Genomic DNA, 54,924 nt, shown 5'->3' with positions numbered 1-54,924 from the left:
GTTGCTGTAGTCGAGCCCGGTGATGAAGCCGAGCGTGACCTTGTTGTCTTCCATGTGATAAAGGAAGGCGCCGCCGTAGGTGTCGCTCTTCATGGGCCAGCCGGCGGTGTGCAGCACGAAGCCGGGCTGATGGCGTTGGGGATCGATCTCCCACACTTCCTTCACGCCGAGGCCGTAGGTCTGCGGGTCCTTGCCTTCGTCCAGCTTGAACTTCGAGATGAGCTGGCGGCCGAGGTGGCCGCGCGCGCCTTCGGCGAACACCGTGTACTTGCCGAGCAGTTCCATGCCGAGCTGGAAATTCTCGGTCGGCTCGCCGTCCTTGCCGACGCCCAGGTTGCCGGTCGCGACACCGCGTACCGACCCGTCTTCGTTGTAGAGCACTTCGGCGGCCGGGAAGCCCGGGAAGATTTCGACGCCGAGGTTCTCGGCTTGTTGGGCCAGCCACTTGGTGAAGGTGCCGAGGCTGATGATGTAGTTGCCGTGGTTCTGGAAGCACGCCGGCAGGAACATGTTCGGGGTGCGCAGGCCGGACTTTTCACCGAGGAACACCATGGCGTCGTCGGTCACCGGCTGGTTCAGCGGCGCGCCGAGTTCGCGCCAGTTGGGCAGCAGCTCGTTGAGCGCCTTCGGGTCCATGATCGCGCCCGACAGAATGTGTGCGCCCGGCTCCGAGCCCTTTTCGAGCACCACGACGGAAATTTCCTTCTCGTTGAGGGCGGCGAGCTGCTTCAGGCGGATCGCGGTCGACAGGCCGGCGGGCCCGCCACCGACCACGACCACGTCGTACTCCATGGCTTCGCGAGGGCCGAACTGGGCGAGGATTTCGTCGTGGGTCATGGGGGCTCGTCGATAATGTTTTGGAGGGTGCGCGGCACCCGGGATTCGAGAGATTTTATGCGGCGCGCCGGGCTTTGCACGTCGGCCATCGGCTTCACCTCCACGTCACATTCGCGACTCCAACCGGGATTTCTCTTCATGGCTTTCAGCATCGATCGATCCGGCCGAGTGGCCCTCCGGAGCAAAGCGAAGATCGCCGTCGACGACGGGCGGGTCGTCTGAAGCGGCACGCTCTCATTGGTATTGCGGCCGGCCTGGCGGCGGGTGCGTTGTGGGGCCTTGTGTTCGTTGTGCCCCGCATGGTCGGCCACATCGGCATGGTCGACATCGCGGCATCGCGATTTGCCGTGTTCGGGTTGATTTCTGCAGTGGCGGTGTTTGCCAGACCCGCTGCAGTGCGGTGGCCCACGTGGCGGCAGGCGCGCACCGCCGCCGCGCTGAGCCTGCTGGGTTTTACCGGCTACTACTTGCTGCTGGCTTTTTCGATCGAGGCGCTCGGTACCGCCGTGCCGAGCCTCGTGATCGGCACTATTCCGGTCTGGATGATGTTGCTCGGCAGGCCGGCCGGCCTTCGCTTGCGCTCGTTGCTCCCGGGATTGTTTCTCACCGCTGCGGGGATCGGATTGATGGTGGCGAGTGCATGGTCCGACGCAGGCGTTTCGAACGGTGGGCATTTTGGCGCTGGCCTCACGTTGGCAGTGCTGGCGATGGCGAGCTGGACCGTGTTCGGCCTGCTGAACGCCGCCTGGCTCAAGCACCATGCCGATGTGGCTGCCACGGACTGGGCTAACTGGCTTGGAATTTCCACGGGGCTCGGCGCGGTCGGGTTGTGGCTTGTCGCAGGGTCCGATGTGGCCGCGCTGCAGTCTCAGCCCAACGTCGGGCTCTTCTGGCTGCTTGCCCTGGCGGGCGGCATCGGATCATCCTGGCTGGCCACCATCCTGTGGAACGTTGCGAGTCAGCGTCTCTCGGCGAGTCTCTGCGGGCAACTGATCGTCAGTGAGACGCTGTTCGCACTGCTCTACTCTTTTGTATGGGACGGCCGATGGCCGCATGCGACCGAACTGGCCGCCGCAGCGCTCTTCGTCCTGGGCATCCTGGCATCGATCAAGGCACACCGATGAGAATTGAAATTCCGCACAAGAAGAAGCTCGTCTACGAGATGACCATCGCGATTCGCTGGGGCGACATGGACGCGATGGGGCACCTCAACAACGGCAGCTACTTTCGTTACCTCGAAACCGCGCGCATCGACTGGTTTCAGTCGCTCGGCCTCGATCCGTCGCCGGGCGGCGAGGGCATCGTGATCGTCAATGCGTTTTGCAACTTCTACCGCCAGCTCGAGTACCCGGGCAACGTGCTGTTGAAGATGTATGCGAGCGATCCGGCCCGCACCACCTTCGAAACCTGGGGCACCATGGCCCGGGCGGACGCGCCTGACGTGATCTGTGCGGCCGGCGGCGCGACCACCATCTGGGTCGATTTCCCCAAGCAGAAGGCGCTGCCGCTGCCCGACTGGCTGCGGTCACTCGTCACCGATTGAACGATCAGAAACCCGGCGCGGGTGTCAGCACGATGCGGGCCTCGAAGCCCGACACGCCACCGGCCGGTGGCGATCGGAGCACCAGTTGCGCATCGTGCTTGGCCACGATGGTCGACACGATCGACAGACCCAGCCCGTAGCCGGTGCGCTCGGCGCTGTGGCGTACATGGCGCAGTTGCAGGGTGCGCAGCTCGACGTCGTTCACACCCGGCCCCGAATCACGCACCACGAGCTGCCCGTCGGGCGTCGCCTCGATCTCCACCCGCGCGTCGCCCGCATAGTGCAGCGCGTTTTCCACGAGGTTGCGCAATGCGATGGCCAGCGCGTCGAAGTCGCCGAGCACGCGCGGGCCGGACCCGGTGTCCGGCACCGTGAGATCGAGCCGTCCGAGTGCACGCGGCTCCTGCCAGAACTCCTGCGCGACAGTCGCGACCAGTTGCACGAGATCGACCGGCTCGCGCCCCAACGACGCACCCGATTCGGCACGCGACAGCTGCAGCAACTTCTCGGCGCGGTGGCTCAGCGATTGCAGCGCGGTGAGCGCGGCCTCGACGTCGGTGCGCCGCAGGTCGTGGTCGAGCGCCGTTTGCAGGCGCAGCCGCGCGGCGGCCAGCGGTGTGCGCAGCTCATGCGCAGCGTTGGCGGCCAGCGCGCGTTCCACGTCGAGCGACTGTGCGAGCCGCTCCAGCAGGCGGTTCACATGATCGCCGACCAGGCTCAATTCCCCGGGCAGGCCGGGCAGCGCGATCGGCCGGAGGTCAGTGCCGCTGCGCTGGCCGATCTCGCCCGCCAGGCCCTGCAGGACCTTCAACTCATCGCGCGTGATGCGCGACAGCAGCAACGCGAGCAGCGGCAGCATGGCGCCGAGCAGCAGCAGCAGTCCGAACAACGTGCGATTGAGCGCGTCGCGCCGTTCGCTCAGCGGATCGGCGACCTGCAGGAACAATGGGCGCGAGGGATGTTTCACCGTGTAGATTCGCCACTCCTCGAGATTCGAAAAGCCAGAGGCGATCGGCACGTCGAAGGTGCCCGGTGGTGTCTCGGCCGAGCGCAGTAACACGCGCTCGTGCGAATCGACCACCTGGTAGATCACCGCCGCATCACGGAACAAAGGCGTCGGCGCGATGAGCGGCTTCGTCAGCGACGCCTCGGCTTGCCGGCGATCCAGTTCCTCTACCGCGAGATCGAACATGCGGTGCGACACCTCGACCAGTTCGTTGTCGAAGTTGTAGTTGATCTCCCGGTCCACGTACCAGACCACCGCCAGCACACTGAGCAGCCAGGCGCCACCGATCCACAGCACAAGCGTGCGTGTCAGTCGGCGCGACAACGTGTCGGCACCGCGCTGAAAGAAGGGCCGCGTGTTCATTCGCCGTCCAGTGAATAGACCAGGCGGTAGCCGAGGCCGCGCAAGGTCTGGATATGGGTGCGCCCGAGCTTGCGACGCAGTCGGCTGATGAAGACTTCGAGCGTGTTGCTGTCGGTGTCGTCGTCGAAGCCGTACAGCGCGTCCTGCAACGCCTCACGCGTGTGGATGCGGTCCGGACGCGTCGCCATCACACGCAGCAGCGCCCATTCTTTTTGCGTCAGCGTGACGGGCGCCCCGGCGCGGCGCACCAAGTCGCGCGCGAGGTCGATCTCGATGTTCCCGAGTTGCAGCAGCGGCGTGTTGCCGGCGCTGCGCCGGCGCTCGACCGCACGCAGGCGGGCCAGCAATTCGCCCGGGTCGTAGGGCTTGGTCAGGTAGTCGTCGGCGCCGGCGTCGAGGCCGCGGATGCGGTCGGTGACCTGGTCGCGCGCGGTGAGCACGATCACGATGGGGCGTTCCTTGAGCGCACGGATGGCCGGCAGCAGGGTCAGCCCGTCGCCGTCGCCCAGGTGCAGGTCAAGCAGCACGGCCGCGTACTGTGCCGAGATGAGCGCGCTGCGAGCCGCTGCCAGGCTGGGCACGTCGTCGACCACGAAGGCCTTGGCGCGCAGGTAGCCGCACACCGCCTCCGACAAGGCCACGTCATCTTCGACCAGCAATACGCGCACGCCAACCTCTCGGACCCAAAACCGGAAGTCTATCGGCTCGGCTTCAGGCTGCGTTCAGTCGAGGTGCCTACGCTCGCGCCTCGCATGACCCGTTTCAACCTTCGTGGCCCGCTCGTGGCCACCCTCGTCGCATTGGCCCTGGTGGTCGCATGGGACGCCTCCGGGCTCGATCTCGCAGCAGCGCAGTGGTTCGGTACGCCGAACGGCTTTCCGTGGCGCAGCAACCATCGCCTCATTCTCTGGATGCACGAAGTGCCGCGCTTCACGAGCTGGGCGCTGGTCATCGGCCTTTTCCTCGCGATCGGCTGGCCCGTCGGGGTCTTGCGGCGGCTCGACAAGGCCGCGCGGCTCCAGCTCGCCCTGACCGTGCTGGCCTCGGTGCTGGCCGTGTCGATGATCAAGACGCACAGCGCCACCAGCTGCCCCTGGGATCTCCGGCAGTTCGGCGGCATGGCGCGGCACGTCTCGCACTGGGCCTGGGGCGTGGATGACGGCGGGCCGGGCAAGTGCTTCCCCGCAGGCCATGCGTCGGCTGCCTTCGCGTACCTCGGGGGCTGGTTCGTTTTCCGCCGCGTGGCACCGCAGGTTGCATGGCTCTGGCTTGCGGTGGCGCTGGTCGTCGGGTTCGCGCTCGGTCTCGGCCAGCAGATGCGGGGCGCCCACTACATGAGCCACACTTTGTGGACCGCCTGGGTGTGCTGGGCCGTCGGGCTGGCAATGGACGTTGTGGCGACGGGCTGGCGTGGCCGCGCCTCGGCGGCGCGCATGCAGGCGAAGCTGAACCATTCCTGAGCGGCGCGTTCAGGCGGGGCTCAGGCCCGTTGAATAACGTCGCAGCATGCGCCGTCCTCTCACCCAATCCGTCACCGATTCGTCCGGTTCTGCGGTCGATCTTCCGGTTGCGCCAGCGTCCCGCTCGCTCCCCGCCTGGCTTGCCCGCATCGATGCGTGGATGGCCCGGCCTCGCAGCACGCGCAACGTCGTCCTCTGGCTCAGCGTGTACCTTGCCATTGCGGCCAACTGGCCGTTGTGGCTCGACCTGGCGCGCATCGGCGGTGCCCCCAGCGTGTACCTGCGCAGCGTGGGTGGCATGGCCTTGCTGTTGGTGGCCGGCACGGTCGCTTTGCTCTCGCTGACAGCCTGGTCGCGCTGGGTCAAGCCCCTGTGGTTTGCCATCGTGCTGCTGGCCGCCGTGGTGCAGCACTACATGCTGGCCTACCGCATCGTGATGGACCCCAGCATGCTGGCCAACGCCAGCCAGACCGATGCGCACGAGATCGGCGACCTGCTGAGCTGGCGCATGGTCTTCAATGTGATGCTGGTCACGGTACCGGCCGGCTGGTGGCTCTGGCGCGTGCGCATCGTGCCCATGCGCCTGTGGACGCAAACCTGGCGCAACCTCGCGCTGTGCGTCGGCGCGCTCGCGGTGGCCGTCGGCGGCGGCATGGCGATGAACCGCGAACTTGCGCCGCTCATGCGCAACAATGTGCACCTGCGCTACATGATGAATCCGCTGGCGACGCTGTATTCGGGCTCCACGGTAGCGTTGCGTCCGCTGCTCCAACACAGCCGCAAGCTCATTCCGATGACGGGTGGCGTGGCGCTCGGCGCCACTTACGCAGGGCAGGCGCGTCCGCCTTTGTTCGTGATCGTGGTCGGCGAGACCGCCCGTGCAGACCACTTCGCGCTCAACGGCTACGCGCGCGACACCACACCGGAGCTGGCCAAGCGCGATGTCTTGAGCTATCGCAATGTGCATTCGTGCGGTACCAACACGTTGGCCTCGGTGCCGTGCATGTTTTCACCGCTCGGCAAGACGGCGTTCGAGTCTCGCAAGGACGACTACGAGAACCTGCTGGATGTGCTTCAGGCCTCCGGCCTCGCTGTCTTCTGGATCGAGAACCAGGCGGGCTGCAAGGACGTCTGCAATCGCATCCCGAACGCGTTTGCCGTGAATGGCCTGTCGCCCGAAACGAAGGCCGCGCTGTGCGATGGTGACGAGTGCCTCGACCAGGCCCTGCTCAACGGGCTTGATGCGCGCCTCGCCGGTTTGCCAGCTGAGCGCCGCAACAAGGGGGTGGTGTTGGTGATGCACCAGATGGGAAGCCACGGCCCGGCGTACTACAAGCGCTCGCCCGCCGACGTGAAAGCGTTCAACCCCGAGTGCAAGAGCAATGCGCTGGCCGAGTGCGCGCACGCCGAGCTGCTGAACGGCTACGACAACTCGATCCGCAACACCGATCGCGTGCTCGCCAAAACCATCGACTGGCTCAAGTCGCAGTCCAAGACCTACGACACCGCCATGCTGTACCAGAGCGATCACGGTGAATCATTGGGCGAGTACGGGCTTTTTCTGCATGGCTTGCCGTACAGCATCGCGCCCGAAGTGCAGAAGCATGTTCCGCTCGTCGCTTGGTTCAGCGAAGGCATGCAGCAGCGCGAGAAGTTGTCGACGCGTTGTCTGCAGGGCAACCTCGACAAGGCCTACACGCATGACAACCTGTATCACACCGCCCTGGGTGTGATGGATGTGCAATCGCCGAGCTACAAGCCGGCGCTCGACATGTTCGCCGGATGCCGCACCGCCGGCTGAACTACCGGGCCCTGCCGTCCAGGTAGGGTTCGGGGTTCACCGCCACGCCTTTCTTTCGCACCTCGAAGTGCAGCTTGACGCGGTCGGTGCCGCTCTTGCCCATCTCGGCGATCTTCTGGCCCTGGCGCACCACATCGTTTTCCTTGACCAGTGCACGGTCGAGATTGGCGTAGGCCGTGAGGTAGGTTTCGTCGTGCTTCACGATGATCATCGTGCCGTACTGGCGCAGCGCGTCGCTCACGATCACCACGCGGCCGTCGCGCGACGCCACCACGGGATCGCCCTGGTTGCCGGCAATGTCCAGCCCCTTGCTCTGATTGCCGTCGAAACGCGCGATCGTCGGGCCGTTGGCGGGGCGAATGAAAGCCGACGGCGGTTTCGGTGCGGGCACCCCGGGCACCGGTTGCACGGATGGCGCGTTGGAGGGCAACGGCGTGGTCTGGCAGGCCACCAGTGCGGCGGCGGCGATCAGCACGAGGCCGGTGCGGATGACAAGAGTCGAGGGTTGCATGGGGCGATTGGAACGCAATCGGTGCGTTCAGGTTCCGTTGTAGCCCTTTTTTACCTCGTGGCTGTACGCAGTTGCGGCTGGCGCGCGAGCACTTCGTCACGCGGGCCGACATCCCGCACACGTCCTGATTCCATCAACACCACCGTGTCGAAATGGTCCAGCACGCTCAGCCGGTGGATCGACGCGATCAGGCACGCGCCAGGAAAATGCGCGGCGATTCGCGTGAGCACGCGCGCCTCGGTGGCGGCATCGAGCGCGCTGGTGGGTTCGTCGAGCAGCAGCAGCGAACTTCCCTCGGCCGCGAGCACGCCGCGCGCGAGGCACAGTCGTTGTCGCTGTCCGCCCGAGAGGTTGAAGCCGCGCTCGGTAAGCGGTGTGTCGAGGCTGCCGTTCATGGCGGCGAGCACCTCGTCGAACGCGCTGGCATGCAGTGCGGCGTCGAGCGATGCGTGTTCGTGCGCTTCGCCGAAGGTCAGGTTTTCGCGCACGCTGGCCTCGAAGACTTCGGTCTCCTGCGGGATCAGCGTGGCGAGCTTGCGCAGCGAGGCCCATTCGCGGAGAGGCGCGTCGTCGAAGGCGAGCGTCCCTTGCGTCGGGAGGTAGAGGCCGGCCAGCACCCGCAGCAGCGTGCTCTTGCCGCCGCCGCTCGGCCCGACCAGCGCGATGCGCTGCCCGCGCCGCAGGTCGAGCGTCACGTCGTGCAAACCGCCACCGCGCGAGGCGTCGGCGTAGCCCCAGCGCAGGCCGCGGATGGCGAGGTGTTTCCAGGGCGTCTCGCGGTCGATCGCTTGCGCGGCACCGGCTGGCGCCGAGGGCGTGTTCCACAGGGGTGCCGCGCTTTGAAAGTCGGTGTGCATGCGCGCGAAGCTCTGGAAGTTGGCCGCCATCGAACCGACGACCGACGCGGTTTGCTGCGCGTACTGGTAGATCATGAAGACGCCGCCCAGCATGACCGCCTGGCCCGGCGTGCGGGTCTGCCACACATAGAGCACGACCAGCGCCCAGGTCAGCGACAGGCCCATCAGGTCGACCGCGAACCACTTTCCTTCGTTGAGCACCACCGCGCGCTTGAGCGGCGCCGAGACCGCCGCCATGCGCCGGCCGAGCAGCGAGCGCGACGCCTGCTGCAGCCGCAGGCCGACCACCGTCGACGCGTTGCCGATGAAGTCGAGCAGGGCGGCCACGTAGCGGCGGTCGGCGTCGTTTTCGGTGCGGGCCAGCAACATGATCGCGCGGTCGAAGCGCAGGATGACGGCGGCGATCACCACGTAGCCGACCATCGCTGTCGCGCCGCTCACCGTCGAAAGCAATGCGAGCGCAATGAGCGGACCGACGAAGTTGACCGCGTTCTGCAGGTACACGAACTGGTTTTGCGCGAAGTCGGACAGTGCGCGGCTGGCCTGGTGAACGCGGTGCTGAAGTTCGCCCGAATGGTGGCCGTCGTGCCAGGTCAGCGGTGCGCCGGCGATGCGCGCGTAGAGCGTATCGGCCAGTGTTTCGCGCACCCGCACGCCGACGTTGCGCTCCAGCACGCGGCCTGGGCCATGCAGCAACCACGAGAAAAGATACACGCCGAGCAACAGCACGATCCAGCGACCCGACGCGGCGATTTCGCCGCGCTGAAGCGCATTGATGGCCTGGGCCGCAATCCACGGCATCGTGAGCCGGATGAGCTGCGACGCGGTGAGCAGCGCGCTCGCGCCGATGAGCTGGCCGCGGGCACCGGCGGCGTATTGCCAGAGCGCGCTGTATAGCTCGCGCACCGCGTTACCGGGTGCGAGGGCCGTCATCGGATCACTTGACCGGAATAGGCATCGCCCGATCGATCGGCACGGCGGTCACGCCGTTCTTGGGCGAGCCGTCGATCAGCAGGTCGGAGTAGGTGAGGTAGACCAGCGTGTTGCGCCGCGAATCGACCATGCGGACCACGCGCAGGCGCTTGAACAGGACAGACAGCCGTTCGCTGAAGATCTCGTCGCGCTTCTTCAGGGGCTCGGTGAAGCTCACGGGGCCGACCTGGCGGCACGCGATCGAGGCTTCGGCCTTGTCTTCGGCGAGGCCGATCGCGCCGGAGATGCCGCCGGTCTTGGCGCGCGAGACGTAGCAGGTCACGCCGTTGACCTTGGGGTCGTCGTAGGCCTCGACCACGATCTTGTGGTCCGGGCCGATGAGCTTGAAGGCGGTGTCGACATCGCCCACGATTTCGGCGTGCGCGCCGGCGAACAGCGTGAGCCCGAGAGCACAGGTCAGGAGGGTCGCACGGGTCAGAGTCTTCATGAATCTCATTCGATGTCGAGGGTGTGGACGGTGTCGAAGCTGCCGCGTTTGCGGTCGGCGAAGAAACGCTCGAGTGCCTCCCGAACCGTCCGGAAGGCGATCTCGTCCCACGGGATTTCTTCTTCGAGAAACAGCTTCGCTTCGATGGTTTCGTGGCCGGGGTCGAACACCTCGTCGAGCAGCTTGGCGCGGTAGAACAGATGCACCTGCCCGACACGCACCACGCTCATCACCGCGAACAGGCCCTGCATCTCGAAATGCGCGCCCGCCTCTTCGTCGGTTTCGCGCGCGGCGCCTTGCGATGCCGATTCGTTCAGCTCCATGAAGCCGGCAGGCAGGGTCCATTTGCCCCAGCGGGGTTCGATGTTGCGCTTGCACAGCAGCACGCGATCGCCCAGAACCGGAATAGTGCCGACCACGTTGAGCGGGTTTTCGTAGTGGATGGTGTTGCAGTTCGGACAGACGGCACGGTCCTTGGTGTCGCCGTCGTCCGGAATGCGGTAGACCACCGCGGTGCCGCAGTTTTTGCAGTGCTTGATCGGGACGCGAAAGGGCATGGCGGATGGCGCTCGCGAGGTTGCGACTAGACGATCTTGACGGTGAGGGTCGGCAAGCCGGCCACAGTGCCGACCAGCGTGTCGCCCTGCACCACGGCGGCCACGCCTTCGGGCGTGCCGGTGAAAATCAGGTCGCCGGGTTGCAGCTCCCAGGCGGTCGACATCTGCTCGATGGTTTCGGCCATGTTCCAGATCAGCTTGGCGAGGTTGCTGTGCTGGCGGTCGGTTCCGTTCACGGTGAGCGAAATGTCGGCGTTGACGATGTCGCCCGCAGCGGCGGCCGGAACGATCGGCCCGATGGGCGCGCTCTGGTCGAAAGCCTTGCCAATTTCCCAGGGCCGGCCCTGCTTTTTCATTTCGCCCTGCAGGTCGCGACGCGTCATGTCGAGACCGACCGCGTAGCCGTAGATGTGCTTCATCGCGTCGGCGGCCTGGATGTTCTTGCCGCCGGTGCCGATGCAGGCCACGAGCTCGATTTCGTGGTGCAGGTTTTTCGTCAGCGTCGGGTAGGGCATGGTGCCGGTCTCGCCCTCGCCAACGACCACCAGTGCATCGGCCGGCTTCAGGAAGAAGAAAGGCGGCTCGCGACCGGTGAAGCCCATCTCCTTGGCGTGATCTTCGTAGTTGCGACCGACGCAGTAGACGCGGCGCACCGGGAAGCGGGCGCGTTGCCCGGCGACAGGAATGGAAACCGCGGTGGGCGGCGTGACAACAAACTCGGAGGCCATGACGTCGTGTCCTTTTTGAACCAGATGATGGATCGGGAAGAGGGAAAAGGGGAAAACGGCAGTGTGCCAGAGGGTCGCAGCCGTCGCCGGCGCCGCTATGCTTGCCGGATGATGAAGCTGCACAACTACTTCCGGTCGTCCGCCTCCTACCGCGTGCGCATCGCGCTCAATCTCAAGGGTCTGGACTTCGATTACCTGTCGGTCCACATTGCGCGCGGCGAGCATCTCGCTGGTTCCTACGCCGCGATTTCCGCCGACCAACTGGTGCCGTTGCTCGAAGACGATGACCAGCGTTTCTCGCAATCGCTGGCGATCATCGAGTACCTCGACGAGACCCGGCCCGAACCGCCGCTGCTGCCGCGCGACCCGGTCGGTCGCGCCCATGTGCGGGCCCTGGCGCAGTCCATTGCCTGCGAGATCCATCCGGTCAACAACCTGCGCGTCTTGAAGTACCTGGTGCGCGAACTCAAGCTCGACGAGGCCGCCAAAAACGCCTGGTACCGCCATTGGGTGCGCGAGGGACTGGAGGCTTTCGAGCGCCAGCTGTTGCAGCATCCAGCAGGCATCTATTGCTGGGGCAACACGCCAACGCTGGCCGATTGCTGCCTGGTGCCGCAGATCTTCAACGCGCAGCGTTTCGAGTGCGATCTCGGCGGGCTGCCGCGCACCATGGCGGCGTACCACGCCTGCATGGAACTCGACGCCTTCCAGCGCGCGCAACCATCGCATTGCCCCGACGCGGAACCGTGATGCTCACGCCCGACTGGCCCGCGCCCGCCCATGTGCGGGCGCTGTGCACCACGCGCAGCGGCGGCGTGTCGACCGGGCGCTATGACAGCCTCAACCTCGGAGACCATGTCGGCGACCAGGTGCAGGACGTGGCCGCCAACCGCGCGCGGCTGGCGGGCACCGCAGCAGTCCGGCCGGTGTTCTTGCAGCAGGTGCATTCGACCGACGTGGCGGTGCTCGATGCGCAGACGCCCGACGGCACGGTGGCCGATGGCTGCACCACCACGGCGACCGGCGTGGCCTGCACGATCATGGTCGCCGATTGTTTGCCGGTGCTCTTCACCGATGCCGCGGGCGATCGGGTGGCGGCGGTGCATGCCGGCTGGCGCGGGTTGGCAAGCGGCGCACTGGAGCAGGCGTTCGGCCATTTCGGCAGCGGTCTTCCGACGATGGCGTGGCTCGGCCCGTGCATCGGTCCGAAGGCGTTCGAGGTCGGCGCCGAGGTGAAGGCCGCGTTCGAGGCGCAGTCGCCCGCCGCAGCGCAATGCTTTGCACCCTCGGCGTCGCCGGGGAAATGGATGGCCGACCTGCCCGCACTCGCGCGGCAACGGCTGCTCGCCATGGGCGTTGACGCGGTCTACGGCAACGACGGCAGCGAGCCCTGGTGCACCTTCAACAACTCGTCACAGTTTTTCTCGTACCGGCGCGACGGCGTCACCGGCCGCTTCGCCGCCCTCGTCTGGAAGGGGTGACGCCGCAGCGCCGCGCCGCGCGGCCTCTTGCGCGGCGAGTTCGCGCGCCTTGTTGGCGCGGCCCCGAGCGGGCGCCAGCATCAGGTAAACCACCAATGCGATCGGCAGCAAACCGTAAAGAAGAAATGTGAAGATCGCTCCCAGCACCGTTCCGGTGGTGCTGGTGGCCTCCGCCACCGCCATCATCACGACGACGTAACCCCAGGCAATGACAACGAGATGGATCAGCATGAAATACAGCATACTGAAAAGCCATCCGGACAAGGCGAGGCAGCAGGAAACACCATGACACAAGAAGCCACAGGGGGTGCCCCGCTGGATGCGCCCCCGTTCAGTTTTTCGCAAGACAAACTGCAGCAGCTGCAACAGGACTACCTGGCCGAAGCGGGCGACCTCTGGCGTCAGGGCCTGAGCATCAAACCCGTCACCGACAAACGCTTTGCCGGCGAGGCTTGGGGCAGCAATCCGGTGTCGTCGTTCACCGCCGCCGTGTACCTGCTGAACGGCCGGACGATGCTGAACATGGTCGAAGCGATCGAGGCCGATCCCAAGACCAAGTCGCGCCTGCGCTTCGCTGTCGAGCAGTGGATGGCGGCCGCATCGCCAAGCAACTCGCTCGCGTTCAATGCCGAGGCGCAGAAGCGTGCAATCGACACCCAGGGCGAGAGCATCGCCAAGGGCATCCACAACCTGCTGCACGACATGAAGCAGGGCCATGTGAGCATGACGGACGAGAGCGCCTTCGAAGTCGGCCGCAACGTAGCGACCACCGAAGGCGCGGTGGTGTTCGAGAACGAGCTGTTCCAGTTGCTCGAATACAAGCCGCTCACCGCCAAGGTGTACGAGCGCCCGTTCCTGCTGGTGCCACCGTGCATCAACAAGTTCTACATCCTCGACCTGCAGCCCGAAAACTCGCTGATCCGCTACGCCAACGAGCAGGGGCACCGGGTGTTCGTGGTGAGCTGGCGCAATCCCGACGAGTCGCTGCGCGACTGCACCTGGGACCAGTACATCGAAGATGCCGCCATCCAGGCGATCCACACCGTGCAGGCCATCAGCGGCAGCAAGCAGATCAATGCCCTCGGTTTCTGCGTCGGCGGCACGATCCTGAGCACCGCGCTGGCGGTGCTGGCGGCTCGCGGCGAGAAGCCGGCTGCGTCGGTCACGCTGCTCACCACGCTGCTCGACTTCGACGACACCGGCATCCTCGACATCTTCATCGACGAGACGATGGTCAAGTTCCGCGAGATGCAGATGGGCGACGGCGGCTTGCTGCCCGGCAGCGACCTGGCGTCGACCTTCAGTTTCCTGCGGCCGAACGACCTGGTGTGGAACTACGTCGTCGGCAACTACCTCAAGGGCGAGACGCCACCCCCGTTCGACCTGCTCTACTGGAACAGTGACGCGACCAATCTTCCGGGCCCTTTCTACACCTGGTATCTGCGCAACACGTACCACGAGAACAAGCTCAAGGTACCGGGCGCGCTCACGGTGTGCGGCGCGCCAATCGACCTCGGCGCGATCGACGCCCCCGTGTACATCTATGGCTCGCGCGAAGACCACATCGTGCCGATCGGCGGCGCCTACGCATCGACGCAACTGCTCAAGGGCAAGAAGCGTTTCGTGATGGGCGCGTCGGGCCACATCGCCGGCGTGATCAACCCGCCCGCCAAGAACAAGCGCAGCCACTGGATTCGCGAAGACGGCAAGCTGCCGACGACGCAGCCCGAATGGCTGGCCGGTGCCCAGGAGCATCCGGGCAGCTGGTGGACCGACTGGTCGAAGTGGCTGAAGGGCCACGGCGGCAAGCAGATCCCCGCACCCAAGACTTATGGCAAGGGCTCGGCCTACAAGGCCACGGAGCCCGCCCCCGGCCGCTACGTGAAGGCCAAGGCAAAAGCCTGATTCCCACACCATTCAGTCACATCAACGGAGAGAAAAGCATGGAAGACATCGTCATCGTTTCGGCCGCACGCACGGCGGTCGGCAAGTTCGGCGGATCGCTCGCGGGCATCGCCGCCACGGAGTTGGGCGCGATCGTGATCAGGGAAGTGATCGCGCGCGCCAGGCTCACGCCCGAGCAGATCGGCGAGGTCATCATGGGCCAGGTGCTCGCAGCCGGCGCGGGCCAGAACCCGGCGCGCCAGGCGTTGCTGAAAAGCGGCATCGACAAGTCGACGCCGGCGCTCACCATCAATGCCGTGTGCGGCTCGGGCCTGAAGGCCGTGATGCTGGCGGCGCAGGCCGTCGCCACCGGCGACAGCGACATCGTGATTGCTGGCGGGCAGGAGAACATGAGCGCATCGCCGCACATCCTGCCGAACTCGCGCAACGGCCAGCGCATGGGCGACTGGAAAATGGTCGACACCATGATCGTCGACGGTCTCTGGGACGTCTACAACCAGTACCACATGGGCATCACGGCAGAGAACGTGGCCAAGCAGTTCAACATCGACCGCGCGGCGCAGGACGAACTGGCCTTGGGCAGCCAGACCAAAGCCGCCGCCGCACAGGATGCCGGCAAGTTCAAGGACGAGATCGTCGGTGTGAGCATTCCGCAGAAGAAGGGCGACCCCGTTGTCTTCGACCAGGACGAGTTCATCAATCGCAAGACCACCGCGGAAGTGCTGGCCGGTTTGCGCCCTGCCTTCGACAAGGCCGGTGGCGTGACCGCCGGCAACGCGTCGGGCCTGAACGACGGCGCGGCCGCCGTCATGGTGATGACCGCGAAGAAAGCCGCTGCGCTCGGCCTGAAGCCGCTCGGCCGCATTGCGAGCTACGCGACCGTCGGCCTCGACCCCGCGATCATGGGCATGGGCCCTGTCGGCGCTTCGAAAAAGGCGCTGGAACGCGCCGGCTGGAAGCCGCAGGATCTCGACGTTCTTGAGATCAACGAAGCTTTCGCCGCGCAAGCCTGCGCCGTGAACCGCGAAATGGGCTGGGACGTCAACAAGGTCAACGTGAATGGCGGCGCCATCGCCATCGGCCATCCGATCGGCGCGTCGGGCTGCCGCATCCTGGTGACGCTGCTGCACGAAATGCAGCGCCAGAACGCAAAGAAGGGCATTGCCTCGCTGTGCATCGGCGGCGGCATGGGCGTCGCGCTGACCGTCGAACGCTGAGGGGGAGGGCGTGCGGGCCGGCAAGCGGCGCGGTGCCCATCCACAGCCGTTGGTTAACGTCTCGCCCAGAGTGCGCCGAGGATGAAGCCGGCGCCGGCCGCCATAGCGAGCGTGCCGACGGGGTGGGTCACGGCCGATTCGCGAACCTGGTTCAGCACGTCGCCATAGGCTTGCTGGACCTTGCCGGCAGCTTGCCGGGTCTTGCCTTCAGCCTCTGTGGACGCGTCGCCCGTCGCGCTGCCGACGGCTTCCTGGACTCGGCCTGCGATGTTTTGCAGGGTGCCTTCTGCTTTTTCGAACATGGTTTTTCCTTGGGTTGCATCGCGAGATTTGCGAGTGACCAAATCGTAGGTCGATGTGGCGGGGCCGCACTGCCTTCAATTGCACCAGCCCGTGTAGTGCATTCGACCTTGCCAGCGTCGGCTGCCGGCGTATCGGCGGCTAACCGAGCACCAGCAGCACCGGCTGATGGTCGGACGCCTGCGTCGCCAGGTCGACGTCCACACGTTCAACCCTGGGTGCCAGCCCGTCGCTGACAAACGCGAAATCGCACGCCACCGGCTCGGGCCCATAAGTGCGGTCGAACAGGCGGAAGGTCGGCGCATGTGGCGCTACGCGGTTGGCCAAAGGCCAGGCATCCTGCAAGCAACGGGTCGGCGTGCCGGTGTCCAGCCCGAACGGCGCCTGCATCACCGCGTATTCGGGTTCCTCTGCGCCGAGGTTGAAGTCGCCACAGAGGATGGCGTGCGGCGTGTGCACCTTGTTCTGGAAGGGCGATCGGCTGGTGTCGTAAAGAGGCGGCTCTGCAGCGTGGCCGCAGGCTTCGATGTGCAACTGCCGCAATGCGCGCGCCTGCGCCATTCGCTGCACCTTGCTGTAGTACTCGAGGTGCGTGGTCATCACGCGCAAGGGGCCAATCAGCGGGTCGCGCACCGTCACTACCGTGCACATGCGCGGCATGCTGCGCACGCCCGCGTCGGCCGGGCAGGGCAACGCATGGTGTTGAACCTGCAGCACGGGCAGACGTGTCGCGATCAGATTGCCAAAGCGCTGGCGTGTCCCCTGCGCGTCGAATTCGTCCACGGCCGCGCCGAAGAAGAGCTGGAATCCTGGCAGCAACGCCTGCAGTTCCGCGGGCTGGTCGCCCGGCGCACCCGGCATTCCGGCGTAGCCCTGGGCGATTTCCTGCACGCACAGCACATCGAAATCGGCCATGGCACGCGCGCCGTCGACGATGCGCTGCACGCTCACGATGCCGTCGAGCCCGCGGCACCACTGGGTGTTCCACGTCACGAGTTTCATTTGATGCCGGCGCGCATGAAGCTCTGCACGAACTGCCGCTGGAACAACAGAAACGCGATGAGCAAGGGGGCCGAGGTCATCAGCGTGGCCGCCGTGATGATCGACCAGTCGACGCCCTGATCGACGGACGAGAACACCTGCAGTCCGACCGTGAGCGGCCGCGAATTGACGCTGTTGGTGACGATCAGCGGCCACAGGAAGTTGTTCCAGTGGAAGCTGACCGACACCAGCGCGAAGGCCGTGTAAACCGGCTTGGCGAGCGGTACGTAGACGCGCCACAGCGTCTGCATCGCGCTGGCGCCTTCCACCCGTGCCGCGTCGTCCAGCTCCTTGGGAATGCCCATGAAGGTCTGGCGCAGCAGAAAGATCGCGAACGCGGAGGCGAAGTAGGGCAGGCCGATCGCGAGCAACGTGTCGATGAGGCCGAGGCGTGCCATCGTCTTGTAGTTCTCCACCACGAGGATGTCCGGCATGATCATCAGCTGCACCAGCACGAGCGCGAACGCGATGTTCTTGCCGCGAAACTCGTAGCGTGCGAACGCATAGGCCGCGAGCGTGCCCAGTACCAGTTGCACGACGAGGATCATTGCCACCAGCAGGGTGGTGTTGAGAAAGTAGCGCGCGAAGGGCGCTGCTCCCCAGGCGCGGCGGAAGTTGTCGAGCGTGAGCGGCGCGAAGAGATCGAAGCGCGTCGAATACTCCGACGGATGGAAAGCGGTCCACACCGCATACACCAGCGGCAGGATCCACAGCAGCGCGAGCAGCCACGCTGCGAGGGTGTCGAGCCAGCCTGGCTCGTTGTAGGCCAGGCGCTGCGAAGGCACGGCGATGCTCATTTGTAATGCACCTTCCGGTCGAGCACGAAGAACTGGAAGAGCGCGATGCCCGCCAGCACCACGACCAGCACCACCGTGATCGCCGACGCGTACGCCGTGTCCCAGAAGCTGAAGCCGACTTCGTACAAGTGATAGAGCAGCAGCGTCGACGCGTTGTCCGGCCCGCCGCGCGTGAGCACGAAGAGATGGTCGACCATGCGGAAGGCGTTGATGAACGCATTGACCAGCACGAAGAGCGTGGTCGGCATCAGGAGCGGCCACTGCACGCGCCGGAAGAAATACCAGCGCGACGCACCTTCGATGGCGGCCGCTTCACGCAGGCTCGGGTTGAGCGTCTGCAGCGCGGCCAGATAGAAGATCATGAAGAAGCCAGCTTCCTTCCAGATCGCCACGACGGTGACCGCGCCGAGCGCCGTCGACGGACTGCCGAGCCAGTTGTGCGAAGGCAGCCCGAGCGCGCCGGTGATTTGCTCCAGCAACCCGTACTGCGGCGTGTAGAAGAAGAGCCAGATGTTGGCCACCGCAATCATCGGCAAGACGGTCGGCGTGAAATACGCCATGCGCAAGAACGCACGGCCGGCGATGCGCTCGTTGACCCACAGCGCCATCACGAGCGCGAGGCCGATCGAGCAGGGAATCGTCGCGCCCGCGAACCACAGGTTGTTGCGCACCGCCTTCCAGAACACCGGGTCGGACGCCATCACATCGTAGTTCTCGAGGCCGACCCACACGCCGGGCCGCGCGCCCTTGGGCGTTGAGTAGAAGCTGTCGACCAGCGTCGAGACCGCCGGCCAATGCGTGAACGCCACCAGCAGCGCGAGCGCCGGCAGCAGCATCAACCACGCATGAACCGAGCGCTGTTTCATGTCACCGCGTCACTTGTACGAACGCAGGATGCGGTCCGCTTCCTTCTGCGCGTCCTGCATGGCCTGACCCGCCGGCTTGGTGCCGGTCAGCGCAGCCTGCAGGCCGTCGTTGAGCGCCTTGGTCACGCGTTGGTTTTCGTGCGTGGAGAACTCCGCCACCGACACGGGCAACTGGTCGCGCGCCACGAGTGCGGCCGGGAAGTCGGCGCCGTACTTCTTGAGCGTCGGCGTGTCGTAGGCGGCTTGCGAGACGGCGACGTAGCCGGTGTCCATGCTCCACTGCGCGGCACGCTCGGGCTGCGTCACCCACTTGATGAACTTGAAGGCCGCTTCCTGCTGCGCAGGTGTGGATTTCTTGAAGATGTAGAAGTTGCCGCCGCCCGTGGGCGAGCCCTTGCGCTTGTTGCCGGGGATCATGCCGACGCCGAAATCGAACTTGGCGTTCGCCTTGATGTTGGTCAGGTTGCCGGTGGTCGTGTAGATGATCGCGGCCTTCTTTTCGAAGAAATCCTTGGGCGTCGTGCCCCACTCGACCACGCCCGGCGGGTGAATACCGGCCTTTCCGAGATCGACCCAGGTCTGAAGCGCCTCGACGACCTTCGGGTCGTCGAATTTCACCTGCGTACCGGTATCGTTCGCGAGGATGGCGTCGTTCGGCGTGGTCAGCGTCTGGAAGAGCCAGTACGGGAAACCGCTGGAGGGAATCTGCACGCCCCATTGCGTGACCTTGCCGCTTGCGTCTTTCTTGGTGAGTTTGGTCGCGGCTTCCTTCAGCTCGGCCCAGTTTGTCGGCGGCTTGTTCGGATCGAGGCCGGCTTCCTTGAAGGCTTCCTTGTTCCAGTACATGACGACCGTCGAGCGCTGGAACGGGATGCCCCAGGTCTTGCCGCCGGTCTGGCTGTTGGCCATGAAAGCCTTGTAGAAACTGCCCATCCAGGCTTTGTCGTCGGCGGTCTTGGCGAACGTGTCAAAGGACACGATCGCGTCCTCGTCGATCAGCGTGAACATGTCGGTCGACAGCAGCACCGACGTGACTGGCGGCGTGCCCGACTTGTGGGCGGTCAGCGCCTTCACGATGGTCTCCTGATACGTGCCGGCGTAGATGGGCGTGAGTTTGATGCCGGGGTTCTCCTTCATGAAGCCTTCTGCGAAGCCGTCGATCGTCTTGGCGATCGGGCCGCCGACCGCGACGGGGTAATAGAAGGGCACTTCCACCGGCGTTTGCGCCATGGCGTTGACGCCGGTGAATGCGAGAAGGCCGGCGACGGAGTGGCGCGCGATCGCGCGCAGAAAAGTCTGTCTCTTCATGGGATTCGTCCTGTTGAAAAAAAAGCGGTCAGAGAATGCGTTGCCCGTCGGTCGTGAAGCCGTGGCTGTCTTGCGGGGCCCAGTGCAGGCGAACGGTGTCGCCCACCTCGGCGTGGTGCTGGCCTTCGGTGCGCACCAGCATCGTCTGGCTGCCGACCTCGCAGCGGAGCACCAGATCGGCGCCCAGGTATTCCGCGCTCGCGACGCGGGCCGGCACGCCGGCGCTTTGCGGGTTGTCGGCGCTCGGTGCGAGCGAAATGGCCTCAGGTCGCACGCCCAGCGTCGCGGCCGTCAGACCGACGGCGACGTCGCTTCCCGTGATGCGGCCGGCCTCGAGGGCGATGAGGTTCATCGGCGGGGTGCCGATGAAGCGCGCGGCAAAGGTGGTCGCCGGCTTGGCGTAGAGCTCACGCGGCGGACCGGATTGCTCGACGCGACCCTGGTTCAACAGCACGACCTGGTCGGCCATGCTCATCGCCTCGGTCTGGTCGTGCGTCACATAAACCACTGTGAGGCCGAGCTTTTGCTGAAGTTCGCGCAGTTCGCGCCGCATTTCTTGGCGCAGTTGCGCATCGAGGTTGGAAAGCGGCTCGTCCATCAGGCAGACCCTTGCCTGCGCCACGAGCGCGCGTCCCAGTGCCACGCGTTGCTGCTGGCCGCCCGAGAGTTGGCCGGGTCGACGGTCAAGAAGGGCGCTCAGGCCGAGCAGCGCGGCCGTGTCTTTCAAGCGGGTCGCCGCTTCTGCGGCAGGCGTCTTGCGCACGGAAAGGCCGAAGGTGATGTTGTCGGCCACGCTGAGGTGCGGGAACAGTGCGTAGTTCTGGAACACCATGGCGATGCCGCGCTGGGCCGGCGGAAGGTTCGTCACATCGCGCCCGTCGATCAGGACCCGCCCGGCTGTCGCCGCTTCCAGGCCCGCGACGATGCGCAAGGTGGTTGACTTGCCGCAGCCCGACGGACCGAGAAGAACACAGAACGAACCGGCGGCAATGCGCAGGTCGATGGCGTGAAGGGCGGTGCTGGTGCCCCAGGATTTTGCGATCCCGTTGAGCTCGATCGAAGACATTGATCGAGTATAGGAAAGGCTTGTGACAGCTGGTTGCAACCCGGGCTCAGTGTTTTCCTCACCCGGTGAAGCACCAAATTTTCGCTACAGTGATTGCGCCAGTTCAGGCTGTTCGAATCAAGGAAAAAACATGAGCAAGAAAGTCGCATACGTCACCGGGGGCATGGGTGGCATCGGAACCGCCATCTGCCAACGCCTTCACAAGGACGGATTCACCGTGATCGCCGGCTGCGGACCGACACGCGACCACGCCAAGTGGCTGGCTGAACAAAAAGCCGAGGGGTACGAGTTCTTCGCCTCGGTCGGCAATGTCGGCGACTGGAATTCGACGGTGGACGCGTTCTCCAAGGCCAAGGCCGAGCACGGCAGCATCGATGTGCTCGTGAACAACGCCGGCATCACGCGCGACCGCATGTTCATCAAGATGACGCCCGAAGACTGGAGCGCGGTCATCGAAACCAACCTCAACAGCATGTTCAACGTGACCAAGCAGGTCGTCGGCGACATGGTCGAAAAGGGCTGGGGCCGTATCGTGAACATCAGCTCGGTGAACGGCGCCAAGGGCCAGGCCGGCCAGACCAATTATTCGGCGGCGAAGGCCGGCATGCACGGCTTTACGATGGCGCTCGCCCAGGAAATGGCCAACAAGGGCGTCACTGTCAATACCGTGAGCCCGGGCTACATCGGCACCGACATGGTGAATGCCATCCGCCAGGAAGTGCTGGACAAGATCATCGCGACCATCCCGGTCAAGCGTCTGGGCAAGCCGAGCGAGATCGCCTCGATCATCTCGTGGCTCGCCACTGACGAAGGGGGCTATTCCACCGGCGCCGATTTCTCGGTGAACGGTGGCCTCCACATGCACTGAGATGGCCACAACGACCTGACTTCACCACCCGCTTCGGCGGGTTTTTCGTTTTCAACGGATGTGGGTTCTACGCATGGCATTGGGCCCGCAAGGCGCTTACATTCCCCCACTCTTTCCGGAGGCAACATGGCAACCATAACGACTACATCCGCTAAAAAGCTCCCTCTCTACCGATCGCTCTATGTGCAGGTGATCACCGCCGTGATCATCGGCGTGCTGCTCGGGCACTTCTACCCGGCGGTCGGCGAAAGCATGAAGCCGCTGGGCGACGGCTTCATCAAGCTGATCAAGATGATCATCGCGCCGATCATCTTCTGCACGGTGGTGATTGGCATCGCCGGCATGGAAGACATGAAGAAGGTCGGCAAGACCGGCGGTCTGGCGCTGCTCTATTTTGAAGTCGTCAGTTCCATTGCGCTGGTCGTGGGGCTGGTGCTGGTCAACGTGATCAAGCCCGGCGCCGGCATGAACATCGACGCGGCCACGCTCGACACCAAGGCGATCGCCGCCTATACCGGCCCTGGCAAGATGACTGGCACGGTCGATTTCCTGCTCAACGTGATCCCGACGACCGTGGTCGACGCGTTCGCCAAGGGCGAAGTGCTGCAGGTGCTGCTGATCGCGGTGATGTTCGGCTTCGCGCTGCACAAGTTCGGTGGCCGCGGCACGCTGGTGTTCGATGTGATCGAAAAGGGTTCGCACGTGCTCTTCACGATCGTCGGCTACATCATGAAGCTGGCGCCCATCGGCGCCTTCGGTGCGATGGCGTTCACGATCGGCAAATACGGCGTGGGCAGCCTGTTCTCGCTGGGCAAGCTCATGGGCACTTTCTACATGACCTGCCTCCTGTTCATCTTCGTGGTGCTCGGGCTGATCGCGAGGTTCCACGGGTTCAGCATCTGGAAGTTCATCAAGTACATCAAGGAAGAACTCCTGATCGTGCTGGGTACTTCGTCGTCCGAATCGGTGCTCCCGCGCATGATGGAAAAGATGGAAAACCTTGGTGCCGCCAAGACCACGGTCGGCCTGGTGATTCCCACCGGGTACTCGTTCAACCTCGACGGTACATCTATCTATCTCACGATGGCAGCGGTGTTCATTGCGCAGGCCACGAACACGCCGATGACGCTGATGCAGGAAATCACGCTCCTCGCGGTGCTGCTGCTGACGTCCAAGGGCGCGGCAGGTATCACCGGCAGCGGCTTCATCGTGCTGGCGGCGACGCTGTCGGCGGTGGGGCATGTGCCGGTGGCCGGACTGGCGCTCATCCTGGGCATCGACCGCTTCATGTCGGAAGCACGTGCGCTGACCAATCTGGTCGGCAACGGCGTCGCGACGCTGGTCGTCGCCAAGTGGACCAACGAGCTCGACATGGACCGGCTGCAGGCCGGGCTCAACGGCGAGACGTGGGTCGAAGCGCAGGCGCCCGAGGTGTTGATCAACGCCAAAGACAGCCACATGGCGAAGTGACCTGCTTGGAGCCGCCGGACATTTTTCCGGCAACATGGGACGCATGCCCCATAGCGTTTCCCTGATCAACACAGTCGCCGCAGGGCTCGGGCTCGCCCTGCTGTTCGGCTTCCTCGCCGTGCGTCTGAGGCTGCCGGCTCGCTCGCCGCGTGCGCGCTGGTGCCGGTGCTGCGCTATCCGCTGGGCGCCGCGCTCACGGTGAGCGCGAGCCTGGCGCAGATCGGCGAGTTCTCTTTCATCCTGGCGGGACTTGGCGCGTCGCTCCGGCGGCCATGGCCGCGTCGGACGGCGCATTGCCGTCGCGCTGGCTGCGCACGACATCCCCCTCGTGGTCGCTGGGCCAAGTCGCGAAGTCGTCGGGAAACTGCGTGCGAGCGGCGTGGCGCCTGTACGGGGTGACGCCGCCGATCCGGCCGTGCTCGTCCAGGCCCACGTCGCACGGGCTCGCGTGATCGTCACGCCGGACACGTTGCACGCTCAACCCGGCGATCGCGACCTTGATCCGCAGCCACAACGAAGCACGGGCGAGACTCCTCACGCAGGAAGAGGGCGCCACGGTATTCCTCGGCGAGAACGCACTGGCGCAAGCAATAGCCAGCGGAACCGTGCGTCGCGCGCTGGCGGGCTGATCGGCTGACGTTCTCGCTTCGGGCTTAAAGGTCTTCGATGACCAGCGCGCGATAGCGCTGGGCCATCGAATACGGCACCTGCCGGACCCGCTTCATGAGCAGCTCGGCCGCCGCCTCGTCGTCGGTCTTCACCAGCAGGGCGGTGTGTCCTTCGCGCGCGAGCTTGGTGTAGGCGCGAACCGTCGCGCCCTCACTGCCGGCGGATGGCAGCGGATTGTCGGCATCCGCGACGGTCGGCGTGATCTGCGAGAGGATGACTTCAGGCGGGATCAGATAAATCGCATCACCGCTCACGCCATCCGACATCACGTCCTGGCCGACCTTGCGGGCATGTTCCGCGTCGGGAAACAGCACCATCGAATGGCCCGTGGGATAAAACGCGCCGCCGATCATTGCGCGCATTTTTGAATCGATTGCGAATGGCTTCATGGGTAGGGTCTCCTTGTCAATCCGTCGGAATACCTTGCAAAGGTTAGGGACCCCGGACAGCGCGCGATGTAGGAGGCAAGACCTGCGGCAGCAAGGCAAATCGGACGAATTGCACCCATCGCACTGGTTGCCCCCATCGGTCTTATTACTAGTTGTCACATTTGTAGCAAAACGTGAATTTGTGCTTTTGCGTTCAGGGGGCAGATCCATAGGATCGGCGCAGTTCCAATTCAATTTTTCTCTCTTCACCCTTTCTGACCCCCCTCCAATGCCGAAACTGCGAAATATCGCGTTGACCGTCCAGGAACTCGAAGAGGGCGAGTTCTATTGGGTGTTGCTGGAAGCGACGGACTCCATGATGGAAGACGCGCTGCCCTATTTGCCGGTGGAAGCCGCGGTCAAGCCGTATTCGAATTACGGTGACGCCTGGGTCGCGGGCCTCGCGATGATTCGAAAATCGTTTGGAAGAGAAGGTCCGCGTGCTTGAATCGGCGCGTTCCTGGAGGGAAGACATGCGTAGAACTCAAATGGCACTGGCCGTCGTGCTGATCGTTGCGGGCGTCATCTTCTGGTTTCATCGCCCGACGACGCAAGGCGAATGGGCCGCCTGGGTGCAGGCGTTCGGCGTGCTGGCAGCCATCGGTTGGGCGTTGCGGGCGCAGGAACGTTTTGCCCAGCAGAACGCCCGTCAGGCCGCACAGGTGGCAGCGATGTTCGCTTCCAACATGCATTGGGTGTTTCGCGAACTGAGCGATGCGTGCAGCAAACAGGCGTGGGCCGACTACACCGTGCATCGCCGCATCCTCGAAGAAATTCTGGCGCAGGGCCGCGAGGTGACCTTGCAATTGCTCGACGGCCGCTCGCTCGCGATGGTCGGCAGCCTGCGTGCGATCGCGGTCGAAGCGCTGGAGATCACGGCATTGCATGCCGAAGGCCGCAAGTGGCGCGAGCTTCACGCGCATTTCGAAAAGCGCTTGCCGAGCATCTCGGCATGGCTGTCGGCCACCGGCAATCCGCCGGAAAGCAGCGGCCCCACCGACTACGCGGACTGCGCACCTCGTTCGGGCAAATCGGCAACCCCTGAGAGACAATCGAAGGCTTTGCCGGGCCGCGCCCGGCCAACCGTTTTCGTCCCATGTCCACGCCCGATCCCATCGCCAGTCGTTTTTCGCCAGACCGCGTGAGCGTCGCGCCGATGATGGATTGGACCGATCGGCACTGCCGCTACTTCCATCGGCTGCTGACACGCCACGCGCTGCTCTACACCGAGATGGTGACGACCGGCGCCCTCATTCATGGGGACGTGCCGCGCCACTTGCGCTTCAACGCCGAAGAGCACCCGATCGCCCTGCAACTTGGCGGCAGCGAGCCGGCCGATCTCGCCCAGTGCGCGAAGCTCGGCGAGCAATGGGGCTACGACGAGATCAACATCAATTGCGGCTGCCCGAGTGAGCGTGTGCAGCGTGGCGCCTTCGGGGCTTGCCTGATGGCCGAGCCGCAGCTGGTCGCCGACGGCGTGAAAGCGATGCTGGACGTGGTGAGCGTGCCGGTCACCATCAAGCACCGCATCGGCATCGACAAGACGGAAAACTACGAGTTCGTGCGCGATTTCGTCGGTACGGTGGCCGAGGCGGGCTGCAAGACATTCATCGTTCATGCGCGCAACGCCTGGCTCAAAGGCCTGTCGCCCAAGCAGAACCGCGAAGTGCCGCCGCTGCGCTATGCGCTGGTGCACCAACTCAAGCACGACTTTCCGGCGCTGCGCTTTTCGATCAACGGCGGCTTCGCCGAGCCCGGCCAGGTGCACGAGCAGCTGCGCCTGCTCGACGGTGTCATGGTCGGCCGCGAGGCGTATCACAACCCCTGGTGGCTGGCTGGCTGGGACGCCGACTTCTTCGGCATCACGCCTCGCGACATCACCCGCGAAGGCATTGAGGCGCAGATGTGCGATTACATGTTGCGCGAGGCGGCTGAACACGGCACGCCGTTATCGAATATCGCGCGCCACATGCTCGGCCTGCGCAATGGCCTGCCCGGTGCGCGCCGCTGGCGGCAGGTGTGGAGCGACCACAAACTCAAGGACATGCCGCCGCACGCGGTGATGGCGCTGGCGCACGAGCCGGTGGCGCTCGCGGCCTGAGTCACGCGTCGCCGTGCTGAAGGTCGCTCAGGTAGCCGCTTCGAGCCCGCTGGCAAAGTGTTCGCGCATGCGCGCCGCCGCGGCCTGTGGTTCCCGCGACTCGATGGCGGCCATCAGCGCCCGGTGTTCGGCCAGCGATTCGACGAGGCGGCCCGACTTCAGCAGCGAGTTGTGCCGGTTGAGCTTCATCACTTTGCGCAGATCGGCCACCACCTGGTCGCGCCAACGGTTGTCGGCGATGGCGAGCAGGCGCATGTGAAAGCGCTCGTTGATCGCGAAGAAAAGTTCGCGGTCGACGTGGCCCGGACAGGCGGTCGCTTCGAGTTCGTCGTGCAACCGGCGAAGATCGTTCAACTGGGCCTCGGTCGCGCGCTCGGCGACCACACCGGCCGCATCGCTTTCGAGCAAGCTGAGGAGGTGATAGACATCTGTCAAGTCCTGCTCCGACACCTCGGTCACGTAGGCACCGCGCCTCACTTTCATCGTCACCAGGCCCTCGGCGGCGAGCACCTTCAGCGCCTCGCGCAGGGGCGTGCGACTGATGCCGTATTCCTCGGCCAGCTTCATCTCGTCGATCCAGCTGCCCGGCTCGAGTTCACGCTGGAAAATGCGCTGACGCAGCCCTTCGGCCACCTCTTCGTAAAGGGCGCGCGGTGTCAGGGTGAAGGCGGACATGAGCGCGACTGTACTTCAGAAATCTCGATTGAATTAATAATTACGGACGGTTAGACTTGCCAAAACCTGCACGGACGCCGACGCCTCGCCATGAGTACACCTGAACCGATCTTCAAGCCCGCCGACCTCGCTGCCTGGACACTGGCCGCCGCCAAGTCGGCGCCCGGTGGCGATGTGAGCGCACTGAACTGGCGCACGCCCGACGGCATCACGGTCAAGCCGCTGTACACCGCGGCCGATCTTCAGGGCCTCAAGTACACCGACACGCTGCCGGGCTTCGAGCCGTATTTGCGCGGCCCGCAGGCCACCATGTACGCGGTGCGGCCATGGACCATCCGCCAGTACGCGGGCTTCTCGACGGCGGAAGAGTCGAACGCCTTCTATCGCAAGGCGTTGGCGGCCGGCGGACAAGGCGTGTCGGTCGCCTTCGACCTGGCCACGCACCGCGGCTACGACAGCGACCACCCGCGCGTGACCGGCGACGTCGGCAAGGCCGGCGTGGCGATCGATTCGGTCGAGGACATGAAGATCCTGTTCGACCAGATCCCGCTCGACAAGGTCTCTGTGTCGATGACGATGAACGGCGCGGTGCTGCCGGTGCTGGCGGGCTACATCGTGGCGGGCGAAGAGCAGGGCGTGGCGCAGGACCAGTTGAGCGGAACCATCCAGAACGACATCCTCAAGGAGTTCATGGTCCGCAACACCTACATCTTCCCGCCCGCGCCGAGCATGCGGATCATCGGCGACATCATCGAGTACACGGCGCACAAGATGCCCAAGTTCAACTCGATCAGCATCAGCGGCTATCACATGCAGGAAGCCGGCGCCAACCAGGCGCTGGAGCTGGCCTTCACGCTGGCCGACGGCAAGGAGTACGTGAAGACCGCGCTGGCCAAGGGCCTCGACGTCGACGTGTTCGCCGGGCGCCTCTCCTTCTTCTGGGCCATCGGCATGAACTTCTATCTCGAGGTCGCCAAGATGCGCGCGGCGCGCCTCCTGTGGTGCCGGATCATGAAGGACTTCGAGCCGAAGAACGCGAAGAGCCTGATGCTGCGCACGCATTGCCAGACCTCGGGCTGGTCGCTGACCGAGCAGGACCCTTACAACAACGTGGTGCGCACCACCATCGAGGCGATGGCCGCGGTGTTCGGCGGCACGCAGTCGTTGCACACCAACGCCCTCGACGAAGCCATCGCGCTGCCGACGGAGTTCAGTTCGCGCATTGCGCGCAACACGCAGCTCATCATCCAGGAAGAGACGCACATCACCAGCGTGATCGACCCGTGGGCCGGCAGCTACATGATGGAGAAGCTCACGCAGGACATGGCCGATGCCGCGTGGACGATCATCGAAGAGGTCGAGGCGATGGGTGGCATGACCAAGGCCGTCGACAGCGGCTGGGCCAAGCTCAAGATCGAGGCGGCCGCGGCCGACAAGCAGGCGCGCATCGACTCGGGCCGCGACGTGATCGTCGGCGTCAACAAGTACAAGCTCAAGACCGAGGACGCGATCGACAGCCTGTCGATCGACAACGTGAAGGTGCGCGATGGGCAAATCGCCAAGCTGCACGCCATCCGCGAGAAGCGCGACACCGCGAAGACGCAGGCCGCGCTCGACGCGCTGACCGCTGCCGCCGAGAGCGGCGAAGGCAACCTGCTTGCGCTCAGCATCGACGCGGTGCGCCTGCGCGCGACGGTCGGAGAAATCAGCGACGCGCTGGAGAAGGTCTACGGCCGCCACCGCGCCGACACGCAGAAGGTCACGGGCGTCTACGCCGCTGCCTACGACTCGGCCGAAGGCTGGGAGGCGCTGCAGCACGAGATTGCGGCCTTCGCCGAAGAGCAGGGCCGCCGTCCGCGCGTGATGATCTCCAAGCTGGGCCAGGACGGGCACGACCGCGGCGCCAAGGTGGTGGCCACCGCCTTCGCCGACCTGGGCTTCGACGTCGACATGGGCCCGCTGTTCCAGACGCCCGAAGAGTGCGCCCGCCAGGCCATCGAAAACGACGTGCATGCCGTCGGCGTGAGCACGCTCGCAGCTGGCCACAAGACGCTGGTGCCCGCGATCATCGCGGAGCTCAAGAAGCAGGGCGCCGACGACATCATCGTGTTCGTCGGTGGCGTGATTCCGCGCGGCGACTACGAAATGCTGTACGAGGCCGGCGTCAAGGGCATCTACGGCCCGGGCACGCCGATCCCTGCGAGCGCGAAGGACGTGCTGGAGCAGATCCGCGCCTCGCTGGCAACGGCCTGAGCGGAGCGCGACGTGGAGGATATTTCGTCGCGGCTGGCGTTCCAACCGGTGGTGGACAACGATTTCGAAGCCATGCTGGCATTGCGCATCGACGCGATGCGCCCGAGCCTGGAGCGCGTGGGTCGCTTCGATGCCCACCGCTCGCGCGAGCGGTTGAGCGCCGGTTTCGTGATTCCTTTCATGCACCACATCGTGCTCGACGGCGGCCAGCGCGTTGGTTTCGTCACGCTCAAGCCCGAAGGCGCCGACGCCTTGCGGCTCGACCATTTGTACTTGCGCACCGGCTTCCAGAGCATGGGCATCGGCGACTGGGTGCTGCGATGGGCGATGGCGCATGCGCGCGAACAGGCGCGCGACATCAAGCTCACCGCGCTCGTGCAAAGCGACGCCATCCGCTTCTACCAACGCCACGGATTCGTCCTCGAAGGCGAAGAGGGTGTTGACTTGCACTACCGTTGGCGCGTTCAGGAGGCGATGGCTTGACGGCGGTGGCAGCACTTGAAGCCGCGCTGATCGCCGACGCCGCGATGCCGCAGCGCCGCGCCATCGCCAAGGCGATCACGCTGCTCGAATCCACGCGCCCCGACCATCGGTTGCAGGCCGACGAACTGCTCACGGCGCTGCTGCCGCGCACCGGAAACTCGTTTCGCCTGGGCATCTCCGGCGTGCCGGGCGTGGGCAAGTCCACCTTCATCGAAACGCTGGGCCTGTTCCTCATCGACCTGGGGCACCGCGTCGCCGTGCTCACCATTGACCCGTCGTCGACCGTGTCGGGCGGCTCGATCCTCGGCGACAAGACGCGCATGGAGCGGCTGTCGGTGCACGAGCGCGCGTACATCCGGCCGAGCCCGTCGTCGGGCACGCTGGGCGGCGTCGCGGAGAAGACGCGCGAGGCCATGCTGGTGTGCGAGGCTGCGGGCTATGACATCGTCATCGTCGAAACCGTGGGGGTGGGCCAGAGCGAAACGGCCGTCGCGGGCATGACCGACATGTTCGTGCTCATGCAACTGCCCAACGCCGGCGACGACCTGCAAGCGATCAAGAAGGGCGTGATGGAGCTGGCCGACCTCGTCGTCATCAACAAGGCCGACATCGACAAGGATGCGGCCACACGCGCGCAGGCGCAGATCACGTCTGCAATGCGGCTCTTCGGTCACCACGGCAATCCGGCACACGCGCAGGCCATGCACGCGGCGCATGCCACGCCTGGCTCGCCCGAGGCCGAAGTGCGCTTCTGGCTGCCGCGGGTCATGCAGCTCAGCGCACTGCTCGGCACCGGCGTCGACACGTTCTGGGCATCGGTCAGCGAGTTCCGGGCGCTCCAGACAGCCAACGGCAAGCTCGACACGCGACGCGAGAAGCAGGCGCTTTCGTGGATGTGGGAGCGCATCGACGCGGGTCTCAAACAGGCTTTCAAGCAGCATCCGCAGGTACGCGAGTTGTTGCCGGAATTCACGCGACAGGTGGCGGCGGGCAAGTTGCCCGCATCGACCGCCGCACGCAATTTGCTCGCCGCGTCGGCCGGGCCGGCGCAGGCCGCCATCTAGAAATATTGCCAATCGAATCTTCAGCCTCGGAAACACCACACCATGCAAGAACTGATCGACCAACTCGAAGAACGCCGCGCGAAAGCCCGCCTCGGTGGCGGACAGAAGCGCATCGACGCGCAACACAAGAAGGGCAAGCTCACCGCGCGCGAGCGCATCGAACTGTTGCTGGACGACGGCACTTTCGAAGAGTGGGACATGTTCGTGGAGCATCGCTCGGTCGACTTCGGCATGGCCGAGCAAAAGATCCCGGGGGACGGCGTGGTCACCGGCTACGGAATGATCAACGGCCGCCTCGTGTTCGTGTTCAGCCAGGACTTCACCGTGTTCGGCGGCGCGCTCAGCGAAGCGCACGCCGAGAAGATCTGCAAGGTGATGGACCAGGCAATGAAGGTCGGCGCACCGGTCATCGGCCTGAACGATTCGGGTGGCGCGCGCATTCAGGAAGGGGTGGCCTCGCTCGGCGGCTACGCCGACGTGTTCCAGCGCAACGTGATGGCCAGCGGCGTGGTGCCGCAGATCAGCATGATCATGGGCCCGTGCGCGGGCGGCGCCGTCTATTCGCCGGCCATGACCGACTTCATCTTCATGGTGAAGGACTCGAGCTACATGTTCGTGACCGGCCCCGAAGTCGTGAAGACGGTGACGCACGAAAACGTGACGGCCGAAGAGCTCGGCGGCGCCATCACCCACACCACGCGCAGCGGCGTGGCCGACATGGCCTTCGAGAACGACGTCGAGGCGCTCATGATGCTGCGCCGCCTCTACAACTACCTGCCGCTCAACAACCGCGAGAAGCCGCCGGTGCGCCTGGGCAACAACGGCAAGGGCGACCCGGCCGACCGGCCGGACTATTCGCTCGACACGCTCGTGCCCGACAACGCCAACAAGCCCTATGACATGAAGGAGCTGATCGTGAAGGTCGTCGACGACGGCGACTTTTTCGAGTTGCAGCCCGAGTACGCGAAGAACATCGTGATCGGCTTCGCGCGCATGGAAGGCCAGACGGTCGGCATCGTTGCGAATCAGCCGCTGGTGCTGGCGGGTTGCCTGGACATCAAGTCGTCGATCAAGGCGGCGCGCTTCGTGCGCTTTTGCGATTGCTTCAACATTCCGGTCGTCACCTTCGTCGACGTGCCCGGCTTCATGCCCGGCACGGGGCAGGAGTACGGCGGCATCATCAAGCACGGGGCCAAGCTGCTCTATGCGTACGCCGAGTGCACGGTGCCGAAGATCACCGTCATCACGCGCAAGGCCTACGGCGGTGCTTACGACGTGATGGCGTCCAAGCACCTGCGCGGCGATGTCAACCTCGCCTGGCCGCGCGCCGAGATCGCGGTGATGGGCGCGAAGGGCGCGGTCGAGATCATCTTTCGCGAAGACAAGAACGAACCCGAGAAACTCGCCGCACGCGAGGCCGAATACAAGGCGCGCTTTGCCAACCCGTACGTGGCGGCAACGCGTGGCTACATCGACGACGTGATCCTGCCGCACGAGACACGCAAGCGAATCTGCCGGTCGTTGGTGATGCTGCGTGCCAAAAAACTGGAAAACCCGTGGCGCAAGCACGGCAACATTCCGCTCTGAGAAGAACAACATGTTCAAGAAAATCCTGATCGCCAACCGCGGCGAAATCGCCTGCCGCGTCATCAAGACCGCGAAGAAGATGGGCATCCTCACGGTCGCCGTCTATTCTGACGCCGACAAGGAGTCGCGCCATGTCGAGCTGGCCGACGAGGCGGTACACATCGGTGCGGCGCCGTCGCGCGAGTCGTACCTGCAGGCCGATCGCATCATCGCGGCGTGCAAGAAGACAGGCGCCGAGGCGGTGCACCCGGGCTACGGCTTCCTGTCGGAGAACGAAGCCTTCGCGCGCAAGGTCGAAGAAGAGGGCATCGTCTTCATCGGTCCCAAGCACCATTCGATCGCGGCGATGGGCGACAAGATCGCTTCCAAGAAGCTCGCGAACGAGGCGAAGGTCAACACGATCCCGGGCTGGAACGAAGCCATCGAAACTGCCGAGCGTGCCGTCGAGATCGCCAAGGACATCGGCTACCCCGTGATGATCAAGGCCTCGGCCGGTGGCGGCGGCAAGGGCCTGCGCGTGGCGCACGACGACAAGGAGGCCTTCGAGGGTTTCACCGCCTGCCGCAACGAGGCGCGCAACTCCTTCGCAGACGACCGCGTCTTCATCGAGAAGTTCGTGGTCGAGCCGCGCCACATCGAGATCCAGGTGCTGGGCGATTCGCAGGGCAACGTGATCTACCTGAACGAGCGCGAGTGCTCGATCCAACGGCGGCACCAGAAGGTCATCGAAGAAGCGCCGTCGCCATTCATCACCGACGCCACGCGCAAGGCGATGGGCGAACAGGCGGTGCAGCTCGCCAAGGCCGTGAAGTACCAGAGCGCGGGCACGGTCGAGTTCGTGGTCGGCAAGGACCAGAGCTTCTACTTCCTCGAGATGAACACGCGGCTGCAGGTGGAGCACCCGGTCACGGAGTGCATCACCGGACTCGATCTGGTCGAGCTGATGATCCGCGTCGCCGCTGGGGAGCCGCTGCCGCTCAAGCAAGCCGACGTAAAACGGGAAGGCTGGGCCATCGAGTGCCGCATCAACGCCGAAGACCCGTTCCGCAACTTCTTGCCGTCGACCGGTCGACTGGTCAAGTTCCAGCCGCCGACCGAGACGATGTTCTCGGCCGACACCGACCACCTGTACGGTGTGCGCGTCGACACCGGCGTGTACGACGGCGGCGAGATCCCGATGTTCTACGACTCGATGATCGCCAAGCTCATCGTGCACGGCAAGGACCGCAACCACGCGATCGCGAAGATGCGCGAGGCGCTCAACGGCTTCGTGATTCGCGGCATCAGCAGCAACATCCCGTTCCAGGCGGCGCTGCTGGCGCACCCGAAGTTCGTCTCGGGCGACTTCAACACCGGCTTCATCGCCGAGCACTACGGCCAGGGTTTCCTTGCCGAAGACGTACCGCACAGCGACCCTGAGTTTCTGATCGCGCTGGCCGCCTATGTGCACCGCCGCTACCGCGCGCGGGCGTCGGGCATCAGCGGTCAACTCGAAGGGCACGGCGTCAAGGTCGGCGAGCAGTTCGTGGTGGTCGAACTGGGGCCGGAAGGCAAGCATGTGCACCACCCGGTGTCGGTCACCGACTTCCAGGGGCGCAATGGCGCCAGTGCCGTCGCGGTGGGTGATCGCAGCTACAAGATCGACAGCAACGGTGCGCTCGGCAGCATTCGCGTGGAAGGCACCACAAACGACAAACCGTTCGTGGCGCAGGTCGAGCGGGGTGCGGGCAAGAATCCATTGGCGTTGCGCGTGTCGCACGACGGCACGCAGATCGAGGCCATGGTGTTGTCACCGCTCGGCGCACGTCTCCTGGAATTGATGCCCTACAAGGCGGCGCCGGATTTGAGCAAGTTCCTGATTTCGCCGATGCCGGGCCTGCTCGCCGAAGTGTCCGTGCAACCGGGTCAGCAAGTTCGCGCCGGCGAGAAGCTCGCGGTGATCGAGGCCATGAAAATGGAGAACGTGCTGTTTGCCTCGCAGGACGGCGTGGTCGGCAAGATCTCGGCGAACAAGGGCGAGTCGCTCGCGGTCGACCAGATCATTCTGGAGTTCACATGAACGCGCGGCCCCTTCGACAAGCTCAGGACAGGCCTTTCAAGGTGCTGGGCATCCAGCAGATCGCGATCGGAGGCCCGGACAAGCTGCGCCTGCAGAAGCTCTGGGTCGACATGCTCGGCCTCGAAGTGACGGGCACGTTCAAGAGCGAGCGCGAAAACGTCGACGAAGACATTTGTGCCATCGGCAGCGGTCCGTTCAAGGTCGAGGTCGATCTGATGCAGCCGCTCGACCCCGACAAGAAGCCGGCGGTGCACAACACGCCGCTCAATCACATCGGGTTGTGGATCGACGACTTGCCCGTCGCCGTCGAATGGCTGACGGCGCAGGGCGTGCGCTTCGCGCCGGGCGGCATCCGCAAGGGCGCGGCCGGCTTCGATATCTGCTTCATGCATCCGAAGGCGAACGATGAGTTCCCGATCGCGGGCGAGGGCGTGCTGATCGAAATGGTCCAGGCGCCGCCGGAAGTGGTCAAGGCCTTCGCGGCGCTCTCGGCCGGCTGATCGGCATCAGGGCTTGCGCGCCGCCGACGCCGCGCGGGCGCGCGCCAGGGCGGCTTCGACGATCGCGCGCTTGCGACTGCCCGCGTCGTCGAGCGGCGCTTCTTCTGGCGCTTCGGGGTTCTGGCTCCCGGCAACAGGGCGATGCGTGGCATGCAAACGATAACGCTCGCGCGCACTGTTCGCTTGCGTCGCCGACCAGGCCTGCCAACCCGTTCGACCCGGCGTCTCGACTTCCAGCGAGATGCAGTCGACCGGGCACACCGGGATGCAGAGCTCGCAACCGGTGCAATGCGCCTCGATGACCGTGTGCATGTGTTTGTGGATGCCGACGATCGCGTCGGGCGGGCAGGCGTCGAGGCAGAGCGTGCAGCCGATGCACCAGGCCTCGTCGATGACGGCCATCGAACGCGGTCCTTCGGTGCCGAATTGCGGGTCGAGTGCGAGCACCGGTCGACCCGTCAGCCGCGCGAGCCGAGCGATGCCTTCGGCGCCGCCCGGCGGGCACTGGTTGATGCCCGCTTCGCCCGCGGCGATCGCGTCGGCATAGCCGGCACAGTCGGGATAGCCGCAGCGCGTGCACTGCGTCTGCGGCAGCGCGTCGTTGATGCGCGCTGCCAGCGTCGCTGTCATGACCGCGCGTCTTTCTCGGGTGCGCTCAGCGCGCGCTGGTGCTGCGCGCCTTGCGTGCAGGCTTCGCGGCGGCCAGCGCCTTGGCCGGGCGCTTGCGAGCGGGCTTGACCGTTTCTTCGGCGGTGACTTCGACGGCAGGCGTCTTGGCGCCGGCGCGCTTTTGTGGCGTGTCGTGTGCGGCGATGAATTTCTGCACCTTCGGGTAGACCGTTTCGCGCCAGCGGCGGCCGCTGAAGATGCCGTAGTGGCCGGCACCTTTGGCTTCGAAATGCTCGCGCTGGGTGGCTGCAATGCCGGTGCACAGGTCATGCGCGGCCTCGGTCTGGCCCGAACCCGAGATGTCGTCGAGTTCGCCTTCGACGGTGAGGAGCGCGATGGTGCGGATGTCCTGCGGACGGACGCGCTCGATTTGCCCGGCCGGGTTCTTCACATCCCACGTGCCATGCACGAGGTTGAAGTCCTGAAACACGGTGCGGATCGTGTCGAGGTAGTAATCGGCGTCCATGTCGAGCACCGCGTTGTACTCGTCGTAGAACTTGCGATGGGCCTCGACGCTCGCGTCGTCACCCTTCATCAGGTCCTTGAAATAGTCGTAGTGGCTGGTCGCGTGGCGGTCCGGGTTCATCGCGACAAAACCGGTGTGCTGCAGGAAGCCGGGGTACACGCGGCGGCCCTCGCCGGCAAAACCTTTCGGCACACGATAGATCACGTTGTTTTCGAACCAGTCGAAGCCCTTGGTGGTCGCGAGATTGTTCACCGCGGTCGGCGACTTGCGAGCGTCGATCGGGCCACCCATCATGGTCATCGTGAGCGGCAGTGTCTCGCCGCGACTGGCCATGAGCGAGACGGCGGCCAGCACCGGCACCGTCGGCTGGCAGACGCTCACCACGTGACAGTTGCCGTATTCGGCCTGCAGATCACGAATGAATTCCTGCACGTAGTTGATGTAGTCGTCCAGGTGGAATTCGCCTTCGGAAGTCGGCACCAAGCGCGCGTTCTTCCAGTCGGTGATGTAGACCTTGTGGCCCTGCAACATGGTGCGAACCGTGTCTCGCAGGAGCGTGGCGTAGTGGCCCGACAGGGGCGCCACGATCAGCACGACAGGCTGGCTCTTGAGCTTCTTGAGCGTGTCGGGCTCATCGGTGAAGCGCTTGAAGCGGATCAGCTGGCAGAACGGCTTGTCTTTTGCCACCGCCTCCTGGATCACGACATCGTCGCCATCGACATTCACGCTCTTGATGTTGAACTCGGGCTTTTCGTAGTCCTTGCCCAGACGATAAAGAAGGTCGTAGCCGGCAGCCATGCGCTGTGCCATCGGCATCTGGCTCCAGATGGCACCGGGGCCATACAGCTTGGATGCAGCCTGTGCGAAATCGGAAAACGGTTCCATCAAGGAACGTTGCGCTTCGTAGAGTTGATACAGCATGGGACCCTGGGGCTTGTTATGTTGCGGTGCAATATATCAGCAGCATTGCGCTGCCGAAGTAGGCACAAACACCCAGAATGCGTCGCCTCGGTGACGCCCTGAAACGCCATTCAGGTGGCTGCGTGGCGATCCGGTTTGTGGTTGATCCACAAAAACCGGCCCATCACCACGGCGGCCAGAACAGACCAGGCCACCCGCTGCGAAGGAATGATCAACAGGGCCCGCAACACCACGCTGCAGTCGATCACGATTTGCACCTTTCCGGCCGGTCGATGGAAAACAGGCGCGGCGCCCACTCGGTCATGGCCGGCAACAGCGCGATGGCGATGGAGGTCTTGATGGTGAAAGGGCGGCCCATGCGGCGCAGAAAAGCGGTCCCGGCCGTGCCGCCCGTGAGCAGGCCGGCCTGTCCGAACAACTGCATCGCCATGGCGACGAAGAGGGTGCCCGAGAAGATCGCCTGCGCATCGTCGAAAGGGGTGTGCCGCAGCAAATCGTGCAGCGGAGGATGCGGTGGCGCGTTCATGGCCAGAGGCCACGCAAATCCCGCGCCACCGTCCTTCGGGTCAGATCACCTTGGCGATCGAGGCGCAAACGTAGTCGATGTTCTTGCTGTTGAGCGCGGCCACGCACATGCGGCCGGTGTCGGTGCCGTAGACGCCGAACTCGTTGCGCAGGCGAACCATCTGGTCCTTGTTGAGGCCCGAATAACTGAACATGCCGATTTGCGTCGTGATGAAGCTCATGTCCTGCTGGATGCCGGCCGCCTTGAGGCCGTCGACCAGCTTCTGACGCATCGCCTTGATGCGCACGCGCATTTCGGCGAGCTCTTCTTCCCACTGCGCGCGCAGGGTCGGGTCGTTGAGCACCGCGGCGACCACGGCGCCACCGTGGATCGGCGGGTTGCTGTAGTTGGTGCGGATCGCGATCTTGAGCTGCGACAGCACGCGCGCGGCTTCTTCCTTGCTCTCGCACACCACCGACAACGCGCCGACGCGCTCGCCGTACAGGCTGAAGCTCTTGGAGAACGAGGTCGACACGAAGAAGGTCAGGCCGGCCGCGACAAACTTGCCGATGACGGCGCCGTCTTCCTGGATGCCGTAGCCGAAGCCCTGGTAGGCCATGTCGAGGAAGGGCACGAGGTTGCGCGCCTTGACGGCGGCGATCACCTGGTCCCACTGGGTCGCGCTGATGTCGTAGCCGGTCGGGTTGTGGCAGCAGGCGTGCAACACGACGATGGTGCCGGCCGGCGCGGCGTCGAGCGCTGCCAGCATGCCGTCGAAATTCACGCCGCGCCTGGCCGCGTCGTAGTAAGGATATGTCTCGACCGGGAAGCCGGCCTGGGTGAACAGGGCGCGGTGGTTTTCCCAGCTCGGATCGCTGATCAGGACGGTCGCGTTCGGGTTGAGCTTTTTCAGGAAGTCGGCGCCGACCTTCAGGCCGCCGGTGCCGCCGATGCCCTGAACGGTCGCCACGCGGCCGGAGGTGACGGGCTCGCTGTCGGCGCCGAACACCAAGCCCTTGACCGCGTTGTCGTACGCCACGATGCCGTCGATCGGCAGGTAGCCGCGCGCGCTCGGGGTCTGGATCATGGTCTGTTCCGCGGCCTGCACGCACTTGAGCAAAGGCAATTTACCGTTGTCGTCGTAGTAGACGCCCACGCCGAGGTTGACCTTGTTGGGGTTGGTATCGGCCGCAAATTGCTCGTTGAGACCGAGGATCGGGTCGCGCGGTGCCATTTCGACCGCGGTGAACATAGACATGGAAAGGGTCCTTTGGGGTGAATCTTGGCGTGCAACCGGGAGAGCGCTTAAGCTTTCCGGTTGCCTTGAATTTTACCGGCGCCAGCGCCACCTGACAGGTACAGCCATGCCAGAGATCACTGAAGCCATCACAGACACGCATGATCCCGCAGGGGTCGGCCCCGCCCCCGAAGGGCAGTTCGTCAAGTTCGAGGGCTCGCCGTTCGAGCTGTTCCAGCCCTATCCGCCCGCCGGGGACCAGCCCAAGGCCATCGACGGACTGGTCGAGGGCGTGAACGACGGCGAGGTGTTCCAGACGCTTCTGGGCGTCACGGGCTCGGGCAAGACGTTCACCATGGCGAACGTGATCGCGCGACTGGGCCGGCCGGCCATCGTGTTCGCGCCCAACAAGACGCTGGCGGCCCAGCTCTACAGCGAATTCCGCGAATTCTTTCCGAAGAATGCCGTCGAGTACTTCGTGAGCTACTACGACTACTACCAGCCCGAAGCCTACGTGCCGCAGCGCGACCTGTTCATCGAAAAGGACAGCTCGATCAACGAGCACATCGAGCAGATGCGCCTGTCGGCGACCAAGAGCGTGCTGGAGCGACGCGACACGGTGATCGTCGCGACGGTGAGCGCGATCTACGGCATCGGCACGCCGGAGGACTACACGCAGATGCGTTTCATCATGCGCGTCGGCGACAAGATTGGGCAGCGCGACGTGATCGGCCGCCTGATCCGCATGCAGTACACGCGCAACGAGCAGGATTTCTCGCGTGGCACCTTTCGCGTGCGCGGCGACACCATCGACGTGTTCCCCGCCGAGCACAGCGAACTGGCGATCCGCATCGAGCTGTTCGACGACGAGATCGAATCGCTCCAGCTGTTCGATCCCCTCACCGGCCGCATCCGTCAGAAGATTCCGCGCTTCACGGTGTACCCGTCGAGCCACTACGTCACGCCGCGCGACAAGGTATTGGGCGCGGTGGAGACCATCAAGCTCGAACTGGCCGAACGGCTCAAGGAATTCATCAGCCAGGGCAAGCTCGTGGAGGCGCAGCGCATCGAGCAGCGCACGCGCTTCGACCTGGAAATGCTGGCCGAGATCGGCCACTGCAAGGGCATCGAGAACTACTCACGGCATCTTTCGGGCGCGGCGCCGGGACAGCCGCCCGCGACGCTGACCGACTACCTCCCCAAGGACGCGCTGATGTTTCTCGATGAAAGCCATCAGATGATCGGCCAGCTGAACGGCATGTACAGCGGCGACCGCGCGCGCAAGACCACGCTGGTCGAATACGGTTTCCGGTTGCCTTCGGCCATGGACAACCGCCCGCTCAAGTTCGACGAGTTCGAGACGCGGATGCGCCAGGCGATCTTCGTATCAGCCACGCCGGCGCAGTACGAAAAGGACCATTCGGGCAACACCGTCGAGCAACTGGTGCGGCCCACCGGCCTGATCGATCCCGAGGTGGAAGTGCGGCCGGCCACGCACCAGGTCGACGATGTGTTGGGCGAGATCCGGCTGCGCGTCGACAAGCACGAGCGGGTGCTGATCACCACGCTGACCAAGCGGATGGCCGAGCAACTCACCGATTACCTGAGCGACAACGGCGTCAAGGTGCGCTACCTGCACAGCGACATCGACACGGTGGAGCGGGTGGAAATCCTGCGCGACCTCCGGTTGGGCACGTTCGACGTGCTGGTCGGCATCAACCTGCTGCGCGAAGGCCTGGACATTCCGGAGGTCTCGCTGGTCGCGATCCTCGATGCGGACAAGGAAGGCTTCTTGCGGGCCGAGCGCTCGCTCATCCAGACAATCGGGCGTGCGGCACGCAACCTGAACGGCAAGGCGATCCTGTATGCCGACCGCATGACGGAGTCCATGAAAAAGGCGATCGACGAGACCGAGCGCCGCCGCACCAGGCAAATCGCGCACAACCTGGCGCACGGCATCACGCCGCGCAGCATCGTGAAACAGGTGCGCGACCTGATCGATGGCGTGTACAGCGAGAAAACAGGCAAGGAGATGGCCAAGCTGGATCTGGAGCGCGCCAAGGTCGAGGACATGAGCGAGAAGGACGTGTCGCGCGAAATCAAGCGGCTCGAAAAGCTCATGCTGGAACACGCCCGCAATCTCGAATTTGAGAAGGCGGCGCGCGTGCGCGATCAGCTGGCCCTGCTGCGCGAGCAGGCGTTCGGCGGGGCGGGCAGCGACAACATCGTGGTGCTGACGCCGGGCAATTGAGGCTTTGGCCTACAGCGTCGCAGGGGCGTACACCGGGTTTACCCGAGCAGTTTGAAGGTCTTTCTGCTATACTTGACCGAAATACTCAAGAACAAGAGAACTTCGCGATGAAGGGCCGACTCGGACAGGCTGGAACACCAGCTTTCAAAGGGTCGGGCAGGGCGGAGACGACGTCACCGTGGCCCCTGGTTGCGGTGTCATTTCAACGGTAAGCACTTGAAGGAGCTTGCGATGCGTCTCACTACCAAAGGCCGTTTTGCGGTCACCGCCATGATCGATCTGGCGTTGCGTCAGAACACCGGTCCTGTCACCTTGGCTGCCATCAGCCAGCGGCAACAGATTTCGCTGTCCTATCTCGAACAGCTGTTCGGCAAGCTGCGGCGCCATGAACTGGTCGAATCGACCCGCGGGCCCGGTGGCGGCTACAGCCTCGGCCGCAAGGCAGCCGATATCACCGTGGCCGACATCATCGTGTCGGTGGACGAACCGATCGATGCGACGCAATGTGGCGGCAAGGAAAACTGCCTCGGCGAAGCTGGCCGCTGTATGACGCACGAACTCTGGGCATCGCTGAATCAGCGGATGGTCGAGTTCCTCGATTCGGTCACGTTGCAGAAACTGGTCGACGATCAACTCGCCAAGGGTGTGCAGATCGAGAACAAGCCTGTCATCAAGCGCGCGATTTCGGCGCAACCGGTGGTCAAGCCAATTCGCGTGAATGCACCGAATTCCGTGTTTGCCCTCGGCAATGTATTTGCCAAGTCGTGATCGCTTCGGAGCGCCTTCGGCTGCCTGAGCCTCACCGCATCCTCCTTCAACCCACGCCAGCCTGAGCGAGCCATGGACGTCACCCCTCATTTCCCGATCTACCTCGACTACGGCGCTACGACGCCGGTCGATCCGCGCGTCGTCGACGCCATGATTCCCTGGCTGCGCGAGCATTTCGGCAACCCGGCATCGCGCAGCCATGCGTGGGGCTGGGAAGCCGAAGAAGCGGTCGAAAAAGCCCGCGGCGAAGTGGCCGACCTGATCGGGGCCGACCCACGCGAGATCGTCTGGACCTCCGGCGCCACCGAGTCGAACAACCTCGCCATCAAGGGCGCAGCGCAGTTCTACAAGGGCAAGGGAAAGCATCTCATCACCGTCAAGACCGAGCACAAGGCGGTGCTCGACACGATGCGTGAACTGGAACGACAGGGTTTTGAAGTGACCTACCTCGATGTCGAGGAAGACGGCCTGCTCGACCTGGCGAAGTTCAAGGCGGCGATTCGCCCCGACACCATCCTGGCCAGCGTGATGTTCGTGAACAACGAGATCGGCGTCATCCAGGACGTGGTCGCGCTGGGCAATGCCTGCCGCGAAAAAGGCGTGATCTTTCACAGCGACGCAGCGCAAGCGACGGGCAAGGTCGAGATTGACATGGCGACGTTGCCGATCGATCTCATGAGCCTGGCGTCGCACAAGACGTACGGCCCCAAGGGCATCGGCGCCTTGTATGTGCGCCGGAAGCCCCGCGTTCGGCTCGAAGCCCAGTTGCATGGTGGCGGCCACGAGCGTGGCATGCGTTCAGGCACGTTGCCCACGCACCAGATCGTGGGCATGGGCGAAGCGTTCCGCCTAGCCAAGCTCGAAATGAAGGACGACATCGCCCAGGCGGCGAGGTTGCAGAAGCGATTGCTTGACGGACTCAAGGATGTCGAGCAGGTCTTCGTGAACGGCAATCTCGCGCACCGCGTACCGCACAACCTGAACATCAGCTTCAACTACGTCGAGGGCGAGTCGCTGATCATGGGCATCAAGGGCCTGGCGGTGTCGTCGGGCTCCGCGTGCACGTCGGCCAGCCTGGAGCCCAGCTATGTGTTGCGCGCGCTCGGTCGCAGCGACGAACTGGCGCACAGCAGTCTGCGCATGACGATCGGCCGTTTCACGACCGAAGAAGAAATCGACTACGCGATCTCCACCATCAAGCACAACGTGTCGAAGCTGCGCGAACTGAGCCCCTTGTGGGAAATGTTCAAGGACGGCATCGACATCAGCACGATCCAGTGGTCGGCACATTGAACCCCACGAATTGAAGAGGTAAACACCATGGCATATTCATCCAAGGTCATCGACCACTACGAAAATCCCCGTAACGTCGGCTCCTTTGAAAAGGGCGACGACTCGGTGGGCACCGGCATGGTCGGTGCACCGGCTTGCGGCGACGTCATGAAGCTGCAGATCAAGGTCAACCCGGAAACCGGCGTGATCGAGGACGCACGCTTCAAGACCTACGGTTGCGGTTCGGCCATCGCGTCGTCGTCACTCGTGACCGAATGGGTCAAGGGCAAGACGCTGGACGAAGCGGCTGCCCTCAAGAACGCGCAGATCGCGGAAGAACTCGCGCTGCCGCCGGTCAAGATTCACTGCTCGATCCTTGCCGAAGACGCGATCAAGGCGGCCGTCAACGACTACAAGGCGAAGCACGCCGTTGGCATCCAGTCGACAGCGGAAGCCGTTCACTGACATGGCCGTCACGCTGACCGAAGCCGCTGCGCGGCACGTCAACCGGTACCTCGGGAAACGTGGCAAGGGCGTGGGCGTGCGGCTCGGCGTCAAGACCACCGGCTGCTCGGGGCTTGCCTACAAGCTGGAATACGTCGACGAGTTCGCGCCGGAAGACGTCGTTTTCGAAGATCAGGGCGTGAAGGTGCTGGTCGACCCGAAGAGCCTGGCCTACATCGACGGCACGCGGCTCGACTTCGTGCGCGAAGGCCTGAACGAAGGCTTCAAGTTCATCAATCCGAACGAGCGCGACCGTTGCGGCTGCGGCGAAAGTTTCAGGATCTAGCCCACTCCCGAAGCGGCTCACGTGGTGCAGCCGCCTTCCCGACAAGACGCCGCCGCTTCGACACCGGCGGTATTTTTTTGCCATGAATCTCAACGACACCGATTTCGAACTGTTCGCCGTCCCGGCAACTTTCGCGCAGAAGCGTGATGCACTGGATGCGCGCTGGAAAGAGCTCCAGCGCGAGGCGCACCCCGACCGTTTCGCGGCGCAGGGCGCGGCAGCGCAGCGCGTCGCGATGCAATGGTCGGTCCGCATCAACGAGGCCTACCAACGTCTGAAAGACCCGGTCCGACGCGCGAGCTACCTGTGTGAGCTGCACGGCGCGCCGGTGAACGCCGAGAACAACACCGCGATGCCGGGTGCTTTCCTGATGCAGCAGATGGCATGGCGCGAGGCGCTCGACGACGCCACCGATTCGCCGGCCATCGAGGCGTTGCGCGCTGAAGTGGAGGCCGCGCAGGCGGACGCGCTGTCCTCGCTCGACCGACTCATCGACGTGCAACACGACTACGCGGCGGCCGTGCAACAGGTGAGAGCCCTCATGTTCATCGAGCGCTTTGCCGACGACGTCGAAGCCAAAAGCGATCCCTTGGGACAATAGCGTCATGGCACTTCTGCAGATTTCCGAACCGGGCCAGGCGCCCGACCCGCACCAGCGCCGGATCGCCGTTGGCATCGACCTCGGCACCACGCACTCGCTCGTCGCGGCGGTGCGCAACGGCGTGGCCGAATGCCTGCCCGACGACGCCGGTCGCGTCATCCTTCCGTCGGCCGTGCGCTATGTCGACACGGAGCGCCGGCAAATCGGCTTCGAGGCGCTCGCCGCACGCGCGGACGACGCGACCAACACGATCACGTCGATCAAGCGGCTCATGGGCCGCGGCCTGGCAGACATCGCCAATCGCGATGCGATGTCCTACCAGCTCGTCGACGAAGGCGGCATGGTCAAGGTGCAGACGGCGGCAGGCATCAAGTCGCCTGTCGAGATCAGCGCCGAGATCCTCGCCACGTTGCGCTACCGCGCCGAAGACACGTTCGATGACGAACTGTATGGCGCAGTCATCACCGTGCCGGCGTACTTCGACGAGGGCCAACGCCAGGCCACGAAGGACGCAGCACAGCTCGCTGGCCTCAACGTGCTGCGCCTCATCAGCGAGCCGACTGCCGCAGCCATTGCCTACGGGCTCGACAACGCGAGCGATGGCGTCTACGCGGTGTACGACCTCGGTGGCGGCACCTTCGACATCTCGATCCTGCGGCTCGCGCAAGGCGTCTTCGAGGTGATTTCGACCGGCGGCGACTCGGCACTCGGCGGCGACGACTACGACCACGCGCTGGCCGATTTCGTGCTGGCGCAAACCGGGTTGCAGGTCGAGAACGATGCCGACAAGGCCGCCGTGCTGGTGGCCGCACGTGCTGCCAAGGAAACACTCACCGCTGCGGACTCGACAGCGTTCGACGCACGCGTGGCGGGTGCTGCAGTGCGCATCGACGTGAGCCGTAAGCAGTTCGACGCGGCCACCCAAGCGCTCACCGATCGCACCATCGCGGCGGTGCGCAAGGCCCTGCGCGATGCGAAGCTGAAGGCCGATGACTTGCAAGGCATCGTGCTGGTCGGCGGGTCCACGCGGATGCCGCAGATTCGCGAAGCCGTGATGGCCTTTTTCGGCCGCGAGCCACTGACCAACCTGAATCCTGACGAGGTGGTCGCCCTCGGGGCTGCCATCCAGGCCAACCAGCTGGCCGGCAACGGCGGTGCAGACGACCTGTTGCTGCTCGATGTGATTCCGCTTTCGCTGGGCATCGAGACGATGGGCGGCTTGGTCGAGCGCATCGTGCCGCGCAACCAGACGATCCCCACCGCGATGGCGCAGGATTTCACGACCTACCAGGACGGACAGACCGCCTTGGCGTTGCATGTGGTCCAGGGCGAGCGCGATCTGGTGAGCGATTGCCGCAGCCTCGCGCGCTTCACGTTGCGGGGCATCCCGCCGATGTCGGCGGGTGCAGCACGCATTCGCGTCACCTTCACCGTCGACGCCGACGGACTGTTGAGCGTGGCGGCCAGAGAGCAGGGAAGCGGCGTGGAAGCCAGCGTCACGGTCAAACCGTCGTATGGCCTTTCGGACGACCAGATCGCCACGATGCTCCAGGACAGCTTTGCCACGGCCCAGCAGGACATGCAGGCCCGCGCATTGGTCGAAGCCCGCGTCGACGCCGACCGCATGCTGCTGGCCACCCGAAGTGCACTCGATGCGGATAGCGACCTGCTGTCGGCCGATGAGCGCGGCGCGATCGATGCGTCCATGACCGCGCTGCGCGATGCGGCGCAGAGCAACGACGCAGCCGTGGTCGAAGCCGCCACCAAGGCGCTCGCCGACGCCACCGAAGCCTTTGCCGCCCAGCGAATGAACGCGGGGATCGCCCGTGCGTTGTCGGGCCGCAAGGTCGAATCGCTCTAGAACCAGAACTGCCCCATGCCCGTCATCAAGATCCTTCCGCATCCCGAATACTGCCCGCAAGGCGCCGAAATCAGCGCGCCAGCCGGCACTTCGATCTGCGAGGCAATGCTCGAACACAACATCAACATCGAGCATGCCTGCGAGATGAGCTGCGCCTGCACCACCTGTCACGTGCTGGTGCGCCAGGGCTTCGATTCGCTCAACGAGGCGGAAGAGGGCGAAGAAGACCTGCTCGATCGCGCCTGGGGTCTGGAGCCTCAGTCACGCCTGAGCTGCCAGGCGATCCTCGCGCAGGAAAACCTGACGGTCGAGATCCCAAAGTATTCGATCAATCACGCCAAGGAAAATCACTGAGCGTGGAGGTCAGCGGGATCAGCGCAGATAGCGCCCGTCGCTCTTGAGCATCGAGAGTTCGGAGAACGTGAGGCCGCGGTGCTCGCCGGGGCGGTAGTGCACTGCCAGGCCGCCGAGGTCGAGCGACTTGAACGACTCCAGCCCCTTGTGCAGCGATTCGGCCGTCGGATTCGCGCCTGCGCGCTTCAGTCCTTCGACCATCACCTTCGCGGCCACATAGCCCTCGAGGCTGCCGTAGCTGAAATCCGTGGCGCCGATCTTCTTCATCGCCGCCTGATACTCCGAGATGATCGGCAGCGCGCCGTTCCAGGGGTAGGGCACAACCTGTGAAATGACCACGCCGGCCGAGGCCTTCTGGATGTCCTGGTGGAGCTTCTGGCCGTTCAGAAACGAGAACGAATAGAAAGCCGTCTCGCCGCCAGCCGCGCGGTAGGCGCTGATGAACTTCGCGGTCACATCGTTCGTCGCCGAAAGAACGATCACTTTCGGCTGCAGTTTGACCAGCTCGGCTGCGCGCGCCGCGGCGTCTGAGCCGTCGTTCTTGATGGCGACGCTGCCGACCATCTTGTCGCCGCGTTCCGAAATGAACCGGGCGGTGCTTTCCATCGCCGATTTCGCGCCCGGATTGTCGTTGTGCGCGAACGCGATGCGCGTGCTGCCGATGGTGAAGAGGTGGTTCACGATGCGGCTGTATTCCTCGTCGAAACTGATGCGCACCGGGAAGCCGTAGTCCGAATACTTCACCACCGGCCCAGCACCTGTGTAGGGGCCGACCATCGGCACCTTGAGCTCGTTGGCCGCCTTCAGCGCGCCGACGGAGGAGGACGTGCCGATGGGCATGAGAATGCCGATGGCGCCTTCGCCGACGAAGGTCTTGACGTTCTCGGCGGCTTTCGCTCCTTCGTAGGCATCGTCGAGCTGCCGCAATTCGATCGGCCGGCCGTTCACGCCGCCGCTGGCGTTGACCGCGTTCAACATGGCCTTGATGCCTATGAGGGGTTCTGTCGAGAGCGATTGCAGCGGTCCGGTCTTGATATAGCTCTGGCCAATGACGATCGGTTTGGGTTGCGACTCCGCGGCGAGCGAAACACCCACCAGCGCGAGCGTCAACACCAATTGAAACGTTTTGTATTGCATGGTGACTAAATGTTAATAGTCGCCATCATACGGTCCGCAATAATCCTGCATGCGCCAAATTGTTCTCGACACCGAAACCACGGGTCTCTCCGCCGAAAACGGCGACCGCGTCATCGAGTTGGGTTGCGTCGAGCTGTTCAACCGCAAGCTCACCGGCAACGACTTCCACGTCTACTTCAATCCCGGGCGCGAAAGCCATGAAGATGCGCTGAAGGTGCACGGGCTCACCACCGACTTTCTGCGCGACAAGCCGAAGTTCGCCACGCTCGCGAACGATGTCGTCGAGTACCTTCGCGGCGCCGAGCTGATCATTCACAACGCCGCCTTCGACGTGGGTTTTCTCAACAAGGAACTGGAACTGGCCGGTCTTCCGCCATTGCGCACGTTCGTCGACGAAGTGACCGACACGCTGGCCATGGCCAAGCTGGTGTACCCCGGCAAGCGCAACTCGCTCGATGCGTTGTGCGACCGCTTCGGCGTGGACCGGTCGAACCGCACATTTCACGGCGCCAAGCTCGATGCGCAGCTGCTGGCCGACGTCTATATCAACCTCACGCGCGGCCAGGACGCCTTGCTGATCGAGGTGGCGTCCAACGAACCGGCGATCGGCACCGTCGTTGCCGTCGACCTGAGCCGCTTCGAATTGCCGGTGCTGGCGGCGACCGACCATGAAATGGTGGCGCACGAGGCGTTGCTCGCGCAGCTCGACAAATCCAGCAATGGCCGGACGCTTTTTCGCGTGGGTGTCTGAAGAGGCTGTGGCATAATCGAAGGCTTCGCGCACAACGCGAAATCCAACGCACTGCACTCGCAGCGCACGGGCGGTTAGCTCAGGGGTAGAGCACAGCATTCACACTGCTGGGGTCGGAGGTTCGAAACCTCCACCGCCCACCAATTCCTTCTCAATTCGGTACCGAGGGTGTCGGCTCAGGCCCACGCCAACTGCCGTCGTGCGCTGGCGCCTGCGTGAACGAGGCGACGTAGAAAGCTCCAAACCCAAGGAGATTTCAAATGGCCATTGCACCCGACCTGCCGACCCCCATCACGCCCGATGAGGCCCCCGGGCAAATGCCCGTGGAACCCGACCAGGGACCGCTGAACCCGGGCGCGCCGCCACTCGACCCCGAACGTCCCCTCGTGCCGGAGAGGTCGTCACTTCGGTTCATCGCCCATCGATCGTTCATGCGTGCAGCGGCATTCCGCTGGCCGACGCTTCGCATGGTCGCTTTCGTGCCCGCACGCTGAGGTCGGTGCACTGGGCGAGCGGCTAAGCTCGCGCGATGGACACATTCGATTGCGCCGTGATCGGCGCAGGCGTCGTCGGGCTCGCTGTCGCGCGGGCTTTGGCGCTGCAGGGGCGGGAAGTGATCGTTCTGGAGGCGGAGAGTGCCATCGGCACCGGCACGAGTTCCCGCAACAGTGAGGTCATTCACGCCGGCATTTACTACCCGCAGGGCTCGCTGAAAGCACGCTTGTGCGTCGCAGGCAAGGCGCTGCTGTATCACTATCTGGAGGCGAGAGCACTACCGCATCGTCGATGCGGAAAGCTGATCGTGGCGACTTCGCCGCCGCAGCTCGCAGAGTTGGAGGCAATCGTTGCCAAGGCACAGCGCAACGGCGTCAACGATCTGACATTGCTCGGTCGCGACGAGGCGCTCGCGCTGGAGCCTGCGCTCGCGTGCATGGCAGCATTGCACTCGCCCAGCACCGGCATCGTCGACAGCCACGCCTTCATGTTGAGTCTGCAGGGCGATCTCGAGAATGCGGGTGGCGTGGTCGCGCTGAAGTCGGGCATCGAGAGCGCCCGCATCGCCAATGGCGTGATCGACCTGATGGCAAGCGACGGCACGACCTTGCGTTGCCGAAGCGTGGTGAACGCCGCCGGACTGCAAGCGCCAGCCCTGGCCCGTTCTTTTGCCGGCCTGCCACCGGCCACCGTTCCCGTCTCGCATTTCGCCAAGGGCAACTACTTCACCCTCGCGAGCCGGGCGCCGTTCAGCCGACTGATCTACCCGGTGCCCGAAGCCGGCGGCCTCGGCGTTCACCTGACGCTCGACCTGGGCGGGCAAGCCAAGTTCGGCCCGGACGTGCAGTGGGTGGCATCCCCGGACGATCTGGTGGTCGACCCAACTCGTGGCGACGCCTTTTACGCCGAAGTTCGGCGCTACTGGCCCGCATTGCCGGATGGCGCGCTGCAGCCCGGCTATGCCGGCATTCGCCCCAAACTGTCCGGACCCGGGGAGGCAGCACAGGACTTCATGATCCAGGGCGCGGAGACGCATGGCGTGCCCGGCCTCATCAATTTGTTCGGCATCGAATCCCCGGGGCTGACGAGCAGCCTCGCCATTGCCGAACACGTGAAGCAAATGCTCGAATCAGCCTGAGCTGCCATGTACCATGGCAAGGCACGCCTATTGCAGGCGAGTGAACCCGCCGGCACGGTGCCGGCGCCAATCCGAAGAGGGAAGATCCAATGAGTGCAACCAGTAACCTTGAAGCGGCCGCCGACGCGGTGGTCGAAGACGTGCGCGGCGTTCTCGCGAGCAAGGACCTCGACGCCGTGCCGCACATCAAACAGATGCGCCAACGCGTCGATGCCAAGCTGGCCATCGCCAAGGAAATCACCGCCGAGAAAGCGCGCATCGCGGCCAAGAAGGCACGTGAAGCGGCCGACACCGCCAATGCCTACGCGCACGACGAGCCATGGCAGATCGCCGGTGCCGCGCTGGCGGTCGGCGTGCTGGTTGGCTTGCTGCTCGGACGTCGCTAGTCGATGAGGCTCCTGGCCCTGTTGGGGCTGGATGCCCGCGTCCGCCGTGTGCGCGCAGCGATCGGCGAAGGGGCGCTGGCCGCCGAGGACCGCGTTCAACTGGTTCGCATGGCGTGGGACGACGAAAAACAGCGGATCAAGCGCATGGTGCTGTTGGGCATCGTGGCCGCGGGGCTGACGACCGTGACCGTGGCGCTGTTGTCGATGGCGATCGTCGTGCACTTTTGGGACACGCCCCAACGCACTGCCGCTGCGTGGTGGATTGCTGGTGCGTGGTCGGTGCTGTGGATCGCGGCAGTCGTGGCGTTCCTGTCGACGTTCCGTGAAGCGTCGAACGCCTTCGTACCTGCGCGGCGAGAGCTCGAACGTGACTGGGAGTGGTTTCAGGATCGCTTCGGTCGGGACGACGAAGAGCCGCCACCGCGCGAGCCGCGCCCGGCGACCCGCCAGGAACTGCTCGAACGCATCGAAACGCAGCGTCAACGCATCGCGCGCCTGCAGGCCGGTGCCGACATGCGCCACCGTGAAGAGGCCGTCGACGATGCGCCACCGCCCGATGAGTCCGCGACCGCGGCCGCCCTGCGCATCGCGCGCAAGCACCCCGTCGCCGTGGGTGTCGCGACGGCGGCTGCGGTGGTGGTGTTGAAGCCCCGTCGCTTGCTGCGTTGGGCCGCGTTTCTCGCGCCAGTGCTCTGGCGCATGCGCTGAGACAGGCGGCTCAGGGGTTGCGCAAATTGCGCAGCGCCTGGGCCGCCTCGCGCACCAGCGCCGGGCCGCGATAGATAAGTCCCGTGTACATCTGGACGACGTCGGCGCCGGCCGCAATCTTGGCCTTGGCGTCTGCGCCACTCAACACGCCGCCCACGCCGATGATCGGGTAGCCCGGTCCCAGCGCAGCCCGGAACTGCGCGATCACCCGGTTGCTGGCTTCACGCACCGGTGCTCCCGACAGACCGCCTGTTTCCTCCGCATGCGGCAACCCGCTGACCGCTTCGCGCGACAGCGTGGTGTTCGATGCGATCACGCCGTCCATGCCGTGTCGCTGCAAGGCTGCGGCGATCACCGCGATCTGTGCGGCATCGAGGTCGGGTGCGATCTTCACGAACAGCGGAACGCGCTTGCCGTGGAGCGCTGTCAGTTCTTCACGGCGTGAAGCGACGGCGCCCAGCAGCGTGTCCAGTGCCTCGTCACTTTGCAGCGTCCGCAGGTTGGCCGTGTTGGGGCTCGAAATATTGACGGCCACGTAGTCGGCGTGCGGATACACGCCGTCGAGCGCGATCAGGTAGTCGTCGGTGGCGCGCTCGATCGGCGTCGCGCCGTTCTTGCCGATGTTCAGCCCCAGGAGCATCGGCGTTTTCGCGGTCGACTTGCGAAAGCGTGCGCGCTGCACATTCGCGACGAAGGCATCGAGCCCGTCGTTGTTGAAGCCCAGCCGGTTGATGAGCGCGTCGCGTTGCGGCAGACGGAAGATGCGCGGTTTCGCGCTGCCCGGCTGCGGCTTCGGCGTGACGGTGCCGACCTCGACGAAACCGAACCCCATGGCGGAGAACGCGTCGATGCAACGCGCGTTCTTGTCGAGGCCCGCCGCCAGGCCGATCCGGTTCGGAAAATTCAGCCCGGCCAGCGTCACCGGATCGTCCACCCGGGGCGACGCGTAGGCGCAGGCCAGCGGTGTGTTCTGCGTGCGCGCGAGCGCACCGAGCGTGAGTTCGTGTGCGTGCTCCGGGTCGAAGCCGAAGAGGAAGGGGCGCGCGAGGCCGTAGAGCGAGGAGAGCATCGGATAATTCAGGTCTTCAAACAGCACTGGATTCTCCCCCGATGACCTCGACCACGCCCGCCCTGACGCAAGACCAGATGAAGACCCAGGTCGGCGAGGCCGCCCTCGCGTACGTGGTCAAGGGGCAGATCGTCGGCGTGGGCACCGGTTCCACGGTCAACAAGTTCATCGATGCGCTGGCGACGATCAAGGACGAGATCAAGGGCGCGGTGTCGAGCTCGGTCGCCTCCACCGAGCGACTGCGTGCACTCGGCATCCCGGTGTTCGACAGCAACGAGGTGGAAGACATCTCGGTCTACATCGACGGCGCCGACGAAATCGATCACCGCGGCCACATGATCAAGGGGGGCGGCGCCGCGCTCACGCGGGAGAAGATCGTCGCCGCGCAGTCGAAGCGCTTCGTGTGCATCGCGGATGCGTCGAAGCTGGTCGACACGCTGGGTGCGTTTCCGCTGCCGGTCGAGGTGATCCCGATGGCGGCGCGCAGCATCATCCGGCAGTTCGCGCAGCTGGGCGGCGAAGGTCAGGTGCGCGAGAAAGACGGGGTGGCTCTGGTGACCGACAACGGGCAGCACATCGTCGATGTGACCGGCCTGAAGATCTCCGATCCGCGCGCGTTCGAGGCGGAGGTGAGCCAGTGGCCCGGCGTGGTGACGGTGGGTGTGTTCGCCTGCCAGAAGGCGAACGTGTGCTTGCTCGGCACGCCGTCCGGCGTGCAGACGCTGACGTTCGACTGAGCCGGATTCAGAACTTGATGCCGGCAGGATTGCTCGGCGTCGGACCCGAGGGCGGCGGCACCGGCAGCGGCTGGACGACCAGCGGCGCGGCCGGGGCAGCCGAAGGCGCAGCTGTCTGCGCGACCAGGGGCTGCGGCGGCGACACGCGGTAGGCCGCTGGCAGCTGCGAACTCTTCGGGTAGCCGGCCGCGTCGAGGTATTGCGACCATTCCTGGTCTGAAAACCCCTTGAGTTGCTGCGATCCGATCGACAGCAGTGGCAGCGAAATTTGTCCGCTGATGCGCTGCAGGGCGGCAGTGTCGGCGTCGGTCTTCACGATGCGCTCGTCGAACGGTACGCCGCGCGTGACCAGAAGCGATCGCCCGGCACCGCACGGCCCGCACTCGTCGCTGGTGTAGATCGTCACGGGGTAGCGCTGCACGACTTGCCGCAGTTCATAGGCAGGGCGCCGCTGTTGTTGCTGGCGCCGACGGCGGTCGCGTTGCTGCCGCGCGGGGCTGCCGGCTGCACGTTGGCGGCCGGCGGCTGGTCCGTGAACGTCACCTTGCCGTTCTTGTCGACGCTGCGATAGAGCGGCTGGGCCAGCGTGGCGCACGCGATGAGCAGAAGGGGCAGGGCGGCGAGGCGGGCGATCAATGGCATCGGAGGCTCCGGGGTCGGTTCGATCGCCCGAGTATCACGCAGGTTCGGCTTCGGCCATGCCTTGGTGGCGAAGCAGCGCGTCGAGCTGCGGTTCGCGACCACGGAACGCCTTGAACGATTCCATCGCACTGCGGCTGCCACCGGCTTCGAGGATCGCCTGGCGGTACTTGCGGCCGGTCTCGATGCTCGGTTCGCCGTTGGCGCCAGCGGTTTCCTCGAAGGCCGCGTAGGCGTCCGCGCTCAGCACCTCGGCCCACTTGTAGCTGTAGTAGCCGGCCGCATAGCCGCCCGAGAAGATGTGGCTGAAGGTGTTCGGCGTGCGGCTGAAGATCGGCGACGGCATCACGGCCACCTCGGTGCGCACCTGGTTCAGCAGCGCGAGCACGTCGCCCGGCTGGGCCGTGGCCGCGCCGTACTCGGTGTGCAGCAGCATGTCGAACAGCGAGAACTCGATCTGGCGCAGCGTTTGCAGACCGCTCTGGAAATTCTTGGCCGCCGTCATCTTGTCGAACAGTGCGCGTGGCAGCGGCTCGCCGGTGTCGACGTGCGAGGTCATGTTGCGCAGCACGTCCCATTCCCAGCAGAAGTTCTCCATGAACTGGCTCGGCAACTCGACCGCATCCCATTCGACGCCGCTGATGCCCGACACGTCACGCTCGTTGATCTGCGTGAGCATGTGGTGCAGGCCGTGGCCGAACTCGTGGAAGAGCGTGGTCACGTCGTCGTGCGTGAGCAGCGGCGGCTTGCCGTCGACGCCTTCTGCGAAGTTGCAGACGAGCTGCGCGATCGGCGTCTGCAGCGTTCCGTCGTCGGGCCGCAGCCAGCGCGCGCGCACGTCGTCCATCCAGGCGCCGCCACGTTTGCCAGCACGCGCCGAAGGGTCGAGGTAGAACTGACCGACCTTCTGGCCCGCACGCTCGATGCGATAGAACTCGACGGTCGGGT

At 64.8% G+C, this 54,924-nt stretch carries 56 protein-coding genes, 1 tRNA gene and 3 pseudogenes (2 of these 60 only partly in view); 35 read left to right on the top strand and 25 right to left on the bottom strand.

Going from position 1 to position 54,924, the window contains the following annotated elements; genetic code table 11:
- Positions 1 to 837 carry the beginning of an electron transfer flavoprotein-ubiquinone oxidoreductase gene (locus AX767_RS01200; protein WP_068627992.1) on the bottom strand. 861 nt of this gene lie to the left of the window's left edge, so the window shows 837 of its 1,698 coding nt (coding positions 1-837); the start codon lies at positions 835 to 837; the stop codon falls past the left edge of the window.
- Positions 838 to 1,136: 299 nt separating this feature from the next.
- Between AX767_RS01200 and AX767_RS01190 the strand changes: the two genes are divergently transcribed.
- Both AX767_RS01190 and AX767_RS01185 read left to right on the top strand, forming a co-directional pair.
- On the top strand, positions 1,137 to 1,961 hold the full coding sequence (locus tag AX767_RS01190; RefSeq protein WP_443082762.1) for a DMT family transporter: 825 nt from the start codon (positions 1,137 to 1,139) through the stop codon (positions 1,959 to 1,961).
- Positions 1,958 to 2,380 carry an acyl-CoA thioesterase gene (locus tag AX767_RS01185; RefSeq protein WP_068627990.1) on the top strand — a complete coding sequence of 141 codons (423 nt, stop codon included), beginning with the start codon at positions 1,958 to 1,960 and terminating at the stop codon, positions 2,378 to 2,380. The genes AX767_RS01190 and AX767_RS01185 overlap by 4 nt, the downstream gene beginning before the upstream one ends.
- Before the next feature lie 4 nt (positions 2,381 to 2,384).
- Here AX767_RS01185 and AX767_RS01180 read toward each other — a convergent pair whose 3' ends face one another.
- Both AX767_RS01180 and AX767_RS01175 read right to left on the bottom strand, forming a co-directional pair.
- Positions 2,385 to 3,749, bottom strand: coding sequence for a sensor histidine kinase (locus AX767_RS01180; protein ID WP_068627989.1), 1,365 nt, complete (start codon positions 3,747 to 3,749; stop codon positions 2,385 to 2,387).
- Positions 3,746 to 4,417, bottom strand: coding sequence for a response regulator (locus AX767_RS01175; protein ID WP_068627988.1), 672 nt, complete (start codon positions 4,415 to 4,417; stop codon positions 3,746 to 3,748). The genes AX767_RS01180 and AX767_RS01175 overlap by 4 nt, the downstream gene beginning before the upstream one ends.
- A 114-nt stretch (positions 4,418 to 4,531) precedes the next feature.
- Between AX767_RS01175 and AX767_RS01170 the strand changes: the two genes are divergently transcribed.
- Complete coding sequence (locus AX767_RS01170; protein ID WP_237288517.1) at positions 4,532 to 5,209, top strand: phosphatase PAP2 family protein; 678 nt, start codon at positions 4,532 to 4,534, stop codon at positions 5,207 to 5,209.
- Between the two features lie 46 nt (positions 5,210 to 5,255).
- Positions 5,256 to 7,010 (top strand): phosphoethanolamine transferase, encoded by a 1,755-nt coding sequence (locus AX767_RS01165; RefSeq protein ID WP_068627986.1) that lies wholly within the window; start codon positions 5,256 to 5,258, stop codon positions 7,008 to 7,010.
- 1 nt (position 7,011) lies between these two features.
- On the opposite strand, the gene AX767_RS01160 is transcribed toward AX767_RS01165, so the two are convergent.
- From AX767_RS01160 to AX767_RS01140, 5 genes are read right to left on the bottom strand one after another with little or no spacing between them, the layout of a single operon-like run.
- On the bottom strand, positions 7,012 to 7,521 hold the full coding sequence (locus AX767_RS01160) for a murein hydrolase activator EnvC family protein (RefSeq protein ID WP_068627985.1): 510 nt from the start codon (positions 7,519 to 7,521) through the stop codon (positions 7,012 to 7,014).
- A gap of 50 nt (positions 7,522 to 7,571) precedes the next feature.
- The gene (locus AX767_RS01155; RefSeq protein ID WP_068627984.1) at positions 7,572 to 9,311 is read right to left on the bottom strand and encodes an ABC transporter ATP-binding protein; all 1,740 of its coding nucleotides are present in this window, start codon (positions 9,309 to 9,311) and stop codon (positions 7,572 to 7,574) included.
- Between the two features lie 4 nt (positions 9,312 to 9,315).
- The gene (locus tag AX767_RS01150; protein ID WP_068627983.1) at positions 9,316 to 9,798 is read right to left on the bottom strand and encodes a CreA family protein; all 483 of its coding nucleotides are present in this window, start codon (positions 9,796 to 9,798) and stop codon (positions 9,316 to 9,318) included.
- 5 nt (positions 9,799 to 9,803) lie between these two features.
- On the bottom strand, positions 9,804 to 10,355 hold the full coding sequence (locus AX767_RS01145; RefSeq protein WP_068627982.1) for an NUDIX hydrolase: 552 nt from the start codon (positions 10,353 to 10,355) through the stop codon (positions 9,804 to 9,806).
- Positions 10,356 to 10,381: 26 nt separating this feature from the next.
- Positions 10,382 to 11,083 (bottom strand): fumarylacetoacetate hydrolase family protein, encoded by a 702-nt coding sequence (locus AX767_RS01140; RefSeq protein ID WP_068627981.1) that lies wholly within the window; start codon positions 11,081 to 11,083, stop codon positions 10,382 to 10,384.
- 111 nt (positions 11,084 to 11,194) lie between these two features.
- On the opposite strand from AX767_RS01140, the gene maiA reads away from it, so the two are divergent.
- Both maiA and pgeF read left to right on the top strand, forming a co-directional pair.
- The gene (gene maiA / locus AX767_RS01135; RefSeq protein ID WP_068633230.1) at positions 11,195 to 11,833 is read left to right on the top strand and encodes a maleylacetoacetate isomerase; all 639 of its coding nucleotides are present in this window, start codon (positions 11,195 to 11,197) and stop codon (positions 11,831 to 11,833) included.
- Positions 11,833 to 12,564 (top strand): peptidoglycan editing factor PgeF, encoded by a 732-nt coding sequence (pgeF, locus tag AX767_RS01130; RefSeq protein WP_068627980.1) that lies wholly within the window; start codon positions 11,833 to 11,835, stop codon positions 12,562 to 12,564. Before maiA ends, pgeF begins: the two co-directional genes overlap by 1 nt.
- Here the strand turns inward: pgeF and AX767_RS01125 are convergent.
- Positions 12,496 to 12,795: a hypothetical protein gene (locus AX767_RS01125; protein ID WP_082755105.1), complete on the bottom strand. Its 300-nt coding sequence runs from the start codon at positions 12,793 to 12,795 to the stop codon at positions 12,496 to 12,498. The genes pgeF and AX767_RS01125 overlap by 69 nt on opposite strands.
- 54 nt (positions 12,796 to 12,849) lie before the next feature.
- Between AX767_RS01125 and AX767_RS01120 the strand changes: the two genes are divergently transcribed.
- Positions 12,850 to 14,469, top strand: a complete 1,620-nt coding sequence (locus AX767_RS01120; RefSeq protein WP_237288516.1) for a PHA/PHB synthase family protein — start codon at positions 12,850 to 12,852, stop codon at positions 14,467 to 14,469.
- A gap of 38 nt (positions 14,470 to 14,507) precedes the next feature.
- A complete protein-coding gene (locus AX767_RS01115; protein WP_068627977.1) occupies positions 14,508 to 15,686 on the top strand; it encodes an acetyl-CoA C-acetyltransferase in 1,179 nt (392 codons plus the stop codon).
- A 53-nt stretch (positions 15,687 to 15,739) separates the two neighbouring features.
- On the opposite strand, the gene AX767_RS01110 is transcribed toward AX767_RS01115, so the two are convergent.
- From AX767_RS01110 to AX767_RS01085, 6 genes are all read right to left on the bottom strand, one after another.
- Complete coding sequence (locus tag AX767_RS01110; RefSeq protein WP_068627976.1) at positions 15,740 to 15,988, bottom strand: CsbD family protein; 249 nt, start codon at positions 15,986 to 15,988, stop codon at positions 15,740 to 15,742.
- 139 nt (positions 15,989 to 16,127) lie between these two features.
- Positions 16,128 to 16,988 carry an endonuclease/exonuclease/phosphatase family protein gene (locus AX767_RS01105; protein WP_068627975.1) on the bottom strand — a complete coding sequence of 287 codons (861 nt, stop codon included), beginning with the start codon at positions 16,986 to 16,988 and terminating at the stop codon, positions 16,128 to 16,130.
- A complete protein-coding gene (locus AX767_RS01100; protein WP_068627974.1) occupies positions 16,985 to 17,824 on the bottom strand; it encodes a carbohydrate ABC transporter permease in 840 nt (279 codons plus the stop codon). Before AX767_RS01100 ends, AX767_RS01105 begins: the two co-directional genes overlap by 4 nt.
- A complete protein-coding gene (locus AX767_RS01095) occupies positions 17,821 to 18,690 on the bottom strand; it encodes a carbohydrate ABC transporter permease (RefSeq protein ID WP_068627973.1) in 870 nt (289 codons plus the stop codon). Before AX767_RS01095 ends, AX767_RS01100 begins: the two co-directional genes overlap by 4 nt.
- A gap of 9 nt (positions 18,691 to 18,699) precedes the next feature.
- Positions 18,700 to 19,998, bottom strand: a complete 1,299-nt coding sequence (locus AX767_RS01090) for an ABC transporter substrate-binding protein (protein ID WP_068627972.1) — start codon at positions 19,996 to 19,998, stop codon at positions 18,700 to 18,702.
- A 28-nt stretch (positions 19,999 to 20,026) separates the two neighbouring features.
- Entirely contained in the window at positions 20,027 to 21,064 is a 1,038-nt protein-coding gene (locus tag AX767_RS01085; protein ID WP_068627971.1) for an ABC transporter ATP-binding protein, read from the bottom strand.
- 130 nt (positions 21,065 to 21,194) lie between these two features.
- On the opposite strand from AX767_RS01085, the gene phbB reads away from it, so the two are divergent.
- The 3 genes and pseudogenes from phbB to AX767_RS20825 all read left to right on the top strand — a co-directional run.
- Positions 21,195 to 21,932, top strand: a complete 738-nt coding sequence (gene phbB, locus AX767_RS01080; protein WP_068627970.1) for an acetoacetyl-CoA reductase — start codon at positions 21,195 to 21,197, stop codon at positions 21,930 to 21,932.
- 126 nt (positions 21,933 to 22,058) lie between these two features.
- The gene (locus AX767_RS01075; protein WP_068627969.1) at positions 22,059 to 23,402 is read left to right on the top strand and encodes a dicarboxylate/amino acid:cation symporter; all 1,344 of its coding nucleotides are present in this window, start codon (positions 22,059 to 22,061) and stop codon (positions 23,400 to 23,402) included.
- Positions 23,403 to 23,540: 138 nt separating this feature from the next.
- Positions 23,541 to 24,031: pseudogene (locus tag AX767_RS20825) on the top strand (NAD-binding protein); the annotation flags it as partial.
- A 24-nt stretch (positions 24,032 to 24,055) separates the two neighbouring features.
- Here the strand turns inward: AX767_RS20825 and AX767_RS01065 are convergent.
- Positions 24,056 to 24,460 carry a hypothetical protein gene (locus AX767_RS01065; RefSeq protein WP_068627967.1) on the bottom strand — a complete coding sequence of 135 codons (405 nt, stop codon included), beginning with the start codon at positions 24,458 to 24,460 and terminating at the stop codon, positions 24,056 to 24,058.
- A gap of 268 nt (positions 24,461 to 24,728) precedes the next feature.
- Here AX767_RS01065 and AX767_RS01060 point away from each other — a divergent pair, with 268 nt between their 5' ends.
- From AX767_RS01060 to dusA, 3 genes are read left to right on the top strand one after another with little or no spacing between them, the layout of a single operon-like run.
- Positions 24,729 to 24,947: a hypothetical protein gene (locus AX767_RS01060; RefSeq protein ID WP_068627966.1), complete on the top strand. Its 219-nt coding sequence runs from the start codon at positions 24,729 to 24,731 to the stop codon at positions 24,945 to 24,947.
- Positions 24,940 to 25,644, top strand: a complete 705-nt coding sequence (locus AX767_RS01055) for a hypothetical protein (protein WP_210392530.1) — start codon at positions 24,940 to 24,942, stop codon at positions 25,642 to 25,644. The genes AX767_RS01060 and AX767_RS01055 overlap by 8 nt, the downstream gene beginning before the upstream one ends.
- Complete coding sequence (gene dusA, locus AX767_RS01050; protein ID WP_068627964.1) at positions 25,596 to 26,600, top strand: tRNA dihydrouridine(20/20a) synthase DusA; 1,005 nt, start codon at positions 25,596 to 25,598, stop codon at positions 26,598 to 26,600. The genes AX767_RS01055 and dusA overlap by 49 nt, the downstream gene beginning before the upstream one ends.
- A gap of 27 nt (positions 26,601 to 26,627) precedes the next feature.
- Here the strand turns inward: dusA and AX767_RS01045 are convergent, their stop codons facing one another.
- On the bottom strand, positions 26,628 to 27,275 hold the full coding sequence (locus tag AX767_RS01045; protein WP_068627963.1) for a GntR family transcriptional regulator: 648 nt from the start codon (positions 27,273 to 27,275) through the stop codon (positions 26,628 to 26,630).
- A gap of 90 nt (positions 27,276 to 27,365) precedes the next feature.
- On the opposite strand from AX767_RS01045, the gene scpA reads away from it, so the two are divergent.
- The 6 genes from scpA to AX767_RS01015 are packed head-to-tail and all read left to right on the top strand — an operon-like array spanning position 27,366 to position 35,221.
- Entirely contained in the window at positions 27,366 to 29,528 is a 2,163-nt protein-coding gene (gene scpA / locus AX767_RS01040) for a methylmalonyl-CoA mutase (RefSeq protein ID WP_068627962.1), read from the top strand.
- Positions 29,529 to 29,540: 12 nt separating this feature from the next.
- Positions 29,541 to 30,011 (top strand): GNAT family N-acetyltransferase, encoded by a 471-nt coding sequence (locus AX767_RS01035; RefSeq protein WP_068627961.1) that lies wholly within the window; start codon positions 29,541 to 29,543, stop codon positions 30,009 to 30,011.
- Positions 30,012 to 30,055: 44 nt separating this feature from the next.
- Complete coding sequence (gene meaB, locus AX767_RS01030; RefSeq protein ID WP_068633229.1) at positions 30,056 to 31,075, top strand: methylmalonyl Co-A mutase-associated GTPase MeaB; 1,020 nt, start codon at positions 30,056 to 30,058, stop codon at positions 31,073 to 31,075.
- A 42-nt stretch (positions 31,076 to 31,117) separates the two neighbouring features.
- Positions 31,118 to 32,662 (top strand): acyl-CoA carboxylase subunit beta, encoded by a 1,545-nt coding sequence (locus tag AX767_RS01025; protein ID WP_068627960.1) that lies wholly within the window; start codon positions 31,118 to 31,120, stop codon positions 32,660 to 32,662.
- Between the two features lie 10 nt (positions 32,663 to 32,672).
- Positions 32,673 to 34,721 carry an acetyl-CoA carboxylase biotin carboxylase subunit gene (gene accC, locus AX767_RS01020; RefSeq protein WP_068627959.1) on the top strand — a complete coding sequence of 683 codons (2,049 nt, stop codon included), beginning with the start codon at positions 32,673 to 32,675 and terminating at the stop codon, positions 34,719 to 34,721.
- Positions 34,718 to 35,221 carry a VOC family protein gene (locus tag AX767_RS01015; protein WP_068627958.1) on the top strand — a complete coding sequence of 168 codons (504 nt, stop codon included), beginning with the start codon at positions 34,718 to 34,720 and terminating at the stop codon, positions 35,219 to 35,221. Before accC ends, AX767_RS01015 begins: the two co-directional genes overlap by 4 nt.
- A 6-nt stretch (positions 35,222 to 35,227) precedes the next feature.
- On the opposite strand, the gene AX767_RS01010 is transcribed toward AX767_RS01015, so the two are convergent.
- From AX767_RS01010 to AX767_RS00995, 4 genes and pseudogenes are all read right to left on the bottom strand, one after another.
- Positions 35,228 to 35,851 (bottom strand): RnfABCDGE type electron transport complex subunit B, encoded by a 624-nt coding sequence (locus AX767_RS01010; RefSeq protein ID WP_068627957.1) that lies wholly within the window; start codon positions 35,849 to 35,851, stop codon positions 35,228 to 35,230.
- A gap of 25 nt (positions 35,852 to 35,876) precedes the next feature.
- Positions 35,877 to 37,277 (bottom strand): polyhydroxyalkanoate depolymerase, encoded by a 1,401-nt coding sequence (locus AX767_RS01005; RefSeq protein WP_068627956.1) that lies wholly within the window; start codon positions 37,275 to 37,277, stop codon positions 35,877 to 35,879.
- Positions 37,278 to 37,387: 110 nt separating this feature from the next.
- Positions 37,388 to 37,803, bottom strand: a pseudogene (locus AX767_RS01000) (hypothetical protein).
- A gap of 40 nt (positions 37,804 to 37,843) precedes the next feature.
- Entirely contained in the window at positions 37,844 to 39,040 is a 1,197-nt protein-coding gene (locus tag AX767_RS00995) for an amino acid aminotransferase (protein WP_068627955.1), read from the bottom strand.
- 106 nt (positions 39,041 to 39,146) lie between these two features.
- On the opposite strand from AX767_RS00995, the gene uvrB reads away from it, so the two are divergent.
- The 8 genes from uvrB (at position 39,147) to fdx (ending at position 46,916) form a co-directional block, all read left to right on the top strand.
- Positions 39,147 to 41,270, top strand: a complete 2,124-nt coding sequence (gene uvrB, locus AX767_RS00990; protein WP_068627954.1) for an excinuclease ABC subunit UvrB — start codon at positions 39,147 to 39,149, stop codon at positions 41,268 to 41,270.
- A 231-nt stretch (positions 41,271 to 41,501) separates the two neighbouring features.
- On the top strand, positions 41,502 to 42,038 hold the full coding sequence (gene iscR, locus AX767_RS00985) for a Fe-S cluster assembly transcriptional regulator IscR (protein WP_068627953.1): 537 nt from the start codon (positions 41,502 to 41,504) through the stop codon (positions 42,036 to 42,038).
- A 72-nt stretch (positions 42,039 to 42,110) separates the two neighbouring features.
- On the top strand, positions 42,111 to 43,331 hold the full coding sequence (locus tag AX767_RS00980; RefSeq protein ID WP_068627952.1) for an IscS subfamily cysteine desulfurase: 1,221 nt from the start codon (positions 42,111 to 42,113) through the stop codon (positions 43,329 to 43,331).
- Positions 43,332 to 43,358: 27 nt separating this feature from the next.
- Positions 43,359 to 43,775, top strand: coding sequence for a Fe-S cluster assembly scaffold IscU (iscU, locus tag AX767_RS00975; protein ID WP_068627951.1), 417 nt, complete (start codon positions 43,359 to 43,361; stop codon positions 43,773 to 43,775).
- 1 nt (position 43,776) lies between these two features.
- The gene (gene iscA, locus AX767_RS00970) at positions 43,777 to 44,100 is read left to right on the top strand and encodes an iron-sulfur cluster assembly protein IscA (protein WP_068627950.1); all 324 of its coding nucleotides are present in this window, start codon (positions 43,777 to 43,779) and stop codon (positions 44,098 to 44,100) included.
- Positions 44,101 to 44,182: 82 nt separating this feature from the next.
- Positions 44,183 to 44,701 (top strand): Fe-S protein assembly co-chaperone HscB, encoded by a 519-nt coding sequence (hscB, locus tag AX767_RS00965; RefSeq protein ID WP_068627949.1) that lies wholly within the window; start codon positions 44,183 to 44,185, stop codon positions 44,699 to 44,701.
- A gap of 4 nt (positions 44,702 to 44,705) precedes the next feature.
- Positions 44,706 to 46,562, top strand: a complete 1,857-nt coding sequence (hscA, locus tag AX767_RS00960) for a Fe-S protein assembly chaperone HscA (RefSeq protein ID WP_068627948.1) — start codon at positions 44,706 to 44,708, stop codon at positions 46,560 to 46,562.
- A 15-nt stretch (positions 46,563 to 46,577) separates the two neighbouring features.
- Positions 46,578 to 46,916, top strand: coding sequence for an ISC system 2Fe-2S type ferredoxin (fdx, locus tag AX767_RS00955; RefSeq protein ID WP_068627947.1), 339 nt, complete (start codon positions 46,578 to 46,580; stop codon positions 46,914 to 46,916).
- A gap of 18 nt (positions 46,917 to 46,934) precedes the next feature.
- On the opposite strand, the gene AX767_RS00950 is transcribed toward fdx, so the two are convergent.
- Positions 46,935 to 48,053, bottom strand: coding sequence for an ABC transporter substrate-binding protein (locus AX767_RS00950; RefSeq protein ID WP_068627946.1), 1,119 nt, complete (start codon positions 48,051 to 48,053; stop codon positions 46,935 to 46,937).
- A gap of 49 nt (positions 48,054 to 48,102) precedes the next feature.
- On the opposite strand from AX767_RS00950, the gene dnaQ reads away from it, so the two are divergent.
- The 6 genes from dnaQ to AX767_RS00920 all read left to right on the top strand — a co-directional run bounded on the left by dnaQ (position 48,103) and on the right by AX767_RS00920 (position 51,531).
- Positions 48,103 to 48,804: a DNA polymerase III subunit epsilon gene (gene dnaQ, locus AX767_RS00945; RefSeq protein WP_068627945.1), complete on the top strand. Its 702-nt coding sequence runs from the start codon at positions 48,103 to 48,105 to the stop codon at positions 48,802 to 48,804.
- A gap of 68 nt (positions 48,805 to 48,872) precedes the next feature.
- Positions 48,873 to 48,947, top strand: a tRNA-Val gene (locus AX767_RS00940).
- A 117-nt stretch (positions 48,948 to 49,064) separates the two neighbouring features.
- Positions 49,065 to 49,298, top strand: a complete 234-nt coding sequence (locus tag AX767_RS00935; RefSeq protein WP_068627944.1) for a hypothetical protein — start codon at positions 49,065 to 49,067, stop codon at positions 49,296 to 49,298.
- A gap of 35 nt (positions 49,299 to 49,333) precedes the next feature.
- Positions 49,334 to 50,437, top strand: a complete 1,104-nt coding sequence (locus AX767_RS00930; protein WP_068627943.1) for an NAD(P)/FAD-dependent oxidoreductase — start codon at positions 49,334 to 49,336, stop codon at positions 50,435 to 50,437.
- A gap of 89 nt (positions 50,438 to 50,526) precedes the next feature.
- Entirely contained in the window at positions 50,527 to 50,823 is a 297-nt protein-coding gene (locus AX767_RS00925; protein ID WP_068627942.1) for a glycine zipper domain-containing protein, read from the top strand.
- Positions 50,824 to 50,826: 3 nt separating this feature from the next.
- On the top strand, positions 50,827 to 51,531 hold the full coding sequence (locus tag AX767_RS00920; RefSeq protein ID WP_068627941.1) for a phage holin family protein: 705 nt from the start codon (positions 50,827 to 50,829) through the stop codon (positions 51,529 to 51,531).
- 10 nt (positions 51,532 to 51,541) lie between these two features.
- Here the strand turns inward: AX767_RS00920 and AX767_RS00915 are convergent, their stop codons facing one another.
- Positions 51,542 to 52,600, bottom strand: a complete 1,059-nt coding sequence (locus AX767_RS00915; RefSeq protein WP_068633227.1) for a quinone-dependent dihydroorotate dehydrogenase — start codon at positions 52,598 to 52,600, stop codon at positions 51,542 to 51,544.
- Positions 52,601 to 52,641: 41 nt separating this feature from the next.
- On the opposite strand from AX767_RS00915, the gene rpiA reads away from it, so the two are divergent.
- Positions 52,642 to 53,337 carry a ribose-5-phosphate isomerase RpiA gene (gene rpiA, locus AX767_RS00910; RefSeq protein ID WP_068627940.1) on the top strand — a complete coding sequence of 232 codons (696 nt, stop codon included), beginning with the start codon at positions 52,642 to 52,644 and terminating at the stop codon, positions 53,335 to 53,337.
- A gap of 7 nt (positions 53,338 to 53,344) precedes the next feature.
- Here rpiA and AX767_RS00905 read toward each other — a convergent pair.
- Together AX767_RS00905 and AX767_RS00900 are read right to left on the bottom strand one after the other, a co-directional pair.
- Positions 53,345 to 53,979: pseudogene (locus AX767_RS00905) on the bottom strand (DUF4124 domain-containing protein).
- Between the two features lie 34 nt (positions 53,980 to 54,013).
- Positions 54,014 to 54,924, bottom strand: partial view of a M3 family metallopeptidase gene (locus tag AX767_RS00900; RefSeq protein WP_443082761.1) — the 3' end only. 1,147 nt of this gene lie beyond the right edge of the window; only the last 911 of its 2,058 coding nucleotides appear in the window; its start codon lies beyond the right edge, outside the window — the gene reads right to left on this strand; its stop codon occupies positions 54,014 to 54,016.

The organism is Variovorax sp. PAMC 28711, from assembly GCF_001577265.1.
GTDB lineage: Bacteria > Pseudomonadota > Gammaproteobacteria > Burkholderiales > Burkholderiaceae_C > Variovorax.
This window is presented reverse-complemented; position numbering and strand designations above follow the sequence as displayed.

Coding starts and splice junctions, on each gene's coding strand:
- AX767_RS01120 (WP_237288516.1), top strand. CDS start 12,850: ATGACACAAGAAGCCACAGGGGGTGCCCCGCTGGATGCGCCCCCGTTC.
- AX767_RS01115 (WP_068627977.1), top strand. CDS start 14,508: ATGGAAGACATCGTCATCGTTTCGGCCGCACGCACGGCGGTCGGCAAG.
- AX767_RS01095 (WP_068627973.1), bottom strand. CDS start 18,690: ATGAAACAGCGCTCGGTTCATGCGTGGTTGATGCTGCTGCCGGCGCTC.
- AX767_RS01185 (WP_068627990.1), top strand. CDS start 1,958: ATGAGAATTGAAATTCCGCACAAGAAGAAGCTCGTCTACGAGATGACC.
- dnaQ (WP_068627945.1), top strand. CDS start 48,103: ATGCGCCAAATTGTTCTCGACACCGAAACCACGGGTCTCTCCGCCGAA.
- AX767_RS01140 (WP_068627981.1), bottom strand. CDS start 11,083: ATGGCCTCCGAGTTTGTTGTCACGCCGCCCACCGCGGTTTCCATTCCT.
- AX767_RS00995 (WP_068627955.1), bottom strand. CDS start 39,040: ATGTCTATGTTCACCGCGGTCGAAATGGCACCGCGCGACCCGATCCTC.
- AX767_RS01110 (WP_068627976.1), bottom strand. CDS start 15,988: ATGTTCGAAAAAGCAGAAGGCACCCTGCAAAACATCGCAGGCCGAGTC.
- scpA (WP_068627962.1), top strand. CDS start 27,366: ATGAGTACACCTGAACCGATCTTCAAGCCCGCCGACCTCGCTGCCTGG.
- AX767_RS01085 (WP_068627971.1), bottom strand. CDS start 21,064: ATGTCTTCGATCGAGCTCAACGGGATCGCAAAATCCTGGGGCACCAGC.
- AX767_RS01160 (WP_068627985.1), bottom strand. CDS start 7,521: ATGCAACCCTCGACTCTTGTCATCCGCACCGGCCTCGTGCTGATCGCC.
- AX767_RS01075 (WP_068627969.1), top strand. CDS start 22,059: ATGGCAACCATAACGACTACATCCGCTAAAAAGCTCCCTCTCTACCGA.
- AX767_RS01150 (WP_068627983.1), bottom strand. CDS start 9,798: ATGAAGACTCTGACCCGTGCGACCCTCCTGACCTGTGCTCTCGGGCTC.
- AX767_RS01045 (WP_068627963.1), bottom strand. CDS start 27,275: ATGTCCGCCTTCACCCTGACACCGCGCGCCCTTTACGAAGAGGTGGCC.
- AX767_RS01025 (WP_068627960.1), top strand. CDS start 31,118: ATGCAAGAACTGATCGACCAACTCGAAGAACGCCGCGCGAAAGCCCGC.
- hscA (WP_068627948.1), top strand. CDS start 44,706: ATGGCACTTCTGCAGATTTCCGAACCGGGCCAGGCGCCCGACCCGCAC.
- accC (WP_068627959.1), top strand. CDS start 32,673: ATGTTCAAGAAAATCCTGATCGCCAACCGCGGCGAAATCGCCTGCCGC.
- AX767_RS01155 (WP_068627984.1), bottom strand. CDS start 9,311: ATGACGGCCCTCGCACCCGGTAACGCGGTGCGCGAGCTATACAGCGCG.
- iscR (WP_068627953.1), top strand. CDS start 41,502: ATGCGTCTCACTACCAAAGGCCGTTTTGCGGTCACCGCCATGATCGAT.
- fdx (WP_068627947.1), top strand. CDS start 46,578: ATGCCCGTCATCAAGATCCTTCCGCATCCCGAATACTGCCCGCAAGGC.
- meaB (WP_068633229.1), top strand. CDS start 30,056: ATGCCGCAGCGCCGCGCCATCGCCAAGGCGATCACGCTGCTCGAATCC.
- AX767_RS00935 (WP_068627944.1), top strand. CDS start 49,065: ATGGCCATTGCACCCGACCTGCCGACCCCCATCACGCCCGATGAGGCC.
- AX767_RS01065 (WP_068627967.1), bottom strand. CDS start 24,460: ATGAAGCCATTCGCAATCGATTCAAAAATGCGCGCAATGATCGGCGGC.
- AX767_RS01060 (WP_068627966.1), top strand. CDS start 24,729: ATGCCGAAACTGCGAAATATCGCGTTGACCGTCCAGGAACTCGAAGAG.
- AX767_RS01190 (WP_443082762.1), top strand. CDS start 1,137: ATGGTCGGCCACATCGGCATGGTCGACATCGCGGCATCGCGATTTGCC.
- AX767_RS01015 (WP_068627958.1), top strand. CDS start 34,718: ATGAACGCGCGGCCCCTTCGACAAGCTCAGGACAGGCCTTTCAAGGTG.
- AX767_RS00915 (WP_068633227.1), bottom strand. CDS start 52,600: ATGCTCTCCTCGCTCTACGGCCTCGCGCGCCCCTTCCTCTTCGGCTTC.
- AX767_RS01180 (WP_068627989.1), bottom strand. CDS start 3,749: ATGAACACGCGGCCCTTCTTTCAGCGCGGTGCCGACACGTTGTCGCGC.
- AX767_RS00920 (WP_068627941.1), top strand. CDS start 50,827: ATGAGGCTCCTGGCCCTGTTGGGGCTGGATGCCCGCGTCCGCCGTGTG.
- AX767_RS01010 (WP_068627957.1), bottom strand. CDS start 35,851: ATGACAGCGACGCTGGCAGCGCGCATCAACGACGCGCTGCCGCAGACG.
- AX767_RS00930 (WP_068627943.1), top strand. CDS start 49,334: ATGGACACATTCGATTGCGCCGTGATCGGCGCAGGCGTCGTCGGGCTC.
- maiA (WP_068633230.1), top strand. CDS start 11,195: ATGAAGCTGCACAACTACTTCCGGTCGTCCGCCTCCTACCGCGTGCGC.
- AX767_RS01125 (WP_082755105.1), bottom strand. CDS start 12,795: ATGCTGATCCATCTCGTTGTCATTGCCTGGGGTTACGTCGTCGTGATG.
- AX767_RS00925 (WP_068627942.1), top strand. CDS start 50,527: ATGAGTGCAACCAGTAACCTTGAAGCGGCCGCCGACGCGGTGGTCGAA.
- rpiA (WP_068627940.1), top strand. CDS start 52,642: ATGACCTCGACCACGCCCGCCCTGACGCAAGACCAGATGAAGACCCAG.
- uvrB (WP_068627954.1), top strand. CDS start 39,147: ATGCCAGAGATCACTGAAGCCATCACAGACACGCATGATCCCGCAGGG.
- AX767_RS00950 (WP_068627946.1), bottom strand. CDS start 48,053: ATGCAATACAAAACGTTTCAATTGGTGTTGACGCTCGCGCTGGTGGGT.
- dusA (WP_068627964.1), top strand. CDS start 25,596: ATGTCCACGCCCGATCCCATCGCCAGTCGTTTTTCGCCAGACCGCGTG.
- iscU (WP_068627951.1), top strand. CDS start 43,359: ATGGCATATTCATCCAAGGTCATCGACCACTACGAAAATCCCCGTAAC.
- AX767_RS01145 (WP_068627982.1), bottom strand. CDS start 10,355: ATGCCCTTTCGCGTCCCGATCAAGCACTGCAAAAACTGCGGCACCGCG.
- pgeF (WP_068627980.1), top strand. CDS start 11,833: ATGCTCACGCCCGACTGGCCCGCGCCCGCCCATGTGCGGGCGCTGTGC.
- AX767_RS01105 (WP_068627975.1), bottom strand. CDS start 16,988: ATGAAACTCGTGACGTGGAACACCCAGTGGTGCCGCGGGCTCGACGGC.
- hscB (WP_068627949.1), top strand. CDS start 44,183: ATGAATCTCAACGACACCGATTTCGAACTGTTCGCCGTCCCGGCAACT.
- AX767_RS00980 (WP_068627952.1), top strand. CDS start 42,111: ATGGACGTCACCCCTCATTTCCCGATCTACCTCGACTACGGCGCTACG.
- phbB (WP_068627970.1), top strand. CDS start 21,195: ATGAGCAAGAAAGTCGCATACGTCACCGGGGGCATGGGTGGCATCGGA.
- AX767_RS01090 (WP_068627972.1), bottom strand. CDS start 19,998: ATGAAGAGACAGACTTTTCTGCGCGCGATCGCGCGCCACTCCGTCGCC.
- AX767_RS01005 (WP_068627956.1), bottom strand. CDS start 37,277: ATGCTGTATCAACTCTACGAAGCGCAACGTTCCTTGATGGAACCGTTT.
- AX767_RS01100 (WP_068627974.1), bottom strand. CDS start 17,824: ATGAGCATCGCCGTGCCTTCGCAGCGCCTGGCCTACAACGAGCCAGGC.
- iscA (WP_068627950.1), top strand. CDS start 43,777: ATGGCCGTCACGCTGACCGAAGCCGCTGCGCGGCACGTCAACCGGTAC.
- AX767_RS01165 (WP_068627986.1), top strand. CDS start 5,256: ATGCGCCGTCCTCTCACCCAATCCGTCACCGATTCGTCCGGTTCTGCG.